Origin of the sequence: Pseudonocardia sp. NPDC049635 (assembly GCF_040659795.1) — a bacterium.
In the GTDB taxonomy this organism is placed as follows: Bacteria; Actinomycetota; Actinomycetes; order Mycobacteriales; family Pseudonocardiaceae; genus Pseudonocardia.
Genome location: NZ_JBFAON010000036.1, coordinates 1 through 43,990 on the forward strand (window position 1 = coordinate 1; position 43,990 = coordinate 43,990).

The 43,990-nt window shown below is 70.2% G+C and carries 49 protein-coding genes, 1 tRNA gene and 1 other RNA gene; 24 read left to right on the forward strand and 27 right to left on the reverse strand.

Features of this window, described 5'->3' with window-relative positions; translation table 11 throughout:
• Positions 1–131: 131 nt before the first annotated feature.
• From AB0J24_RS26730 to AB0J24_RS26740, 3 genes are all read right to left on the reverse strand, one after another.
• The gene (locus tag AB0J24_RS26730) at positions 132–647 is read right to left on the reverse strand and encodes an SRPBCC domain-containing protein (RefSeq protein WP_358686351.1); all 516 of its coding nucleotides are present in this window, start codon (positions 645–647) and stop codon (positions 132–134) included.
• Positions 644–949, reverse strand: a complete 306-nt coding sequence (locus tag AB0J24_RS26735) for a metalloregulator ArsR/SmtB family transcription factor (RefSeq protein ID WP_358686353.1) — start codon at positions 947–949, stop codon at positions 644–646. Before AB0J24_RS26735 ends, AB0J24_RS26730 begins: the two co-directional genes overlap by 4 nt.
• A 431-nt stretch (positions 950–1,380) precedes the next feature.
• A complete protein-coding gene (locus AB0J24_RS26740; RefSeq protein WP_358686356.1) occupies positions 1,381–2,310 on the reverse strand; it encodes a YafY family protein in 930 nt (309 codons plus the stop codon).
• 76 nt (positions 2,311–2,386) lie between these two features.
• Between AB0J24_RS26740 and AB0J24_RS26745 the strand changes: the two genes are divergently transcribed.
• From AB0J24_RS26745 to AB0J24_RS26760, 4 genes are all read left to right on the forward strand, one after another.
• Positions 2,387–4,729, forward strand: coding sequence for an ATP-binding cassette domain-containing protein (locus AB0J24_RS26745; protein WP_358686358.1), 2,343 nt, complete (start codon positions 2,387–2,389; stop codon positions 4,727–4,729).
• The gene (locus AB0J24_RS26750; protein ID WP_358686361.1) at positions 4,726–4,944 is read left to right on the forward strand and encodes a hypothetical protein; all 219 of its coding nucleotides are present in this window, start codon (positions 4,726–4,728) and stop codon (positions 4,942–4,944) included. The genes AB0J24_RS26745 and AB0J24_RS26750 overlap by 4 nt, the downstream gene beginning before the upstream one ends.
• 622 nt (positions 4,945–5,566) lie before the next feature.
• Entirely contained in the window at positions 5,567–7,726 is a 2,160-nt protein-coding gene (locus AB0J24_RS26755) for a DNA methyltransferase (protein WP_358686363.1), read from the forward strand.
• A gap of 4 nt (positions 7,727–7,730) precedes the next feature.
• A complete protein-coding gene (locus tag AB0J24_RS26760; protein WP_358686366.1) occupies positions 7,731–10,316 on the forward strand; it encodes a DEAD/DEAH box helicase family protein in 2,586 nt (861 codons plus the stop codon).
• A 201-nt stretch (positions 10,317–10,517) separates the two neighbouring features.
• Here the strand turns inward: AB0J24_RS26760 and AB0J24_RS26765 are convergent, their stop codons facing one another.
• The 3 genes from AB0J24_RS26765 to AB0J24_RS26775 are packed head-to-tail and all read right to left on the reverse strand — an operon-like array spanning position 10,518 to position 12,582.
• Positions 10,518–10,922: an NUDIX hydrolase gene (locus tag AB0J24_RS26765; protein ID WP_358686368.1), complete on the reverse strand. Its 405-nt coding sequence runs from the start codon at positions 10,920–10,922 to the stop codon at positions 10,518–10,520.
• Between the two features lie 17 nt (positions 10,923–10,939).
• Positions 10,940–11,755: a hypothetical protein gene (locus tag AB0J24_RS26770; protein WP_358686371.1), complete on the reverse strand. Its 816-nt coding sequence runs from the start codon at positions 11,753–11,755 to the stop codon at positions 10,940–10,942.
• On the reverse strand, positions 11,743–12,582 hold the full coding sequence (locus AB0J24_RS26775; protein WP_358686374.1) for a hypothetical protein: 840 nt from the start codon (positions 12,580–12,582) through the stop codon (positions 11,743–11,745). The genes AB0J24_RS26770 and AB0J24_RS26775 overlap by 13 nt, the downstream gene beginning before the upstream one ends.
• A 117-nt stretch (positions 12,583–12,699) precedes the next feature.
• Between AB0J24_RS26775 and AB0J24_RS26780 the strand changes: the two genes are divergently transcribed.
• From AB0J24_RS26780 to AB0J24_RS26830, 11 genes are all read left to right on the forward strand, one after another.
• Positions 12,700–13,104 (forward strand): hypothetical protein, encoded by a 405-nt coding sequence (locus AB0J24_RS26780; RefSeq protein ID WP_358686376.1) that lies wholly within the window; start codon positions 12,700–12,702, stop codon positions 13,102–13,104.
• Between the two features lie 29 nt (positions 13,105–13,133).
• On the forward strand, positions 13,134–13,373 hold the full coding sequence (locus tag AB0J24_RS26785; RefSeq protein ID WP_358686378.1) for a hypothetical protein: 240 nt from the start codon (positions 13,134–13,136) through the stop codon (positions 13,371–13,373).
• Positions 13,374–13,651: 278 nt separating this feature from the next.
• Positions 13,652–13,840 (forward strand): hypothetical protein, encoded by a 189-nt coding sequence (locus AB0J24_RS26790; protein ID WP_358686381.1) that lies wholly within the window; start codon positions 13,652–13,654, stop codon positions 13,838–13,840.
• 5 nt (positions 13,841–13,845) lie between these two features.
• Positions 13,846–14,196, forward strand: coding sequence for a hypothetical protein (locus AB0J24_RS26795; RefSeq protein WP_358686383.1), 351 nt, complete (start codon positions 13,846–13,848; stop codon positions 14,194–14,196).
• Between the two features lies 1 nt (position 14,197).
• Positions 14,198–14,386 (forward strand): hypothetical protein, encoded by a 189-nt coding sequence (locus tag AB0J24_RS26800; RefSeq protein ID WP_358686386.1) that lies wholly within the window; start codon positions 14,198–14,200, stop codon positions 14,384–14,386.
• Positions 14,387–14,995: 609 nt separating this feature from the next.
• Positions 14,996–15,934 carry an FtsK/SpoIIIE domain-containing protein gene (locus tag AB0J24_RS26805; protein ID WP_358686388.1) on the forward strand — a complete coding sequence of 313 codons (939 nt, stop codon included), beginning with the start codon at positions 14,996–14,998 and terminating at the stop codon, positions 15,932–15,934.
• Positions 15,934–16,149 carry a hypothetical protein gene (locus AB0J24_RS26810; RefSeq protein ID WP_358686390.1) on the forward strand — a complete coding sequence of 72 codons (216 nt, stop codon included), beginning with the start codon at positions 15,934–15,936 and terminating at the stop codon, positions 16,147–16,149. The genes AB0J24_RS26805 and AB0J24_RS26810 overlap by 1 nt, the downstream gene beginning before the upstream one ends.
• A complete protein-coding gene (locus AB0J24_RS26815) occupies positions 16,146–16,802 on the forward strand; it encodes a hypothetical protein (RefSeq protein ID WP_358686392.1) in 657 nt (218 codons plus the stop codon). The genes AB0J24_RS26810 and AB0J24_RS26815 overlap by 4 nt, the downstream gene beginning before the upstream one ends.
• A 135-nt stretch (positions 16,803–16,937) precedes the next feature.
• A complete protein-coding gene (locus AB0J24_RS26820) occupies positions 16,938–18,263 on the forward strand; it encodes a replication initiator (protein WP_358686394.1) in 1,326 nt (441 codons plus the stop codon).
• Entirely contained in the window at positions 18,260–18,469 is a 210-nt protein-coding gene (locus tag AB0J24_RS26825) for a DNA-binding protein (protein WP_358686396.1), read from the forward strand. The genes AB0J24_RS26820 and AB0J24_RS26825 overlap by 4 nt, the downstream gene beginning before the upstream one ends.
• Positions 18,466–19,617: a site-specific integrase gene (locus tag AB0J24_RS26830; RefSeq protein WP_358686399.1), complete on the forward strand. Its 1,152-nt coding sequence runs from the start codon at positions 18,466–18,468 to the stop codon at positions 19,615–19,617. Before AB0J24_RS26825 ends, AB0J24_RS26830 begins: the two co-directional genes overlap by 4 nt.
• An 89-nt stretch (positions 19,618–19,706) precedes the next feature.
• Here the strand turns inward: AB0J24_RS26830 and AB0J24_RS26835 are convergent.
• From AB0J24_RS26835 to AB0J24_RS26845, 3 genes are all read right to left on the reverse strand, one after another.
• Positions 19,707–19,779: transfer RNA gene (locus tag AB0J24_RS26835), tRNA-Ala, on the reverse strand.
• A 146-nt stretch (positions 19,780–19,925) separates the two neighbouring features.
• The gene (locus AB0J24_RS26840; protein ID WP_358686402.1) at positions 19,926–20,762 is read right to left on the reverse strand and encodes a helix-turn-helix domain-containing protein; all 837 of its coding nucleotides are present in this window, start codon (positions 20,760–20,762) and stop codon (positions 19,926–19,928) included.
• A gap of 134 nt (positions 20,763–20,896) precedes the next feature.
• Complete coding sequence (locus AB0J24_RS26845) at positions 20,897–21,742, reverse strand: FadR/GntR family transcriptional regulator (RefSeq protein WP_358686404.1); 846 nt, start codon at positions 21,740–21,742, stop codon at positions 20,897–20,899.
• A 138-nt stretch (positions 21,743–21,880) separates the two neighbouring features.
• Here AB0J24_RS26845 and AB0J24_RS26850 point away from each other — a divergent pair, with 138 nt between their 5' ends.
• Complete coding sequence (locus AB0J24_RS26850; protein ID WP_358686407.1) at positions 21,881–22,399, forward strand: gluconokinase; 519 nt, start codon at positions 21,881–21,883, stop codon at positions 22,397–22,399.
• Between the two features lie 3 nt (positions 22,400–22,402).
• Here the strand turns inward: AB0J24_RS26850 and AB0J24_RS26855 are convergent, their stop codons facing one another.
• On the reverse strand, positions 22,403–23,332 hold the full coding sequence (locus tag AB0J24_RS26855; protein WP_358686409.1) for a winged helix-turn-helix domain-containing protein: 930 nt from the start codon (positions 23,330–23,332) through the stop codon (positions 22,403–22,405).
• 109 nt (positions 23,333–23,441) lie between these two features.
• Here AB0J24_RS26855 and AB0J24_RS26860 point away from each other — a divergent pair, with 109 nt between their 5' ends.
• Positions 23,442–24,032, forward strand: coding sequence for a hypothetical protein (locus AB0J24_RS26860; RefSeq protein WP_358686468.1), 591 nt, complete (start codon positions 23,442–23,444; stop codon positions 24,030–24,032).
• Between the two features lie 6 nt (positions 24,033–24,038).
• Here AB0J24_RS26860 and AB0J24_RS26865 read toward each other — a convergent pair whose 3' ends face one another.
• Positions 24,039–24,773 (reverse strand): thioredoxin domain-containing protein, encoded by a 735-nt coding sequence (locus AB0J24_RS26865; protein WP_358686411.1) that lies wholly within the window; start codon positions 24,771–24,773, stop codon positions 24,039–24,041.
• 138 nt (positions 24,774–24,911) lie between these two features.
• Positions 24,912–25,538 (reverse strand): MauE/DoxX family redox-associated membrane protein, encoded by a 627-nt coding sequence (locus tag AB0J24_RS26870; protein ID WP_358686413.1) that lies wholly within the window; start codon positions 25,536–25,538, stop codon positions 24,912–24,914.
• Positions 25,539–25,675: 137 nt separating this feature from the next.
• On the opposite strand from AB0J24_RS26870, the gene AB0J24_RS26875 reads away from it, so the two are divergent.
• Entirely contained in the window at positions 25,676–26,404 is a 729-nt protein-coding gene (locus AB0J24_RS26875) for a VIT1/CCC1 transporter family protein (RefSeq protein WP_358686416.1), read from the forward strand.
• 31 nt (positions 26,405–26,435) lie between these two features.
• On the opposite strand, the gene AB0J24_RS26880 is transcribed toward AB0J24_RS26875, so the two are convergent.
• The 12 genes from AB0J24_RS26880 to AB0J24_RS26935 all read right to left on the reverse strand — a co-directional run bounded on the left by AB0J24_RS26880 (position 26,436) and on the right by AB0J24_RS26935 (position 36,432).
• Positions 26,436–26,627 (reverse strand): ferredoxin, encoded by a 192-nt coding sequence (locus AB0J24_RS26880; protein ID WP_358686419.1) that lies wholly within the window; start codon positions 26,625–26,627, stop codon positions 26,436–26,438.
• Between the two features lie 86 nt (positions 26,628–26,713).
• Positions 26,714–27,098, reverse strand: a transfer-messenger RNA (tmRNA) gene (ssrA, locus tag AB0J24_RS26885).
• A gap of 137 nt (positions 27,099–27,235) precedes the next feature.
• Positions 27,236–28,486 carry a saccharopine dehydrogenase NADP-binding domain-containing protein gene (locus AB0J24_RS26890; RefSeq protein WP_358686421.1) on the reverse strand — a complete coding sequence of 417 codons (1,251 nt, stop codon included), beginning with the start codon at positions 28,484–28,486 and terminating at the stop codon, positions 27,236–27,238.
• Entirely contained in the window at positions 28,480–29,427 is a 948-nt protein-coding gene (locus AB0J24_RS26895) for an amidohydrolase family protein (protein WP_358686424.1), read from the reverse strand. The genes AB0J24_RS26890 and AB0J24_RS26895 overlap by 7 nt, the downstream gene beginning before the upstream one ends.
• A gap of 64 nt (positions 29,428–29,491) precedes the next feature.
• The gene (gene smpB / locus AB0J24_RS26900) at positions 29,492–29,977 is read right to left on the reverse strand and encodes an SsrA-binding protein SmpB (RefSeq protein ID WP_358686426.1); all 486 of its coding nucleotides are present in this window, start codon (positions 29,975–29,977) and stop codon (positions 29,492–29,494) included.
• Between the two features lie 28 nt (positions 29,978–30,005).
• Complete coding sequence (ftsX, locus tag AB0J24_RS26905) at positions 30,006–30,908, reverse strand: permease-like cell division protein FtsX (protein WP_358686429.1); 903 nt, start codon at positions 30,906–30,908, stop codon at positions 30,006–30,008.
• Positions 30,909–31,598 carry a cell division ATP-binding protein FtsE gene (ftsE, locus tag AB0J24_RS26910; protein WP_358686432.1) on the reverse strand — a complete coding sequence of 230 codons (690 nt, stop codon included), beginning with the start codon at positions 31,596–31,598 and terminating at the stop codon, positions 30,909–30,911.
• A gap of 54 nt (positions 31,599–31,652) precedes the next feature.
• Complete coding sequence (locus AB0J24_RS26915; protein WP_358686435.1) at positions 31,653–32,357, reverse strand: hypothetical protein; 705 nt, start codon at positions 32,355–32,357, stop codon at positions 31,653–31,655.
• Positions 32,354–33,460, reverse strand: a complete 1,107-nt coding sequence (prfB, locus tag AB0J24_RS26920; protein ID WP_358686437.1) for a peptide chain release factor 2 — start codon at positions 33,458–33,460, stop codon at positions 32,354–32,356. The genes AB0J24_RS26915 and prfB overlap by 4 nt, the downstream gene beginning before the upstream one ends.
• A gap of 32 nt (positions 33,461–33,492) precedes the next feature.
• Positions 33,493–34,002, reverse strand: a complete 510-nt coding sequence (locus AB0J24_RS26925; protein ID WP_358686439.1) for a helix-turn-helix transcriptional regulator — start codon at positions 34,000–34,002, stop codon at positions 33,493–33,495.
• A 172-nt stretch (positions 34,003–34,174) separates the two neighbouring features.
• Positions 34,175–35,236 (reverse strand): acyl-CoA dehydrogenase family protein, encoded by a 1,062-nt coding sequence (locus AB0J24_RS26930; RefSeq protein ID WP_358686441.1) that lies wholly within the window; start codon positions 35,234–35,236, stop codon positions 34,175–34,177.
• A gap of 8 nt (positions 35,237–35,244) precedes the next feature.
• Positions 35,245–36,432, reverse strand: a complete 1,188-nt coding sequence (locus AB0J24_RS26935; RefSeq protein ID WP_358686443.1) for an acyl-CoA dehydrogenase family protein — start codon at positions 36,430–36,432, stop codon at positions 35,245–35,247.
• Between the two features lie 123 nt (positions 36,433–36,555).
• Between AB0J24_RS26935 and AB0J24_RS26940 the strand changes: the two genes are divergently transcribed.
• The 3 genes from AB0J24_RS26940 to AB0J24_RS26950 all read left to right on the forward strand — a co-directional run bounded on the left by AB0J24_RS26940 (position 36,556) and on the right by AB0J24_RS26950 (position 38,238).
• Complete coding sequence (locus AB0J24_RS26940; RefSeq protein ID WP_358686445.1) at positions 36,556–36,798, forward strand: hypothetical protein; 243 nt, start codon at positions 36,556–36,558, stop codon at positions 36,796–36,798.
• A gap of 8 nt (positions 36,799–36,806) precedes the next feature.
• On the forward strand, positions 36,807–37,199 hold the full coding sequence (locus tag AB0J24_RS26945) for a hypothetical protein (RefSeq protein WP_358686448.1): 393 nt from the start codon (positions 36,807–36,809) through the stop codon (positions 37,197–37,199).
• A gap of 67 nt (positions 37,200–37,266) precedes the next feature.
• Positions 37,267–38,238, forward strand: a complete 972-nt coding sequence (locus AB0J24_RS26950) for a zinc-binding dehydrogenase (RefSeq protein WP_358686450.1) — start codon at positions 37,267–37,269, stop codon at positions 38,236–38,238.
• A 9-nt stretch (positions 38,239–38,247) separates the two neighbouring features.
• Here the strand turns inward: AB0J24_RS26950 and AB0J24_RS26955 are convergent, their stop codons facing one another.
• The gene (locus tag AB0J24_RS26955) at positions 38,248–39,006 is read right to left on the reverse strand and encodes a tyrosine-protein phosphatase (RefSeq protein WP_358686452.1); all 759 of its coding nucleotides are present in this window, start codon (positions 39,004–39,006) and stop codon (positions 38,248–38,250) included.
• A 52-nt stretch (positions 39,007–39,058) separates the two neighbouring features.
• Positions 39,059–39,529: a redox-sensitive transcriptional activator SoxR gene (gene soxR / locus AB0J24_RS26960; RefSeq protein WP_358686455.1), complete on the reverse strand. Its 471-nt coding sequence runs from the start codon at positions 39,527–39,529 to the stop codon at positions 39,059–39,061.
• Positions 39,530–39,974: 445 nt separating this feature from the next.
• Here soxR and AB0J24_RS26965 point away from each other — a divergent pair, with 445 nt between their 5' ends.
• Together AB0J24_RS26965 and AB0J24_RS26970 are read left to right on the forward strand one after the other, a co-directional pair.
• Positions 39,975–40,775, forward strand: coding sequence for a transglycosylase SLT domain-containing protein (locus AB0J24_RS26965; RefSeq protein ID WP_358686457.1), 801 nt, complete (start codon positions 39,975–39,977; stop codon positions 40,773–40,775).
• A 147-nt stretch (positions 40,776–40,922) separates the two neighbouring features.
• Positions 40,923–42,989: an acyltransferase family protein gene (locus tag AB0J24_RS26970; protein ID WP_358686460.1), complete on the forward strand. Its 2,067-nt coding sequence runs from the start codon at positions 40,923–40,925 to the stop codon at positions 42,987–42,989.
• Positions 42,990–42,992: 3 nt separating this feature from the next.
• On the opposite strand, the gene AB0J24_RS26975 is transcribed toward AB0J24_RS26970, so the two are convergent.
• Positions 42,993–43,208 carry an RNA-binding S4 domain-containing protein gene (locus AB0J24_RS26975; RefSeq protein ID WP_358686463.1) on the reverse strand — a complete coding sequence of 72 codons (216 nt, stop codon included), beginning with the start codon at positions 43,206–43,208 and terminating at the stop codon, positions 42,993–42,995.
• A gap of 33 nt (positions 43,209–43,241) precedes the next feature.
• Between AB0J24_RS26975 and AB0J24_RS26980 the strand changes: the two genes are divergently transcribed.
• On the forward strand, positions 43,242–43,847 hold the full coding sequence (locus AB0J24_RS26980) for a methyltransferase (protein WP_358686466.1): 606 nt from the start codon (positions 43,242–43,244) through the stop codon (positions 43,845–43,847).
• Positions 43,848–43,990: the final 143 nt, after the last annotated feature.

The window sequence follows — 43,990 nt, forward strand, 5'->3', positions numbered from 1 at the left end:
CTCGCCAAGCAACGCAGCAACCAGGACTGACAGACCACTCGGGGGGTCAAAATCCCCGGACCCCACGGGGGTCAATTTTCAGGATCCGTTGACACGGACCAACTCGCGGCCTGCAAGAGCCACGGTGACGCCTAGACAGCCTGCCGGTAGTGCTCGGCGAGTAGGTCGTAGTCGTCCCATACATCGTCCCAGGGGTGATCCTCCACGTAGCGGTCGAGGGTGTCGAGGATGACGTGCCAGCCGATCGCGAACTCGACCGCCGGGTCGCGGACGACCTCGCGGTGGATGAGGAGGAGACGAGTGCCTTCCTCGACGGGTTCGAGACGCCAGGCGACGATCGAGTCGGGAAGCCCTTCCCAGCGCCAACTGTGTTCCAGTTCCCCGCTCGGATCGACCTCGCTGGGCGGGCGGATCGCGAGGACCTCGCCGGTCGCCCGGCCCTCTTCCCCGAAGTCATAGACAGTCGTTCCGCCGACGTGAGGGTCGATTCGGCAGCCCGGCATCCATACCGAGAGTTTCGACGGGTCGGTCAGGGCGGCCCAGACCTTCGGCAGCGAGTGGCGGAGCGTCCGGTCGAACCGGATGCGGAAGGTTCCATCCTCCCCGATACCGAGCGTTCCTGCTCCTGTGGGTGGTGTGGTGGTCATATGTCTCCTTGGTCGAGGGCTTCTTCGAGTGCGTCGAGTGCGCGGTTCCAGCGTTCCGCTTGTGCTGAGAGCCAGTCGCCCGCTTCGGATAGCGCCGATGGCGAAAGCCGGTAGATGCGCCGCGTTCCCCGCCTCTGCACACCGAGCACACCACCCTCCACGAGGACTCCGAGGTGCTGGGAGACGGCGGGGCGGCTGATGTCGAAGTGAGACGCGATGGCTCCCGCGTCGAGCTCGCCCCCGGCGAGAACTTCGACGATGCGCCGACGAGTCGGATCGGCGAGCACATCAAGAGCGGACATGCATTGAGTGTAAGTGATTGCTTACGTTTGCCACAAGCGTCGCTGCTCCCGGCGAGCCAGTTCCGTGATCGCCGCGGCGATCGTCGGTCAGCCGGTAGCCGCACGACCCCAAGCCGTGCGCAGGGAGCATGCCCGGGGCTGGGCCACATGGCGAGCGGTACGAGTGCTTTACCTGCTCAGGCCGGCGCAAGAAGAACGGCTGCACCCGCTCCGCCGTCCACGCACCCAGAGTCAAGGGCCGCATCGACCGCGACTACGGCACCAACGGTCTCACCCCCGCCGAGGCCGAGAACGTCACCTCGGTGCCGCACCGGGTGTTCGCCCGGCTCACCCTGTCGGCCTGTCCTGCGGTGGCGATGCCAGATTCGTCATACAGTGCGTGACAGGGTCGGACTCGGCGATGACTGCAGAGAGCTAGGCCCGTTGCTCGCTCATACGGCCCGTATCAGCCGGTGTGCCTGCGCAACGAGGTGCCTACGGAAGGATTCCGGCTCTTCGACAGTGAAGTCAATGTCGCTGAGGACGAGCACGAGGGTGAGCCATTCGTACGAGTCGACATGGGCTGTGTAGCGGCAGCGATCCTCTCCGAGGGTTTCGATCACGCCGTCGATCCGGTGCAGGCGGGCGGCGGCGTCCGCCGCGCTCGTGTGGAGCGCGAGTGTGACCGTGAGAGCGGGGACGCCCTCGAAGTGCTCACGCAGGTACGCGGTGAGGTCATCGGCGGGTGGGGTGCGCGGCAGAGAACGGGAGCCGGTTGCCGGGATGCCGTCGATGCGGTCAAGCCGAAAAGTGCGCCAGTCACCACGTTTGCGATCCCAGCCGAAGAGGTACCAGCGCTGCCGGAGGCGCAGCACGCGGGCCGGCTCGACCTCACGTTCGGTGTTGCCGGTCTTGCCCCGGTAGCCGAAGACGAGTGCGCGGTTCGCGGAGATCGCTGTGGCGACCGTGCGCAGAAGCTCGGGCACGGGCAGCGGGTAGGCGGTAGCGGTGAGTTCGATCGCAGCGAGCAGCTGGTCGGTGCTGCGCCTGAGTGCTGGCGGCAGGATGCGGCGCAGCTTGTCGCCAGCGCGGCGGGCCGCTTCCGCCGTCGGGCCGCCGGCAGTGTCTTCGGATTCCGCGAGCTTTAGTCCCAGCACCGTCGCTGCCGCTTCGTCATCCTCCAGCATCAGCGGCGGCACCGCACGGCCGGCGACGAGCTGGTAGTAGCCACCCGGGCCGCGGACGCTCTGCACCGGGTAGCCGAGTTCGCGTAGGTATTCGATATCGCGGCGCAGAGTGCGGGGTGTACACCCGGTCGCGTCAGCGAGATCGGCCGCTGGCCACTTCCGACCGCTCTGCAGGAGGGAGAGCAGCCGCAGCATCCGCTCGCGTGGTGACCCCATCGACCTTCCTGAGTTGTGGCTCTAATCTGTCCACATCTGATCGTAGCGTGGAGCCATGGCAGGCGAAACGGAAACAGGCAGAACAGGGTGGATCATCGTTGAGGGCGCTCGAACGAACAATCTGAGGGATGTCTCGGTGCGGGTGCCGAAGCACCGGATCACGGTGTTCACCGGGGTTTCCGGGTCTGGGAAGTCGTCGCTGGCGTTCGGCACGATCGCGGCCGAGGCTCAGCGGCTGGTCGCGGAGTCTTATCCGTTGTTCGTGCGCAATCGACTGCCGCAATATGGGCATGCCGAGGTTGACCGAATCGACGGTCTGATGTTCACCACCGTCGTGGATCAGCGCCCGTTCACCGGCAACGCCCGTTCCACGGTCGGTACGGCGAGCGATATCGCGCCGCTGCTGCGGATGCTGTTCGCTCGCATCGGTGTGCCGAGTGCGGGGTACTCGCCGGCATACTCGTTCAACGACCCGAGCGGGATGTGCCCGCGCTGCGAGGGCCTGGGCGCCGTGGACGACATCGATCTGGACGCGCTGCTGGATCGGTCACGCAGCCTGAACGAGGGCGCGATCCGATTCCCAGCATTCGCTCCCGGTACCTACCGGTGGAAGCGGATGGTGCATTCCGGCCTCATCGACCCCGACCGGCCGCTCTCCGACCTGCCCGCGAAAGATCTGGACACGCTGCTGTACGCCGAGGACCTGCCGCTGGCGAATCCCGACGCGGACTATCCGAAGTCCAGCCGTTTCGACGGCGTGATCCCGCGGCTGCGCGACAGCTATCTGCGCAAGACACCGTCCCGGCTCACCGATGACGAGCAGGCCAGCCTGCATCGTGTCGTCACCCGCAAGACCTGCCCGGAGTGCGGCGGCGCGCGGCTGAACGCTGCCGCCCGGGCAAGCCGGATCGACGGACGCTCCATCGTAGACTGGTCGGCCCTGCCCATCGCCGAGCTTCGCGCGGTGGTCGCCGCGGTTGACGATCCTAGGGTATCGCCGGTGCTCGATGCGATCCGTGAGCGCCTGGAGGCGATGTCCGAGGTCGGGCTCGGCTACCTCAGCCTCGACCGTCGCTCCACCACGCTGTCCGGCGGAGAAGCTCAGCGTGTGAAGATCGTTCGCCATCTTGGCAGCGCGCTCAGTGACGTCTGTTACGTGTTCGACGAGCCCAGCGTCGGCCTGCACCCGTACGATGTGCACCGGCTGCTGACGCTGCTCGAACGGCTGTGCGACGCACACAACACCGTACTTGTTGTGGAGCACCATCCTGCCGTGATCGCCGCAGCCGACCACGTCATCGACATCGGCCCGGGAGCGGGAGCCGCCGGCGGGCATGTCCAGTTCACAGGAACACCGGAAGAGTTGGCAGCAACGGATACCGCGACCGGTCGGATGCTGCGCGAGCCCATCCGCATCAACACCGACCCGCGCTCGGCCGCAGGCACGGTGACCATCCAACACGCCACGGCGCACAATCTCCACGACCTCAGCGTGGACATCCCGCTCGGCGTGCTCACGGCGGTATCCGGCGTCGCCGGCTCTGGCAAGAGCACCCTCATCGCGGCGGAACTGCCTCGCCAACATCCGGAGTTCGCCGTCATCGGTCAGGAGCCCCTTCGCGGGGGCATCCGCTCCACTCCGGCGACGGTGCTCGGCATCGCCGAGCAGATCCGGCAGGCGTTCGCCACCGCCAACCGGATGTCGCCATCGTGGTTCAGCGCCAACGCGCGCGGCGCATGCCAAATGTGCAAGGGCAAGGGCGTCAACGTCACCGACCTCGCCTTTCTCGACGACGTCACCACAGTCTGTGAGGCCTGCAGCGGAACCCGCTTCAACCAGACCGCTCTCGCTGCCACTCTCCACGGCCGGACTATCGCCGAAGTACTCGGCATGACCGCCCCGGCCGCCGCCGAACTGCTCGGCGGCACAACCGCGGCACGGATGCGTTGGCTTGATGATGTCGGCCTCGGCTACCTGGCGATCGGACAGAGCACCGACACCCTCTCCGGCGGCGAACGCCAGCGCCTGCTGCTCGCCAAGTACCTTGCCGACACCGGTGATCCGGGACGAGTGCGGATTGTGCTCGACGAGCCGACAGCGGGCCTGCACAGCGCCGATGTCGACCGGTTGCTGACCCTGTTCGACCGCCTCGTCGACGCCGGGGCGACCATCATCGCCATCGAGCACAACCAACGCATCATCGTCCACGCTGACCACGTCATCGACATTGGCCCCGAAGCTGGTGACCAGGGCGGCACCCTCGTCCACCAGGGCCCGCCGACCCAGCTCCTGAACAGCGGCGTCTCTCTCACCGGGAGGTACCTTCGCAGGGCGGTTCGACAGAACCACCCACTCATGAAATCCGCCGGACCCCATGCGCCTATAGAAGGCGAGTGATCAACCGCGCCCTGTTCACCCGCATCGTCATCGACGAAGACGAGCAGGTCAGCTACGTCCCGGCAGAGCCCACCACGAGCGCCCTCGCCCACGTCAACGCCGACATCCCGGACCAGGCGGACGCAGAAACGAACCTGCCCCGCACTCAGGCGGGGCAGGTTTCGATCTTCTCGTCTTACGTGGAGCTGAGGGGATTCGAACCCCTGACCCCTTGACTGCCAGGCACCAGCGAATATGCGCCGGCCAGCATCACTAATTCGCGTCCGTGCAGGTAGACAGTCCATCGGCGTCCGTGGCCGTCCACGGTCACGCGCTTCGGTTGTCACTCAGTTAGACACTCGGCGGCATCTCGACGATCATCCGGCCGCGCCCGGCTCGCAACCCGATCGAGGCCGATCATAGCTGGCGCGTTCGACCCGGCACCCTCGATAACGGCGCCGCCACCTGCTGCCGTCGACTCCCGGGCCCCCGGGGCCCCCGCTCCCCGCGCCTTCCGAGTGCCATCCTGTCGACCTGTCGCCAGACCGACCGCACGGGCACCCGTGGGCGGCCCCTCGACGTAACCGCACCCGACCATGCCACGCTCCGCCCACGGGTGCCCGTGCGGTACGCCCTCGGGGAGGTCGGCGGGATGGCACGGTGTCAGCATCCCGGAGACCTGCCAGCCCGGCGAGGGCACAGTTGACGGCACGGTCCTGCTCCACGAACGTCCGGCGAGCCCAGGAGTGCGATCCGGGAGGTCTCCAGACCGTCGGATCGCGGTCGACCGATAGCCTGCAGTCCCGTGTCGGCGCACCTCACACGCCCGTCACCCAAGAAGATGGAGGAGGCTGCCTGTTGTCGTCACTGAGCAACCTGCTGCGCGCAGTCGAGGCGACGGATCCTCAGCTGGCCGCCGACCTCGCGAAGGAGATCAAGGCGCTCAGCGAGCGGCGAGCGTTCGGCCTCAACTTCGAGCGCCATACACCGGAGACAGTCGAACTACCGGGACGCTCCGTCAGGCGCGGTGACAAGGTACGGTTCCTCGCTCCACGAGGCGCGGATCCAAAGAGCACCGACGAACGCTTGTGGCAGGTCACGAATCTTAGCATGACCAGCGACGGCCAAGTAGCCGCGCTGGCACGACGGGTCAGCCCGGATTCCGACGAGGTCGAGACAGCCACTCGACCGTGCGAGGACCTGGTCGTGGTGGCTGAGTTCCGGGACCCGATCTACGCCGGTCTAGCGTCGACCGGCAAGGTCGAACGAGGTGGCGACAAGCCGTTTCATACGGTCATCAACGCTGAGAACTTCCACGCGCTCCAGACGCTACTATACACGCACGAAGGCAAGGTCGACGCAATCTACATCGACCCCCCGTACAATTCGGGGGCCCGCGACTGGAAGTACAATAACAACTATGTCGATGGTGACGACCTCTACCGTCATTCCAAGTGGCTAGCGTTCATGGAGCGTCGCCTAAAACTAGCCAAGCAGCTTCTCAATCCAGCCCGCTCCGTGTTGATCGTCGCTATCGATGAAAACGAAGTCCATCGCCTCGCCCTACTACTTCAGCAACTATTTACAGGTTCCAAAATTCAAATGGTAACGGCGCTCATCAATCCCGCGGGAGCGTCGATCATTGATCAGTTTTCGCGAGTGGATGAGCACCTACTCTTCGTGCATGTCGGGGCGGCACGTCCAGCGCGTACAATCGTCGATACAACGCCAGGAACGTCGACATTCGTATCTGAAGATGGCGCTGCGAAGCCATTTACTTGGGAAGCTTTCCAACGCTCCGGTGGCAACTCCCGAAGAGAGGATACCAAAGCGAAATTCTTCCCCGTTTACATAGACGAGGAAAGCGAGACAATCGTTGGATGCGGCGAGCATCTTCCACTGGGAGTTCCCCTCTCTGACGCCCCACCACCCCCCGACGGCTGTATAAGCCAATGGCCCATAAAGAGTGACGGATCTGAAGCTTGCTGGCAGCTCTCGGCACCTACATTCCGCGAGTATCTCGCGGCCGGACGCATAAAGATCGGGCGCCTGAACCGACGTACTGGGCGCTATGGACTGTCATTCCTCACATCCGGACATATGCGTGCAATCGCTGCCGGTGAGCTGGTCACCGAAGGCCGCAACGCGAAGGGTGAGCTCGTCGTCAAGAACGCCGAGGGGCGTGCGCGTTCACAAGTGGGAAAGACGATGTGGACGAACGGTGCGTATAGCGCCACCGAGCACGGATCAACCCTCCTGCGGAAATTTCTGCCAAATCGCAAGTTTCCATTCCCAAAGAGCCTGTACGCCGTAGAGGACGCGTTACGCTTCTACATCGGAGACAACCGCAACGCGGTCGTTCTCGATTTCTTCGGCGGAAGCGGGACGACAACGCATGCAGTTATGCGACTCAATCGGCAGGACGACGGTGCGCGAAAGTCGATTGTAGTCACCAACAACGAAGTAAACGATCAGGCCGCTTCGTTGCGAGCTAAGGGACTCAGGCCCGGCGATCCAGACTGGGAACAGTTCGGCATCTGCGAGTATTTTACGAAGCCTCGACTCCAGGCTGCAGTGACGGGCGTTGACTACCGCGGTGAGACAATGAACGGCACGTACCGATTCGTGGATGAGTTTCCGATCGCCGAGGGTTTTGAAGAGAACATTGAGTTCTTCACTATGACCTATGAGAACCCCCGTGCCGTAGCCCACAACCGGTCGTTCCAGGCTATTGCGCCACTGCTCTGGCTCCGGGCAGGAGCCGAAGGCTCCCGTATCGAACACGCCGCCGAAGATTTCGCCGTAGCTGACACCTATGGAGTCCTCTTCGATCTAGACAGCTCGGGGGCGTTCCTCGCTGCTCTGGCTGACGGCAAACGAGTTCGTGCGGCATTCATTGTGACTGATGATGACCGAGCATTTCAGATGATTTGTTCCGAGCTGCCTCCGCACGTCGAAGCGATCAGACTCTACGACTCATACATGGCCAACTTTGTAATCAATACCGGCCGGGAGTGACCTGATGAAGTACACCTTGAAGGATTATCAGGCAGACGCAGTCGGTCAGATGCTCTCCTACTTCGCCGATGCTCGCGACGATTACCATCGCAAGGGCAGGAACGTTTCTTTCTCCCTCGCTGCAACCACAGGTGCGGGCAAGACAGTAATGGCTTCGGCGGTAATCGAAGCCCTATTCTTCGGCGATCCGGACTGGGAATTCGAGCCGGACCCCGGTGCGGTCGTGATCTGGTTTACCGACGATCCGTCCTTGAATGAACAAACGAAGGCACGCATCCTGGATGCATCGGGCGACCGGATCGCCTACTCGCGCCTCCAGGTCATCGAGAACACCTTTAATCAAGAGAAGTTCGATCCAGGTAGAGTATACTTTCTCAACTCCCAGAAGTTGTCAAAGAACTCTCTACTGGTACGAGGCGCAGCCACCGATGACAACGAGGCGCTGTTCGACCGAACTGCCTCGCCTGACCTTCGTCAGCACACGATCTGGGATACGATCCGTAACACGATCGAGGACGACCAGCTCACCCTTTATCTGATCCTCGATGAAGCCCACAAGGGCATGCGGAAGCCAACGAGGAGGGATCGAGCCGAACGCGAGACCATCGTAAAGCGGCTCATCAACGGTAACGGCATGCCGCCGCTTCCCGTAGTGTGGGGTATATCCGCGACGATCGACCGCTTCACCGAAGCAATGCAGGACGTTAAGGATCGCTATCCGTATCCCAACTACGAGGTCGACGCAGCGCTGATCCAAGAATCGGGTCTGCTGAAGGACGACATCCGGCTGGATTTCCCAGCCGAGAAGGGGGTATTTGACACAGTACTGCTGAAGCGCGGCGCGCGTAAGGTGAAGGAGGCCGACCGGCTGTGGGAAGCGTATGCTGCGGCCCAAGATTCGCCGGGCGACACCGTCGTGCCACTCCTCGTTGTGCAGGTGCCGAACACGCCATCGACAGAACTGCTCCAGAACGCCATCGACGCGATACGCGATGAATGGCCCGGCCTGCCCGGTGACGGTATCGCCCACGTGTTCGGCGATCACGCATCAATTCTAATCGGCGACTACGAAATACCACACATCGCTCCCGAGAGGGTCCAAGAAGCCGACCACATCCGCGTCCTGCTCGCTAAAGACGCTATATCCACCGGGTGGGACTGTCCACGTGCTGAGGTACTGGTGTCGTACCGGCCGGCAACTGACAAGACCCACATCACGCAACTACTCGGGCGCATGGTTCGTACTCCGCTCGCCCGCCGGATTACGGGCGATGACCGCCTGAACTCGGTCGACTGCGTGCTGCCATTCTTCAACCGGTCTACGGCAACCGAGGTGGCCGATATTCTACTTGGAAAGAAGCCTGAGAGCGATGACGGCAGTGGCGGTACTGGTGGCGGCCAAGGACGACGAGTCCTTTTCAATCCGGTCGATATGCACGCCAATGAGGCGATTCCGGACTACGTCTGGAAGGCATTCGACGCACTCCCGTCGCAGTCCCTCCCGAAGAAGGCCGCGAAGCCGTCAAAGCGGCTATTCACTCTAGCTCAAGCGCTCTCCCGCGATGGTCTTCGTTCCGATGCCCGGAAGGCCGCGGTAGGCGAGATGATCAGCGTGTTGGATGGACTAATGGCGCGCCACAAGGAAAAGGTCGAAACGGCCACTTACGGAATCCTTGATGTCGAGGGAGAGACGATCGTTGCCTCGGTCAGCGGTAAAGCTATCGGAAGCGCCGACACGTTCCATGAGGTTGCAGACGAACGGTCCGTCGAAGCAGAGTTCAAAAACGCGCAACGAGTACTATCCGCAGACCTTGCTCGCAAGTATGCTGACTACCTTGCTGGCGAGGACGATGACGGGCTGTTCGATGCACACCTGAAGGTGGCCGCACTTGCCCAGATCGAAGGCGTGCGAACTGAACTCAACCGCGAAGCTGACCTGCTCACTAAGAAGTGGTTGACAGAGCATCGCGTCGCAATCAAGGGCCTGCCAGATGAACGGCAATCTGTGTATTCAGATATTGTCGCCATGTCAACCGACCCGCAGCGTCTCGACATCCGCAGGCCACGGGTGCGAGCCGAGGAGACCGAAGACGCCAACGGCAACAAATTGGCTACCAAGGCTCAGCATCTGATGTCCGATGAGAATGGCCTGTTTCCGATCGGCAGCCTGAACAGCTGGGAAATCCGAGTCCTGGAATCCGAGATGGCTCAGCCGGGCTTTCTAGCATGGTATCGAAATCCAGCACGCGGATCTGACGACTCCCTCTCAATCGTCTACAAGGACGGCAAGGGTAACTGGCGGCGCATTCTTCCAGATTTCGTATTCTTTTCCGGCGATGCCTCAGGAGTGAAGGCGTCGATTGTTGACCCGCACAGCTTTCACCTGGCCGACGCCATTCCCAAACTGCAAGGGCTGGCCAACTTCGCCGTCGAATACGGAAGTGAATTCCATCGTATTGAGGCAGTCGCGGAGATGGCCGACAAGACTCTTCGTGTGCTTGACTTAAAATCACCGACTGTTCAGAAAGCCATCGGCGGCGCTAACGACGCCGAGAGGCTATACCTTAGCTCGGTCGCTGCCGACTACTGACGTGGTGCCCCGAAGGACATTGTAATGTGCATCGCGCCAGCGACGTGGTCCAAGAGCCGCGCGCCGCGCGGGGACCGGCCGGCAGGCCGCACGCCCCGCGCGGCGGGAAGCGGCTCGGCGGCGGAGCCGCCGCCTTGATACTGAATGGAGACTATAGACACGGCGCGCTCTGATGCCGCCAGTTTCAGGTGTTTCCGCTGGTCAGCGGGGCATAACGGTGGTGCCGTCATGTGCCCGTGAGCAGGGTTCTGCGGTGAGAGCGTCCAGGACGCGGACGGCGTAGGCGGGCTTCATGCGCTGGCGGACCTCGTCGGCGGTGAGCCACTCGACGCGTTGGGACTCCGGTGTCGGGGTCGCCTCTCCGCAGACGTAGCGGCATCGGTAGTCGATCGCGACGACGCCGATGGTCATGTTCTTGTAGACGCCGCTGAGGACTTCGACGGCGACGGTCACGCCGGTCTCCTCGACGATTTCGCGCTGCACGCCCTGTTCGAAGGTCTCGTCCTGTTCGAGAACTCCGCCGGGGGCTTCCCACCGGCCGTTGTCGCGGCGCTGCACGACCAGGATCCGCCCGTCGGCGCGGACGGTGACTCCGGCGACGGCCACGGAGTGACGTGGTGTGGTCATCGCTGGTCGGGTTGCCAGGTGACGATGGTTTTGTCGTCGTGGCGTTTCGCTCGCGGCAGGGCTACGCCGTGCGGGTCGCTCTCGGCTTCCCACCGGTGCAGGCGGTCGAGTAGGTCGCGCAGCTCGTCGTCGTCGCGGGTGGCTACGTCGGCCCAGGACAGCCCGAGGTGGTCGATGATCCGTTGCGCACCGTCGGTGGCGACCGCCGCCCACCTGACGTGGGTTCGCGGAAGTCGTGTTGTCAGGACGTGGTGTCCGGCGGCCGGGTCTGCTTCGGCGATCCAGTAGCCGTGTGCGGTGTTGCGGGCGTGGACCTCGTTGCGCTGGATCGTGGCCATCAGGGCTCGGTGGCGGTCGTCGTAGCCGTGCCCCTGGCGTAGACGCTCCTGATAGGTCCGGCGAGCAGCCGGAGCGACGGAGGCGAGGCGGTCGTCGTGCAGTCGTGCCACTCCCCCGTCGGCCGTTCCGAGGATCACGGTGCTGTCGCCGAGTACCGCCGCCTCGATGTCGGTCTCGGTCCAGCGCAGGATCGCGACGGTCGATGACGGCGCGGCACCGGGGACGAGCCCGAGTGTGTCCGCGGTCGAGGCGATGGCCTCGGTGATCAGGGACGGCAGGTCGTCGCCGGTGTCGAGCCGCGTGGTGCTCTCGGTGAGCAGGGTGTCGACGTAGTGCTCGGCCGGGGGTACCTCGGGTGCGGTGGCGGTGGCTCCGTCGAGTACGACGATTCCGTGCGGAGTCGCGGCCCAGCGGTCCTGCCCGGGAGGGGTGCGGCCGGGGAGCAGTGCGCCGTGCACGGTCACTGCGGCCATCGCCTCGGGGGGACGAGAACGTCCAGCGTGGTGGGGCTGAGCTCGTGGAACTCTGCACCGACGACCATGCTGAACGAGCCGTCGCCGAACTCGTCCCACAGGTCCGCGACGTTCTCGGTCAGGTAGTGCGCGGCGCCGATGGAACCGAGAGCGTGCACACCGGCGATGTGCACGACCACCGAGCCGGAGGGCATCACGTGGCGGGCGAGGTAGGCGACGTCGGCCCGCCGGGGGGCCTCGTCGTCCATCGGGGACAGGAACCGCTCGCCGGTGTCGCGGTCGACGATCCCCCAGCGCGCACCGTCCCCGATCGACATCGTGAGCAGCGGGTCGCGCTGCATGAGCATGTGCCCGACGTGCGCGGACGCGGGCCCGCAGACCACGACCGCATCCCCGGCCGGCTCCCACTCCTGGTGCGGGTCGATGATCCGGCGCTCGACGGTGAACGCCAGGCGCTCGGTCTCCTCGGTCAGGTGCACGCCGGTGGCGTCGTCCTCGGTGGCGATGACGACGTCCTCGCGGTCGAGCAGCCGCCGGCCGGGTAGCGCGACCTCCAACGGACCGACCCCGAAGAACGCCCGGTGCGCGGGCGGGGCGCTGCTGCGGATCTGAGTGATCCGGCCCTTGGTCAGGCCGAACGCACGAGCCACCTCGGTGTAGCTGCCACCGAGCTGGTCGCGGGCCTCCTCGATCGCGGCGCGGCGGACGCGCGCGAGTTCCACCGATCGCTGCTGGTAGGTCGCCAGCAGGTCGGTTGCACGCCGCCCGCGGCGGACCGGGTCCGGCTCCGCACGCAGCGCGTGGAACTCCTCATCAACATCAACCACATCCTCTAGTTTAGGCCCCTTGACAACAGATCGGCACAGCGCCATGCTGGTTTAGCCCCCTGAACAAGCCGCGAGTGTGGCCGATGTTTAGGGGGGTCAACGACGAGAGGTGGAGCGATGAGGGATCTTCCGGTGGTGCTCGATGGCTTCAAGCTCACGGTGGTGGAGCCGCCCGCACCCAAGACCCGTCAGGACGCGAACGGTGCGGAGGTGCCGGTCACGGATCGGGATGGGGTGATGCAGTTCGTGGTGTCGCTGTTCGCGAAGCTGCAGGTGACGGCGGGTCAGCGGGCGCCGAAGGGTGAGGAGATCAAGGTGACCCTGACCGCGGATCCCGGGGAGGGGTTTCCGGAGGACGTGCGGGTGCAGTTGATCGATCCGAGGATCAATCCGTACTCGATCGAGTCGCCGGATGGGCGGACGGTGTCGGGGATCGCGTTCAAGGCGGCCGGGCTCAAGCACGCCCACCCCGCACCCGCACCGGCGCGGCGGGGCAAGGACCACGACGGTGGCGAGCAGTGACCCGCCCGGAGTGGTTACCGTCGTCGACGGTGACGGTGAACGTGCACGTGTTCGAGACGACGAGCTTCCCGGTACGGGTCCACCCGCGTGAGGACCGGGTCACGGTGGATGTGGAGGGCTCCGGGGGTTCGGTGACGCTCTACCTCGACCGGCCCGACCTGGTGCGACTCCGGGAGGTGCTGGACGTCACCGAGCGGGAGCTGACCGCCCGCCAGAACGAGAACAAGAAGAGCAACGAGGTCCGCGCAGTCAGCGGGCCGGCCGCCTGACCCGGCGGCCCATTGAATTCTGCCGGACCGGGTTCCGGAAAATCCGAGTAGTTCCGAGGCGGGGACAGTTGTGTCTTCGATCGGGGGTGATCACTCATGGTGTGTGGCGAATGCAGTGGTAGCCGCGCCTGTGATGTGTGTGACGGCTACGGCGACTCGATCGACGGGATCGAGTGCCAGGTGTGTGGCGGTTCGGGTGCCTGCCCGGGCTGTTTCGGAGAAGGCGAGACCAGCGACCGGAACGACTCCGGGTCGCTGAACCGAATGGAGATGACGGCATGAACACGACCACGAACACCCGGCAGCGCTCCACCTCGGGTGTGGGCCGGTTGGTGCGGCGGTTGGAGATCGAACGCCGTCGCTGGGCCCGTACCGAGGCGCCGGTGATCGCGACGGAGCAGGCGTGGCGGGCCGGGGTCGCCGAAGGTCTGCGCCTGGCGCAGCTCGCCATCCGCAAGGGGGTCTGACGGTCATGGCGCTGAGTCTCGGGGCTCGGGACCGGGTCAAGACGCTGCCGAAGGTGAACCGGCGTGCGCTGCGCAAGTACGGCGAGTTCTGGCGGGCGTTGCAGCTGGTCGGGGACGCCCTGGCCGAGGCGGAGAAGCTCGCTGCCAAGGCACGCGATGCCGAACGCCGCGGTGAGCGCAAGTCCGTTAAAGGTGGCTCGGCCAAGGCCGGTGTCACCGCTCGGCACGCGTGGTCGAGAGCGAGCGGGGAGGAGATGAGCGCGGCGGCGAAGAAGGCCCACCGCTCCCTGCGCGTCATGTCCGCGTCGGCGAAGAAGTGGGAGGCCGAGCTGGTGTCCCGCGAATGGAGAAAATGACATGTCGAAGGCTGTGGATCGGGCGGTGGAGGACATCGACGCCGCGATGCGCGAACTCAAACGCTCGCTGCATGGGATTCCGTACCGGACGGGTGGGTTCAAGAACACTCACGACAATCTCGCCCGCGATGTCGCGCATCTGACGGTGCAGCTCGACTCGGCGCGCGGTGCGTTGCGCGAACAGAAATGACCCCACGTCGGGTGGTGGGGGCGTCCGCTGCACGGATTCTTGGCGGAAACACACAGCGGACGCCCCGTGCTACCCGACAACTCTGGTGAGGACTGGTAGCAATGACCAAGCATAGTTCAGCAACCCGCATCAACGGACCCGCACGCACCCGTGGCGGGCGTGCCACCCGGCCCCCGGGGCGCGAGTTCCAGGCCCTGGCGTGGCTGGCCCGGCATCCCGGATTCGTCGCCGTCCCGCTCATCGTCGTCGGGCTGGCGTTGATGCTCGGCCCGCTCACCACGATCGTCGTGCTCGGCGCCTTGGTCGTCTCGGTGACGGTGTGGGGGCGTGTGCATCCGGCGAGCTTCGACCGGTTCGCCGCTCCTGCTCTGCGGGCCGTGTGGCGGCGGTGGACGGTCTACCGCGGCCGCCGCTGGGCACAGCTCATGACCGACACCGGACTCACACGCGAACACCGCCACACCGGCGACCAGCTCGTCCCGCGGATCCTGCGGGTCCGGTCGTCGTCGTCCTCGATCGACACCGTCTACGTGCGGATGGTCCGCGGCCAGGACGTCGCCTACTGGCAAGAGCGCTCCTCGATCCTGTGGGAGGCTGATCGCGCACCGCGTGGCGATCACCCGGCACCGCCCGGGCGTGGTCGCGATCGTGATCGAGTGGGAGCTGCCGTTCACTCGCACGATCCCCGCCCCCGACATCCCCGAACAGGCCGAGGACGTGGACCTGGGTGCGGTGGAGATCGGCGACAACGAGCGCGGCGAACCCTTCACCGCCCCCGTCATCGGCGGGCATCGCCTCGTGGCCGGCGCGTCCGGGGCCGGGAAGGGCTCGGTGCTGTGGTCGACGCTGCGTGGGGTCGGGCCGTGCATCCGCGACGGCATCGTGCGGGTCTGGATGGTGGACCTCAAGGGTGGGGTGGAGACCGAGCAGGGCGGCCCGTTGTTCCACCGCTACGCGACCTCGATGGGCCAGGCCCTCGACCTGCTGGCCGAGTTCCGCGATGCGATGCGGGACCGGCAGGACGACATGCGCGAGCAGAACATCCGCGCCTGCACCCCGAGTGTGGGGACGCCGGTGGAGCTGCTGGTGATCGACGAGATGGCCATGCTCACCGCCTACGGCGACCGGTCGAGCGTGCGGGATGCGTTGCGGCTGCTGGCCGAGGTGATGACCCAGGGCCGGGCGTCGCTGTTCGCCGTCCACGGCTACCTGCAGGAGCCGTCCAAGGACGTCGTGGACGTGCGGGAGTTGTTCACTCAGCGGATCTGCCTCGGCGTCACCGCCGCGAGCCACGTCGACATGGTCCTCGGCGAGGGCGCACGGGAGCGGGGAGCCCTGGCCGATGAGATCCCCGGGGACGCCCGGCATGCGGGGATCGGGTTCGTCATCGACAAGGGGTCGCGGCTGCCGGTCCGGTTCCGGGCCGCCTACGTGGCCGACGACGACATCACCGAACTCGTCGGACGCTGCACACCAGCGCCCGCAGCTGAGGTGATCGATCTCCACGACGACGACACCGAGGGCGACACAGATCGGGGGGCCGCCTGATGGGGACGACCACCGGATGGGTGCTGCGCACCTGGGCCAAGTTCACCCTGCTCTTCGCGCTGATCGTCGGCGGCGCGTGGCTCTCCCTCGGCAGCGACTCGGGATGGTTCTGGGTCATCACCGCCGGTGCGCTGGTCGCCGAGTGGTACGTGATCCGCCAGCTCGCCCGCGAATGGTCCTGGGAGGCCCGCTCCACCTGGTGGTGGTCAGCATGACCGGCACCGTGCAGGGCGCCCTGTTCGGCGACCCGGTCACCGTCGAGACAACCGAGCACGGCCCGATGGCGACGCAGGACCCGCGCGAGGTCGCCCGCATCGTCACCCTCGCCCAGGATCCAGGCCTGTTCGTGGTCGAGCGTTCCGGGCTGGTGCTGCGGGCCGATCCCGCTCGCCCGGGATGCGCGGACGCGGTCTCCCGGCATGACGGGGACACCGTGGTCCAGCTCCTCGACACCGGACACCTGCGCCTCGGCGGCAGCCACCACCTCCACCACGCACGCGAAGAAGGACCGGCCCGCTCGGTACTGGTCCCGAAGCAGACCCGCGACATGGTGTCCCGCTGGACCCACCTACGCCCGATCTCGGTCCCCACACCGGCACCGGCACCGAGGAAGGCGGCGCAGCGCTCGACCGGGCTGATCGGCGTCGACGTCGTAGCACCCGGCAAGGCCCTGGTCTGCCTGGGCGACACCGGACAGGGCGGCACCGTGCTGCGCGACGAGGGCCGCTACCGCGTCGAGAACGACCACGGCGCCCTCGTCGGCCACGCCTCCTCCTACCGGGCCGCGGCCCGGCTGCTGGCCCGCTACCACGGCTACACCCCGGGCCCGGTCGAGATCGACCACGAACACCGCCTCCACCGGCGCTGAGAGCCCACGGCCCGGTCCCGCCGTGTGAGACCAGCTCCCAGCGGGACCGGAGCCCCCATCTGCCACAGAGTCCCCGGGAGGGATGCCGTGAACACGGCTGCCACAACCACCCAGCACGACCAGCACGATGCGGACTTGTCACACCTGCTGCGCTCCACCGGCTTCCAGCACTGGCGCCGCGAGGTCACCGCCATCGGCGGCTGCGCCGCACCCATCCACCTCACCGGATCGTCGCGGATCTACGACCGCGCCACCGGCACCGTCCTCACCGAACGCGAAGGCGACATCCTCGCCCCCTGCGGCAACCGCCGAGCCTCGGTGTGCCCCGCCTGCTCGGACCGCTACGCCTCCGACGCCTACCACCTCCTCCGCGCAGGGATGGCCGGCGGGAAGGGCGTCCCCGACACCGCGGCTGCGCATCCACGGCTGTTCATCACGCTGACTGCGCCGTCGTTCGGGCCGGTGCACTCCCGCCGGGTCACCGCCCGCGGCCTGGTCGTGCCCTGCCGGTGCGGGGACAAGCATCACCGCGACGACCCCCGCATCGGCACCACACTCGACCCGACCACCCACGACTATGTGGGCGCCGTGCTCTGGCAGGTCCACGCCGGGAAGCTGTGGAACCGGTTCGCCATCCGGCTGCGCCGCATCCTGGCCGGGATGCTCGGGGTCAAGGTGCGCGAGTTCCGCGACCACGTGCGACTCTCCTACGCCAAGGTGGCGGAGTACCAACGCCGCGGCCTGGTGCACTTCCACGCCGTTGTGAGGCTCGACGGCCCCGACGGGCCCACCACCGCGCCACCGCCCGGGATCACCGTCGACGGGTTGAACACCGCGATCCGCGAGGCGGCCCGGGACGTCTCCCTTGTGGTCGACCGCCCGGACGGGACTCCGCTGCTGGTCGCCTGGGGCACCCAGGTCGACATCCGCCCCATCACCTCCACGACCGCGGCCGCGCTCGAGGACGACGACGGTGAGATCACCGACTCGGCGCTGGCTGCCTACGTGGCGAAGTACGCGACCAAGGGCACCGGGAAGTCCGAGGCGACCGACCGACCGATCCGCGACATCGCCCACCTGCGCCACCTCGACATCACTCCGCACCACCGACGGCTGATCGAGACCGCGTGGGAGCTCGGCGGGCGGGAGGAGTACGAGGATCTGAACTTGCGTCGGTGGGCGCACATGCTCGGGTTCCGCGGGCACTTCCTCACCAAGTCCCGCAACTACTCCACCACGTTCGGCGCGATCCGCGGCGACCGCCGCAGCTACCGGCTCGGCGAGACCCTGGCCGCCCTCGACACCCCGACCGACGCCCGGGCGGTGCTGGTGGTCAACGACTGGGCCGTCGTCCAGATCGGGCACCGCAACGACGCCGAACGAGAGATCGCACTCGGCATCGCCGAACGACGACGCGAACAGCGCCGCGCATGTCACCTCGACGACAGGAGTACGTCATGACCGGCAAGGAGCTGCACCGGGTCACCGACGCGATGGTCATCCTCTCGTTGAGCCGCAGCGTCATCTACGAGCAGTTGCGCTGTGGACGGCTGCGCTCGGTCCACGTCGGACGGACCCGCCTGATCCCGGCCTCGGCCATCACCGACTACGTCGCCCTCCTGGAACGTGAGGCCGCCGATTCCGACGATCACCAGGTCGCGTCATGACCACCCGGCGAAGCCGTGGGGAAGGCGGCCTCCACTGGGATGAGTCGCGCCAGCGCTGGATCGCCACCGCCACGATCGGCTTCGACGGCAGGGGCAAGCGGATCACCCGCAAGGCCAGCGGCACGACGAAGACCGCGGCCAAGGCCAAGCTGCGTGAGATCCTGCGCGACCAGGAGAACGGGACGTCGGTCGCAGCCGCGAGTAGCTACACCGTGGCGGACGTGGTTCACGACTGGCTGGCCTACGGGCTGACCGGCAGATCCCCCGCGACTGTCTCGAACTACACGACGATCGCCAAGAAGCGCATCGTGGCGAAGCTCGGCGGACGGAAGCTCCGGGACCTGACCGCCGACGATGTCGACCGATGGCTCCGCGAGGCCTCCAAAGCTGTGAGCACGCGGACCCTTCGGCTGATGCACTCGTTGCTGAACCGCGCTGTGCGGCATGCGATGGCGCGCGACAAGGTCATGCGCAACGTCGTCGAGCTGTGCTCGGTACCGACCGGACGTGCCGGACGCCGATCCAAGTCCCTGACGTTCACGCAGGCTGAGCATCTGCTGCGTGCCGCCGAGTCCAGCTCGATGCGCGCCTACATCGTGCTGTCGCTACTCACTGGGGCTCGTACGGAGGAACTGCGTGCTATGCGCTGGACGCACGTCGACCTGACCGGCGACCCGGACAAGGACCCGCCCGTACCGCCGTCCGTCTCGGTCCTGCGGTCCGTCCGGATGGACGGCGAGACCAAGACTCGGCGCTCCCGCAGGCGCCTGGCGATACCGATCCGCGCGGTCAGGGCGCTACGGGCACACGCAGAGCGCTCGGATGTGTCGACCGCACCCGAGGACCTCGTGTTCGCGACCCGGAACGGCACCGAACTGGACGCGCACAACGTCCGCCGGTCCTTCCGCAGGGTCGTTGCTGACGCCGGGCTGAACGCCGCTGAGTGGACGCCACGCGAGCTGCGGCACAGCTTCGTATCGCTGCTCTCGGACTCGGGAGTCCCCTTGGAGCACATCTCCCGCCTGGTCGGGCACAGCGGCACCGCTGTCACCGAGGCCGTGTACCGGCAGCAGCTCCGCCCGGTGCTGGAGCACGGCGCCATCGCGATGGACGAGATCTTCCCCGCCGACGACGGCGACTCGGGCTGACGCCCGTAGTCACTCAGATAGTCACTCACCAGGGCGTGCACCCGGGCGAGAAAAAAGCCAGAACCGGAGTTCTGGCTGATGAAGAAGGGTGGAGCTGAGGGGATTCGAACCCCTGACCCCTTGACTGCCAGTCAAGTGCGCTACCAGCTGCGCCACAGCCCCTTACGACATGGAGAACAGTACACGCCGCCGTCCCGGGCCCCGAGAGGGGGGTGCCCCTCCGACCGAGCCACTCACACCTCCGGTTCGGCCATGCCGCGACCGCGTCCCCGTCCCGGCCGATCGAGCCGCGCGCGGGAGGTGCGAAATCAGCCGGCCCGCTCCCGGCCCGGGCCGCCCACGTCGCGCAGCCGCCGCAGCGCCGGGTCGTCGGCCCAGAACTCGTCGAACCCGTGGTCGGCGTAGCGGTCGGCCACGACGTGCATGGCGATGTCGTGGCGCACGTAGTCGACCGCGAGCAGGACGGTCGCCGGGTCGTCGGTGTACATGCCCCAGGCGCGGTCGGCGGTCAGCCCGCCGATCACCGCCTGACCGCGGTCCGCCACGACGACCAGCAATCGCTGCCCCAGGTTCTGCTCCACCGTCTCCGGAGCGGAGAACCGGTGCTCCGTGCTCCAGCCGAGAGGCTCCCCGACCGGCCCGAACACCACGCGACGCACGCTGACGCCCCGTTCCTCAGCGCGGCGGGCCCCCGGCGTCAACCCCTCGAGGTCTTCCGGCCAGCCCGAGATGTACAGCTCACCCTCGGCCGCGGTGACGACGTCCTCGGCCCGCTCCAGCAGCGTGCAGCGCTCAGCCAGCGAGTGCACCAACCGCACCGGTGACGGCGAGACGAGGCGGGGCAGCTCGTCCTCCAGGATGTGGATCGTGCGGTCGAAGTCGCGGCGCATGCGCTCCAGCAACGATCGGGGAGGGAGCGGGACGTAGCCGATCGCGTCGTCGTGGGTGCGCACCTCGTACGCGGCACCACGTCCGACCAGCTTGCCGAGGGTCTCGTACACGGCGCTGCGTGGAACCCCGGAGCGCTTCGCGACCTCGTAACCGTTGATCGGTTCCGCAGCGAGGACCAGCGCCACGTAGGCCTTGGCCTCGTAGCCTGACATGCCGAGGCGCTGCAGTTCCCCGGTCACGTTGTGCACGGACATTGCGAGATAATCTCACCCGTTCGACGCCGGCGTGCGTCCGGTAACGCCACCACGGCGCGTCCCCCGGTGCAACGCTCTGCGCGTCGTCGATCGTGGAGGATCGAACGCCGCGGGCCACCGGCCGCTCGACGCGATCATCGGTCCGGCGTGGTCGTGGGTGTCCACACTCGTCCGTCCGAACCGGCCTCACCGTCCGCTGTGCCGGCGGCCGTGCCGTCGGCGCCCGGCCCCGGCGCGGCCTCGGTGCCCATGCTCATCGCTGACGCGGCCTCGGTGCCCATGCTCATCGCTGACGCGGCCTCGGTGAGAATCGCGCGCATCGCCGTCTCCGCCGCGACCCCGTCCCCGCACCGGACCGCGTCGGCGACGTCACCGTGCAGTCTGATCGCCGCCGGCTCCGGTCGCGCCGGCATCAGGTGGTGCCGGGTCCGCCCGGCGAGTACCTCCGCCACCATCCCACCCAGTGCGGCCAGCATCTCGTTGCCGGACGCGGCGAGCAACGTCCGGTGGAACCGCACGTCGGCGTCGAGATACGCCGCGAGGTCACCACTGCGTCCGTGCACCGCCATGTCCATGACCGCGCCGACCAGCTCACCACACTGCACCGGTGTCGCCCGGGTCGCCGCCAGCAGGGCGGCCACGGGCTCGACCCCCTGCCTCAGCTCCGACAGCGACCGGAGCTGCACCGCCCGCTCCGCCCCGTCGAGGCGCCAGCGGATCACCCGGGGATCGTGCACGTTCCACCGGTCACGGGGCGCCACCGTCGTCCCGACCCGGCGCCTGCTCTGCACCAATCCCATCGACTCGAGAACCCGGACGGCCTCGCGCACGACGGTCCGTGACACCCCGTAGCGCTCACCGAGCTCGTCGGCCCGCAGGACGGTCCCCGGAGCGACGCCGCCGCCCGCGACGAGCGCACCGATCCGGTCCACGACATCGGCATGCAGACCCGCTCCGCTGCCCCCGGTCCCGACACTCATCAGGCGAATGCTCGCACACTCACCATATCTGAATCGATACGCACTTGAATAAGTACTACTTATGACGCAGGCTGGGCAGCGCGCGCCGGATCCCTCCGGCACGCGTGCCGAAGCCGCCGCACCGAGGAGCCCGTCGCCGTGACGCACCAGCCGCAGTATGTCCGGCGAGCACCGCTGATCGTGGTGATGGGGGTGTCGGGATCCGGCAAGTCGACCGTCGGCGCAGCGCTGGCCCAGCGGCTCGGCGTCGCCTTCACCGACGCCGACGGCCTGCATCCCGCGGCGAACGTCGCCAAGATGAGCGCCGGCGTCCCCCTCACCGACGACGATCGGTGGCCCTGGTTGGACGCGGTGGGTGCCGAACTCGCCGCCCACGAGCACGACGGCCTGGTCATCGCCTGCTCGGCGCTGCGCCAGGCCTACCGGGACCGGATCCGGGTACACGCACCGCGCACCACGTTCCTGCACCTGACCGGTCGGCGCGAGGTCCTGGCGGCCCGGATGGCCGGGCGCGCCGGGCACTTCATGCCGCCTGCTCTGCTCACCTCCCAGCTCGACACCCTGGAGCCGCTCGCCGGCGGTGAGGCCGGAGCCACCCTGGACATCGAGGCACCGGTCGACGACCTCGTCGAGGCCGGCGCCGCCGCTCTCGCCTGAGGACTACACGACGAGCCCGGCCGGTTCACCGGCGCGACCGGTGTCGACGGGCCCCCGACGACCTCGTCCAGCGCCCGGCGCAGTCGTCCGACCGCCTCGGCGAGCACCGGCTCGGGATGGGTGAAGGGCAGCCGCAACCGGTCCTCGAAGGCGTGCCCGGCACCGAACCCCGGCCCCGGCGCGAGCGTGAGCCCGAACCGGGGCGCCACCGCCGTCAGCGCCGTCGACAGGTCGGCACCGAGGTCGCACCAGAGCACCAATCCACCGCTCGGGACGGCCACCCGCCACTCGGGCAGTACCGCGGCGCGCTCGCCGACCAGCCGGTCCCGGCGTCGTCGCAGCTCGGCGGTCCGCTGAGCGCGGATCGCGTCGAGCGCATCGAGCACCTCGACCGCGATCAGCTGTTCCAGCACGGGCTGCGCGATCTGGGCACGGGCCAACCGCCGCCGCATCCGCGCGGCCGGTTCGGCTGCCGCCCTGATCCACCCCAGCCGCAGCCCGCCCCAGGCGATCTTGCTGGCCCCGCCGACGGTGACGACGTCGTACCGCCTTCCGGACCAGCTCGGGCATCTGCGGGGGCGCGGCCGGGGCGGCGTGCGCCAGGTCGATCATCCCGCCCCGGGCCGGCCCGGGCACCCAGGCCCCGTCGACGTGGGAGAGGCCGTCGGGCAGCCGTACCCAGGTGCCGGAACCCCGCAGCGCATCCGCCCACCCGTCGTCCCGCAGCTCCCGGTACGCGTGCGTGACGGTGATCCGGCTGACCCGGAGCCGCTCCGCGAGCGCCCGCTCCGCCGGGAGCCGGGTGCCGGCCGGGAGCCGGCCGTCACCGACGAGCACCCGGATCGCGTCGGCGAGCGCACGGTACGCCGGGCCGCGGGCACGCCGGAGGTCCCCGCACAGCCCGGCCAGCGCCGCCGCTCCGATCCCGTCCATGGATCAGTCCACTTCCCTTCGATTGGATCGCAGACACGTGGCCGGTCCGGGGGCAGGATGCCCTCACGTGACGATCGACCAGAAGGGCGGCTCGCGTTGGTCGCTGCGGATGCCGCGGAGACGCCGTCGACTGATCCAGCTCCTGGTGGGGCTGGTGGCGTACGCGTTCTCCATGGCGTTGATGATGCGGGCCGGCCTCGGCTCGATGCCGTGGGACGTCCTGCACCAGGGTGTCGCGCTGCGCAGCGGTCTCCCGATCGGCGCGGTCACCGCCCTGATCGGGGTGGTGGTGCTGCTGGCGTGGATCCCGTTGCGGGAGCGGCCCGGCATCGGGACCGTCGCGAACGTCGTCGTGATCGCGCTGGTGATCGACGGTGCGCTGGCCGTCGTGCCGGTGGTGGACGGGCTCTGGGCGCGGGCCGCGCTCGCGGCCGCCGGGATCGTCCTCAACGCGGCGGCGACCGCCGCCTACGTCGGCGTCGGGCTCGGTCCGGGACCGCGGGACGGCCTGATGACCGGTCTCGCGGCCCGGACCGGTCGCTCGGTGCGCGCGGTCCGGACCGCGATCGAGGTGACGGTGGTGCTCACCGGGTGGCTGCTCGGCGGCACGTTCGGCGTCGTGACCGTGGCCTACGCGCTCGGTGTCGGACCGCTGATCCAGTGGTTCCTGCCCAGGCTCACCGTCCGGACGTCCCGGTGAGCGCCCTCAGGTGACGTCCGACAGCCAGTCCGCGTTGGTGAGGTCGGCCATCCGGCCGTCCACCAGCACCGTCGGGGTGGCGAAACGCCCCTGCGGAGCGGCGGCCGGGTTCGCCACCGCCGCATCGGTCGCGTCGACGATCGAACCCGTCCCGCCCTGCGCGGCGACACATCCGCCGAAGTCGCCCGTCGCGCCCAGTTCGGTACCGAGCGCGGTCAGCTGCTCGATCGTCAGACCGGCGGTGCCCTGGCGCGGCTGGTCGACGTAGAGCCGCGAGTGGTAGGCCGGGTAGATCCCGGCGTCCACCGCGCAGAGCGCGGCGTTGCCGGCCCGGGTGGAGTACCCCGGGGGTGCGGAACGGTCGTCCAGGATCGCGATCGTGTGGTAGTTGACCTTGATCTTGCCCTCGTTCATGCCCCGCGTGAGCTGGTCGCGGTAGATGCGCTCGAACTGCTGGCAGGTCGGACAGAGATAGTCCTCGTAGACGTCGATGGTGACCGGCGCGGCCTGGTCGCCCGCCCGGACGACGGCGCCGTCGCGGGCGACCGGGTACGCGGGTTCGGCGCCTGCGGTGTAGTTCTGCCACGCCAGGTAGAGCCCGGCGGCGAGTGCGACGACCAGGACCACGGCGCCGATCACCACGCCGCGGGCCCCGAGACCGGACTTCTTGGGCGGGGTGATCCCGGCCGCCTGCAACCGCGCCTGTGCGGCCGCCCGTCGCTCCCGCTCCGACTGTGTCATCGCTGTTCCTCTCCGCGCGGCCGGCTCCCGCCGGACGTGTCACCGGCCCCGGGAGCCGGTCGCGATCGCCCGCCACCGGCCCGCCCGGGCCCGCTCCCTGCTCTGCTCACCACCGCGGGGCCGCATCGGCCCGGCCCCTCATCCGCCCCGTTCGTTCCCCGCCCGGGCCGATCCCGGGCCACGGGCCACCGGGTCCGCGCCCGGCCGGTCGTCGACGGCCGGGCCGTCCACCTCGGGCCCGGCGCCGCGGGACGCGCCCCGGCCGGCGACGCTCTCGTCGGGCACCCGGTCGGCGTTCGTCCGGCCGTGCCCGATCCGGTCCACCGCCAGCAGTGTGCGCGGGCGCACCGACAACCAGACAGCCAGCCCCAGGAAACCGAGGTCGCGCAGCAGCGACGACAGGTACCGCTCCTCCCCCGGCTCCACCGGTCCGCCCCCGCCGAAACAGCCGCAGTCGATGGACAGACCCCGCGCCCAGGCCTGTACGAGCCCGATCACGAACCCGACCAGCAGCAGCGCGCTCACCACCGCCGCCAGCCGGGTACCGACGCCGAGGAGCAGCAGCGCGCCGAGCGCCAGCTCCAGCAGCGGGAGGACCGTCGCGACGAACGGGACGGCCGGGGCGGGCAGGACCTCGTAGGCGTCGACCGCGACGGCCGCCTGCAACGGATCGGCGAGCTTGCCGATGCCGGAGACCAGCCACACGGCCGCCAGCCCGAGCCGCACCACGGTGCCCGCGACGTCGAGCGGTCGAGCGGATCTCACGGCGGGAGCCTAGCGAGCGGCCGGCGCCGCGCGGTTCACACGTCCGGGCGGACGACACCGCTGTGGCATCTCCCCGCCGGCGCGGTGGTCCCGTTCAGGACCTTGTCCGTGCAGGTCAGCGGCCTATCATCCGGTTCATGAAGGATCCGGAGCTGGCCGCGGAGCTGGCCGAGCACCAGCAGGACCACCACCATCGGGACGTGTCCGGTGGCTGGCTGCGGGCGGCGACGTTCGGGGCGATGGACGGGCTCGTCACCACGATCGCACTCATCGCCGGAGTGGGTGGTGGCGGCGCGGACCGCGACCTGATCGTGTTGACCGGGATGGCCGGTGTCGGCGCCGGCGCGTTCTCGATGGCGCTCGGCGAGTTCGCCTCGGTCGGCACCCAGAACGACGCCGTCGACGCCGAGGTGTCCGTCGAGCGACGCGAGCTCGCCCGGCATCCGCGGGCCGAGCAGTACGAGCTCGCCCGCGCCTACCGCGAGATGGGCCTGTCCGAGCAGACCGCCGCCGCCGTGGCCCGCGAGGTGCACGCCGATCCGGAGCTGGCCCTGCGGGTGCACCTCACCCAGGAGCTGGGCGTCAGCCTGGACGACCGGCCGTCCCCGTGGGTCGCGGCGACCTCGTCGTTCGCGGCGTTCGTGGTGGGCGGGATCATCCCGCTGGTGACGTTCCTGCTCGGGTACTCGTCGCTGGTGCTCGGCCTCGCGGTCGGCGGCCTCGGCCTGCTGGTCGCCGGGGCGCTCACCTCCCGGTTCACCTCGCGGACCTGGTGGGGGGCGGCGCTGCGCCAGCTCGCCTTCGGAGCCCTCGCGGCCTGCGCGACCTACCTGGTGGGCACGCTGATCGGCGTCGCGATCGTGTGAGGCCCCCGGACCGTCCGGTCGCCGGCCCTGTTCAGTCCTCGACCACGATCACCCTCGCCGGGCAGACCTGCTCGGCCTCCTCGACCGCGGCCCGGTCCGTCTCGGCGGGGTGATCGGTGAGCAGCTCGACGATGCCGTCGTCGTCCTGGTCGAACACGTCCGGTGCGGCGACGACGCACTGCCCGGCGCCGATGCACAGATCCTTGTCCACGGAGACACGCATACCGCCACCCTCTCACCGCACCACCGCCCTCCGCAGAACGACGGCGGCCCCGCCCCGGATAGTCCGGGACGGGGCCGCCGCAGTGGTGGTGGAGGTGCCGGGAATCGAACCCGGGTCCTCCGTCGGTTCACGAGGGCTTCTCCGTGCGCAGTTCGCTCCGTCTCTACTCGGATCCACCGGTCACGCGAACAAGCCGGTGTGACGATCCCAGCCGCTGTGAGATGTCCCCTGTGGCTCCGCGGCCGAGCCACAGGGTGAGTCCCCTGAATGATGCCGGGAACCGGAGCGGGGACGCCTCCGGCCCGACAGCCCCTACCTGGTTATCAGGCAGCGAGCGCGTAAGCGCTCTGCGGGGCAGTGCGACTGTTGTCGGCACTTATTTTTTTGCGACGCATGGTTAACGAGATCATCGTCGCCTTCCTCGGCACGCTTCACCTCGATCAACGATCGGAGTCGAAACCGTTCACCCCCTGGTCAGGTAGGTGTCCACCTGGTGTCCGCCCGAGCGTACCCGCGCGGACGCCCAGCATAACGCCCCGCGGCCCGCGGATCATTCCGGTTCCCGCCGGCTGCTCGGCGACGAACGAGGCCGGGCCACCCCGGGCAGATCAGGCCCGCGACACCCGGTAGGTGTGCCCGGCCGCCCGCAGCCGGTCGACGAGCACGTCCCCCATCGCGGTGGCCGGGGTCAGCGACCCGGCCCGGTCCGGCAGCGCCGAGCCGCCGAGGGCGAGCGCGAGCCCGCTCTCCCCCAGCATCACCGCGGTCGCGGCGTACCCGGGATCACCCGGGCCGGCGACCGTCACCCGGTAGCGGCGGCCCGACTCGGTCCGGGCCCGCACGTCCATCCGGAACCACCCGCGTTCCCGGGTCCGTTCCGACGGGCCGGTACCCGGCGCGGGCAGCACCCGGTCGAGCAGCGGCCGGAGCACCGGGACCATGAAGGCACCCACCAGCAGGCCGAGCCCGCCGGTGACACCGGCCGCGGCGACCGCGCCGACCGGTCCGGTGCCGCAGCCCTGCAGCTCCCCGTAGCGCAGGCCGGGCCCGTACGCGTGGCCGAGCAGCGCGTTCGAGCGGCGCACGATGCGGGTGTTGTACGACGCCATCACGAACGGTGCCGTCCAGGTGCCGTCGTCGAGCCGGGCGGGCGGCCCGGCGTCGGCGGGCTGCGACGGTGTGGGCTCGGCGGCGCGGTCCGGGCTCAGCGTGTGCGGGTCGGCGGCCAGCCGCCGCCGCACCGGGTCGGTGCGGACGGCGTCGATGTGGCCGCGCAGCGAGTCGATCGTGCCGCCGCTGACCCCGCCGCGCATCGTGGCCACCGTCCGCACCTCCGTCAGCCCACCGGCGCCGTCCGCCGCCGCCGCGGTGTGGGCGAGCCAGACGCCCAGGTCGGACGGGATCGAGTCGTAACCGCAGGAGTGCACGATCCGGGCCCCGCTGGCTTCGGCGACGCCGTGGAGGCGGTCGATGACGTCCCGGACGAACAGCACCTCACCGGTCAGGTCGGCGTAGTGCGTCCCGGCCCGGGCGCAGGACTCGACGAGCCCGCGTCCGTACTTCGCGTACGGACCGACCGTGGTCAGCACGACGCGGGCGGCCGCGGCGAGCCGGTCGGTCGCCGCCCGGTCCGCGGAGTCGGCGACGATCAGCGGCCACTCCCGGGCCGCGAGGGGCAGGTTCGCCCTGGTCGCGGCGAGCTTCGCCGCGGACCGCCCGGCGAGCGCGATCCGCACCCCGGGCGGGGCGTTCTCGGCGAGATGGCGGGCGGTCAGCTCCCCCACGAAACCGGTGGCCCCGTAGACGGCGATGTCCACCGGCTCGGCACCGCCGGCCGGGTCGTGCTGCGGGTTCACCACGGGGACTCCTCGGAGATCGGGGACGCCGGCCGGTCCGCGACGCCCAGCAGCTCGGCCGGCGCGTCGTGGAGGACCGAGCGCAGGAAGGCGGCGCCGAGGGCCGGCTCGGCGGCGGCCCACTCGTGGATCGCGGCCAGCTGCTCGGCGTACGGGTAGGGGATGTTCGGGAAGTCGGATCCGAGCACCACGCGCCCCGGGAACCGCGCGAGACGGGCCGGCCAGTCCGCGGGCAGCGGCGCGAGCCGCTCGGAGAACGCGGTGCCGACCATCGTCGTGTCCAGCACCAGGTTCGGGAACCGTTCCAGCAGCTCCAGCGCACCGCGGAAGTCCGGCATGCCCGCGTGCGCCAGCACGATCCGCAGCGCCGGGTGCGCCTCGAGCACCTCGGCGAAGATCCCGAGCCCGGTGTGCCGGCCCGGGATCGGACCGTCCCCGCAGTGCACGACGGCCGGGACCCCGGCGTCGGCCAGCAGTCCCCAGGCGTCGCGCAGCAGCGGATCACGCGGGTCGAACGCACCGACCTGGACGTGCACCTTGACCATCCGCGCGCCTGCCTCGACGGCACGGCCCAGGTAGTCGACGACCGACGGTTCCGGGTACAGCGTCGCGGTCCGGACGGCCCGCGGGTGGGCGTCGGCGAACTCGCGGGCCCAGCCGGTCAGCCACTCGCCCATACCCGGCTTGTGCGGGTAGGTCAGCGGCGCGAACGCGAGCACGCCGAGCCGTTCCAGCACCTCGTAGCGCTCCTGCTCGGACAGCCGGTACTGCACCGGCCACGGGGTGCCGTAGTGCGTCCGGGCCTGGTCGAAGTACGCCCAGACCTTCTGCAGCATGCGCTCGGGCAGGAAGTGCACGTGCACGTCGACCAGGCCGGGCAGGCCGAGCTCGGCGGTCCAGCGCGGCACGTCGGCGTCGTCGCGGGGTGGCACGGGGAGATCCACGGCCCCCACCCTAGGCCGCGGTGCGGGGGCCGGCCGGGCCTGCGGCGGCCCGGAGGTGCCGGGCTCAGCCCAGGCTGCGCGCGCGGCCCTTCGCGGCGCGACCGACGGCGCGGGCGATCTCCCGCTGGGCGTCCTTCTTGGCCAGGTCGCGGCGCTTGTCGTAGTCCTTCTTGCCGCGGGCGAGCGCGATCTCGCACTTGACCTTGCCGTCGTTGAAGTACAACGACAGCGGCACGAGCGTGAGCCCGCCCTCCCGGGTCTTGCCCATCAACCGGTCGATCTCACCGCGGTGCAGCAGCAGCTTGCGGGTGCGGCGCGGCTCGTGGTTGGTCCAGCTCCCGCGGACGTACTCCGGGATGTGCAGACCGCGCAGGAAGATCTCCCCGTCGTCGATGGTGGCGAACGCGTCGGCCATCGACGCCCGCCCCAGACGGAGGCTCTTCACCTCGGTCCCCTTCAGCGCGACCCCGGCCTCGAACTCCTCCAGGATCGTGTAGTCGTGCCGGGCCCGACGGTTCTGCGCGATCACCTTCCGGCCCTTTTCCTTCATGTGTCCAGCGTACCCGCGAGCACCTGCGTCAGACCTTCACATAAGCGCGCAGCGTCACGTACCCGGTGATGCCGGCGACGACGGCGCCGACCGGCACCAGCAGCGCCGACACCAGGAGCACGTCGGTGAGCCGCAGCGGCGGGACCACCCCGGCCTGCCCGATCGCCGCGACGAGGTCGTCGACGACCGCGTACTTGGCCGCCACCAGACCGGCCCCGGCGAGCGCCCCACCGATCGCCCCGGCGATCGCCGCCTCGACCAGGAACGGCAGCTGCGTCGTCCACCGGGTGGCCCCGACCAGGCGCATCACCCCCACCTCGGTGCGCCGGGTGAACGCCGACACCTGCACGGTGTTCGAGATCAGCAGCACCGCGGCGAACGCCTGCACGACGGCCAGCGCGAACGCCACGTTCCGCACCCCGTTCAGGAAGTCGAACAGCGTCCCGACGACGTCGCGCTGGTCGATCACCCCGCGCACACCGGGCCGTTCGGCGACCGCCGCACGGACCGCGGCCGGCCCGGCCTCCTGGTCGGTGAGCGTCACCCGCAGCGTCGCGGGCAGCGACTGCGGACGCGCGACGTCGGCCACCGACTGCCCGGCGAACAGCTCACGGAACCGGGTGTAGGCCTCCTGCTGGGACTCGAAGGTCACCGCGGCGACGCCCGGCGCGGTCTCGACGGCCGACCGCAGCGACGCGCACGTCGGGCCGGAACAGTCCGGATCGGAACCGGAGACGTCGGCGGTGAGCGCGACCTGGATCTCCAGCCGGTCCGTGTACAGGGCGGAGATGTCGTCGATCGTGCGCAGCACCAGCAACCCGGCGCCGACCGACATGAGGGTGACCGCGGTGGTCAGCACCATCGCGACGGTCATCGTGACGTTGCGGCGCAGGCCCGAGGAGACCTCGCGGGCGAGCAGGGCGGGGCGCATCTACCGGCCCGCCCCGTACACCGCGTGCGACTCGTCGCGCAGCACGGCCCCGTCGGCCAGCTCGATCACCCGGCGGCGCATCGCGTCGACGATCGAGTCGTCGTGGGTGGCCATCAGCACCGTCGTCCCGCCGCGGTTGATCCGCTCCAGCACCTGCATGATCTCCCGGCTCGTGTCCGGATCGAGGTTCCCGGTCGGCTCGTCGGCCAGCAGCAGCGGCGGCCGGTTCACCGACGCCCTGGCGATCGCGACCCGCTGCTGCTCACCACCGGACAGCTCGTGCGGCATGCGTTCGGCCTTGCCCTGCAGCCCGACCATCTCCAGCAGCTCGGGGACCGCGGTCCGGATCTCGGCGGGCTTGCGCCCCAGCACCTCCAGCGCGAACGCGACGTTGCCCGCCACGCTGCGCTTGGGCAGCAGCCGGAAGTCCTGGAAGACGCACCCGATCCGCTGGCGCAGGCCGGGCACCTTGCGCCGCGGAAGCCGTGCGACGTCGCGGCCGTCGACCCGGATGGTCCCCGAGGTCGGCACGTCCTCCCGGAGCAGCAGCCGCAGCAACGTCGACTTGCCCGAACCGGAGGGCCCGATCAGGAAGGCGAACTCACCGGCGGCGACGGTCAGCGAGATCCGGTCCAGCGCCGGACGTCCGGACGCCGGATAGCGTTTGGTGACGTCCTGCAGCTCGATCACGGAGCGGGACGGTACCGCCGCCCGATCTGCACGAGCGGTGACGACACGCGGGGATCAGGGGGCCGTCACGTCGACCGGCAGACCGGGTTCGGTGAACGTCAGGCTGATCGCACCGGCGGCGGTCCCGGCCGGTGCCAGCCGCACCTGCAGCAACCGGCCCTCGTCCGCGGTGCCGGGGGCGCCGAGCCACGCGTCGAACCCCGGGTTCGGCGAGACCAGCCCGGCGAGCTCGTCGAGCCGGGTCGCCTCGGCCGGGCCGGGCGCGGCGTCCCGGGCCGCGGCCAGGTCCACGGTGCCGGTGTAGCGCAGCGCCGGGACCCCGTCCACGTCCTCCGGGCCCTGCTCGGTGACCTCACGCAGCCCGGACGTCGTGTGCAGGGCCCCGGTCAGCGCGCCGATCGGCAGCAGGCCGGTGGAGAGCGGTTGCCACTGCTCGGCACCGCCGAACCGGAGCCAGGCGTCGTCGTCGAGCACCCGCAGCTGCGCACCGCGGGTGCCGAGCGCGACGGTGAGATCCGCCGCGAGCGGGTCGAAGCGGACCGGGCCGCCGCCCTGCAACGGGCCGGTCGGCCCGTCCAGGGTGACGCTCACCCGGGCGGACCCGGCGTCGGTGAGCGCCGTCCCCGCCGAGGTCACGATCTCCTGCGGGGTGGGCGGCGGGTCCTGCTCGGCTCCGGGGCCGACGCCGGTGCACCCGGCGAGCACCAGGGCCAGCACGGCCCCGAGGACGACGGCCGCTGCCCGGGGGCCCCGGCTCACGACGCGTCGGCCTGCTGACGACGCCAGCGGATGCCGGCCTCGATGAACTGGTCGATCTCACCGTCGAACACCTGGGAGGGGTTGCCCTCCTCGTGCTCGGTGCGCAGGTCCTTCACCAGCTGGTAGGGGTGCAGCACGTAGTTGCGCATCTGGTTGCCCCAGGACGAGCCGGCCTCCTTGAACGAGTCGCGCAGCTCGCGTTCCTCCTGCCGGCGCCGCTCCAGCAGCTTCGCCTGCAGCACCGTCATCGCCGAGGCCTTGTTCTGCAGCTGCGAGCGCTCGTTCTGGCAGGCCACCACGATCCCGGTCGGGATGTGCGTGAGCCGCACCGCGGAGTCGGTCGTGTTGACACCCTGACCGCCCGGTCCGGACGCGCGGAACACGTCGACCCGCAGGTCCTTCTCGTCGATCTCGACGTGGTCGGTGACCTCAACCACCGGCGCCACCTCGACCCCGGCGAACGAGGTCTGCCTGCGGCCCTGGTTGTCGAACGGCGAGATCCGGACCAGCCGATGGGTGCCGGCCTCGACCGAGAGCGTGCCGAAGGCGTAGGGCGCGTGCACCGCGAAGGTGGCCGACTTGATGCCGGCCTCCTCGGCGTAGGAGGTGTCGTAGACGTCGGTGCCGTAGCCGTGCCGTTCGGCCCAGCGCAGGTACATGCGGAGCAGCATCTCCGCGAAGTCGGCGGCGTCCACGCCACCGGCCTCGGCCCGGATCGTCACCAGCGCCTCGCGCTGGTCGTACTCGCCGGAGAGCAGCGTCCGGACCTCCAGCGAGGCGATCTCGTTGCGCAGCTTCACCCGCTCGGCGTCGGCGTCGGCCACCGCCGAGTCGTCGCCCTCGTCCTCGGCGAGCTCGTAGAGCACCGGGAGGTCGTCGAGCCTGCGCCGGAGGTCGTCGAGCCTGCGCAGCTCGCCCTGGGCGTGCGCGAGCCTGCTGGTGATCTTCTGGGCGGCGTCGACGTCGTCCCAGAGGTCCGGCCGGCCCGCCTGCTCGGACAGCTCCTCGATCTCCTGCCGCAGCGCGGGCACGTCGGCGACGGCCTCGATGCTGGACAGCGTGGTGTCGAGGTCCTTCAGGTCGGCCTGGACGTCGGGGTTCACGCCGACCGAGGGTACGCGGGGCGCGGCGCCGCTCAGTCCTCGGGCACCGCGTCGATCAGCTTGATCATCGCCCGGGTGTGGGCGACGGCGAAGTCGGCGACCGGCCTGGCGTAGGGGTCGGTGGTGGCTTTCGCGGCGGCCCGCGCCGCGGCGAGCCGCTCGGTGTAGGCCTCGCGCGCCGCGCGCAGCAGCTCGGTGCGCTGCTTCACGGTGAGCGAGCCGGCGTGCAGCAGGCGCAGCACGAGCGGGCTGCGCACCGCATCGGCGTCACCACCGGCCGCCAGCCACGCCTTGAAGGCCCGCTTGCCCGCGGCGGTCACGACGTACTGCTGGCTCGCCCGCGGGCCCTGCTTGCCCAGCCGGAGCAGGCCCTCCTCGGTGAGCGCGGGCAGCTCCCGGTAGACCTGGCTGCGGGTCACCGAGAAGAACAGCCCGAACCGCTCACCGGCGGCGGCGACCAGCTGCCCGCCGGTCATCGGGCCGCCGTGGAGCAGACCGAGCAGAGCGGCGGCGGTCGCGTTGACCGGTGTGACAGGGGCCATGACATCGACGGTCCCACGGACGGGGCCGCTCCGCGAGTCCACGTTGCACCCGGGTTGTCACCCGATCCGTGGACGGCGCGCCCGCGGAGCACCCGGTGCCGCCGTTCGCCACGGTCGCTTTCGGACAGGCGGGCCCGCCGGCGGAGCCGGTCCACTGTCGACCCGCCCGCGGTTACATCGTGAGCGCCGCGATCCGCTCCCGCGCCGTCCTGAGGTCACCCCACTGCCCGGCCAGCCGACGAGCGCGCTTGTAGAAGAAGTGCGCCTCGTGCTCCCAGGTGTACCCGATCCCGCCGTGGTACTGGATCATCGCCGCGGTCGACTGCAGCGCGACGTCGTTGGCCTTGGCCTTCGCGACGGCGACGGCGAGCTCGGCGCCCGCCAGCCCTTCCTGCACGGCGTACGACGCGTACAGCGCCGCGTGCTCGGCCATCGTCACCCCGACGTGCAGGTCGGCCAGCGCGTGCTTGATCGCCTGGAAGGACCCGACCGGCACGCCGAACTGCTCGCGCTCCCGGTCGTAGGCCACCGTGCGGGACAGCGCCTCGCGGGCGACGCCGACCAGATCGGCCGCCACGAGCACGGTCGCCCGGTCGGCCAGCCCGCGGGCGACCTCGACCGTCGCCCCCGGCAACGGCTCGGCGCTGCCGCCGGTCAGCCCGGCAAGCCGGGTGGTGCCGTCGTAGGAGCCGACCGGTGTCGCCGACGCGCCGGTGAGGAGCACCAGACCGGGCACGCCGTCCTCGGCGGGGGCCACCACCACGTCGGCGATCGCGCCGTACTCCACGGCGGGAAGGCCGCCGGCCGCCGAACCGCGGGACGCGAACGCCCCGACGGCCTCCCCGGCGGCCAGCCGCGGCAGCCAGGTCGCGCGCTGGGCGTCGGAGCCGGCGAGCCGGACCGCCTCGGCCGCGAGCACGGTCCCCCGCCACGGGCCGGGCGCGACCCCGGCGCCCAGTGCCCTGGCGATCACCTGCGCCTCGACCAGGCCGAGCCCGAGCCCGTCGTGCTCCTCGGGCACGGTCACGGCCAGCCAGCCCTGTTCACCGGCGGCGGCCCACAGCGACGCCGGGTTCCCGGCGGCCCCGTCGTTCCCGGCAGCACCGTCGTTCCCGGCAGCACCGTCGGCGCTCTCGACCACCTCGCGGACCGCCGCCAGGTCGAACCGCTGCGCCAGGTAGTCGCGCACGGCCCGGTCGAACTCGCGCTGGGTGTCGGTGAGTGCGAAGTACACGGTGTCCCCTATCGCGGCAGGCCGAGCACGCGCTCGGCGGTGATGGTGCGCTGGACCTGCGAGGAGCCGCCCCAGATCGTGACCGAGCGGGACCACATGGCCTGCGCGTGCATCGGCCGCAGGTCGGTCACCGGGTGACCGTCCGGCCCGACCAGGGTGTCGAGCGTGGCGTCGTCGCCCAGGACCTGGTCGTAGACCTCCCAGAGGTCCTGGAACGTCTCCGACCACTGCAACTTCGTCATCGACGCCTCGAAACCGAGGTCACGGCCCTGCTCGACCTGGGTAAGGACGTGCATCGAGTGCAGCCGCAGGCACTCCAGCTCGGTGAGCACCCTGGCGAGCTCGTTGCGGATCACCGGGTCGGTGTCCCGCCCGAGGGCCCTGGCGACCGCCACGATCTCGTCGTACTGCCTGCGGAACTCGGTGTACTGGGAGATCCCCGACGCACCGCGCTCGAAGGACAGCAGCAGCATCGCCGTCCGCCAGCCGTCACCGATCTCACCGAGACAGTCGGTGACCGGGACCCGCGCGTCGTCGAAGAAGACCTCGCCGAACTCGCTGGCACCGCTCATCTGCTTGAGCGGGCGGGCGGTGACACCGGGCTGGTCCATGTCGATCAGCAGCATGCTGATGCCGCGGTGCTTGGACGATCCCGGCTCGGTGCGGACCAGGGTGAAGATCTTGTCGCCGTGCACGGCGTTGGTGGTCCACACCTTCTGCCCGTTGACGACGAACTCGTCACCGTCACGCGTGCCCCTGGTGGACAGGGCCGCGAGATCGGACCCGGCGCCGGGCTCGGAGAAGCCCTGGCACCAGATCACCTCGTTGCGCAGCAGCGGGCCGATGATCTCCCTCTTCTGCGCCTCGGTGCCGATCGCCATCACGGTCGGGGCGAGGAAGGCCAGCCCGAGCGGGTTGACGGTGCGCGGTGCGTGCGCGCGGACGGTCTCCTCGTCGTAGATCGCCTTCATGCCGGGGGTGCCGCCGCGGCCGCCGTACTCGGTCGGCCACTGGATCCCGGCGAAGCCGGCGTCGGCCTTGTCGCGCTCCCAGTCGCGGCGCAGCCGGAAGCTCTCGTCGTCGTCGAGGGACTCCCAGAAGCCGGGCCGGGTCCACTCCTGCGGGATGTGCGCCGCGAGCCAGGAGCGCAGCTCGCTGCGGAACTCCTCCTCGGCGGGGGTGAAGGTCAGGTCCATGTGTCGCACCCGTTCTGCGTTGAGTCGCCGCTGTCCCTGGCCGCAATCTTGCATACCCGCCGGTAACCGGCCACCCCGGCGTGCCGGATGGCCGCCCGGGTATGCAGCGAGTACGATTCCGGTATGCGCAGCGAGCGGGTGACGGTCACGCTGCCGGCCGAGCTGGTAGCGGAAGCGCGGGACGCGGTGTCCCGCGGATCAGCGGCGAGCCTGTCCGCCTACGTGGCGGAGGCGGTCCGGGCCCGGCAGGACCGGGACCGGTCGCTGGCCACGCTGGCGGTCCTCTACGGCGGTCCGCCGCCGGCCGATGAGCTGGATGCGGCGCGGCGTTCGCTGCGCCCGGTCCCGCCCGTGGCCGTCGGCTGAGCCGCGCGATGATCGGCGGACGAGTTCTCGATGCCTCGGCTCTGGCGGCCTTCGCGACCGGCCGCCCCGTCTACATGCGGGCCCTCGTCTGGGCCGCCGTGGAGGAGGGCATCGTGCTCGCGGTGCCCAGCACCGCGCTCGGCCGGGCCTGGTCGATGGTCGAGGCCGAGCACCACGCGGCCCTGCAGGTCCTGCTCGGCCTGCCGAACACGGTGATCCACGATCTCTCCCCGGAGAGCGCACAGGAGGCCGGGCTGCTGCTCGCCTCCCAGGGGCTCGACGACATCGCCACCGGCCAGGTCGTCTCGGCGGCCCGGCGGCGCGGCTGGCCCGCCGTCACCGGCGACCCCGGGACCCTGCGCAAGCTGGACCCGCTGGTCCCGATCGAGGAACTGCCCTGATCCCTTGACCTGACGTCGGCTTCAGGTCAGATGCTCCTCCGGTCACCCGAGACGACCGGAGGTCCCGATGCTCGCCATCGTCCAGCACGACCACGGAGGACCCGAGGTCCTCGTCCCGCAGGAGGTACCCGATCCGGATCCCGGCCCCGGCCGGGTCCGCGTCCGGGTCGAGGCCGCGGGGGTGCACCTGGTGGACACCACCCTGCGCGCCGGCGGCACCCGCGGCCCGTTCGCGGCACCCTCCCTGCCCACCGTCCCCGGCCGGGAGGTCGCGGGCGTGGTCGACGCGGTCGGCCCGGGCACCGATCCCGGCCTGCTCGGTGCCCGGGTCAGCTCGCATCTCGGCCCGGACGGATCGGGCGGGTACGCGGAGGTCGCGATCGCCCGTGCCGACGGCCTGCACCGGCTCCCGGACGGGGTCGGCGCCGCGGCCGCGGTGGCGGTGCTCGGCACCGGGCGCATGGCCGAGGGCCTGCTGGAACTGGCCCGCCCGCGCGCCGGGGAGATCGCCCTGGTGACCTCGGCGGCCGGTGGCATCGGGACGTTGCTGGTCCAGGCGCTGGCCGCGGAGGGTCTGACGGTGCTCGCCGCGGCCGGGCCCCGCCGACCGTCCGGGCCGCTGCCCCGCGGAGCGGTCCCGCTGACCTACGACCGGCCCGGATGGGTCGACGCCGCCCGCGAGCGCACCGGGGGACGCGGCGCCGACCTGGTCCTCGACGGTGTCGGTGGTGACACCGGGCGCGGCGCGTTCGACCTGCTGGCGCCCGGCGGCCGGGTGCTGCTGCACGGCTGGTCGGCGGGCACCCCGACCTCCTTCGGCGCCGACGAGCTGTGGGAGCGGGCGCTCACCGTGACCGTGGCCCTCGGACCGCCGATCCTCACGCTCGGCCTGCGCCGGCTCGAGGAACGGGCGCTCAACCGGCTCACCGACGGGCGGTGGACACCGGTGATGACCAGCTACCCGCTGGCCGAGGCGGCCCGCGCGCACGCCGACCTGGAGGCACGCCGCACCCGGGGGAAGGTGGTGCTCATCCCCTGACCCGCCGGGTCAGCGAGCATTCTCGTCACGAAGGCGCGAACGCAATGTGGCCAGCTCGTCGTCGGTCAGGCCGTGCTCCTGCAGCCAGCCGACGGGGCCGTCGTGGCGCTCGTCGAGCAGCCGCAGGAAGGTGTCCATCACCTCGGCCCGCGGCCGGTGCCGGTCGAGTTCCTCGGCGGGCGGCATCGGGCGCCCGGCCGCGGTCGTCCACCGTCGGAACAGGGCGTCGATCCTGGTCGCCGACAGCGCGTAGTCCGCGACCACCTCGTCCCGCGGGACGCCGACGGCCGAGCAGACCAGTGCCACGAGCACGCCGGTGCGGTCCTTCCCGGCCGCACAGTGCACGACGGTCGCGCCGGTCTCGCGTTCGGCGATCCGGCGGACGCCGGCCACCACGTTCGCGCTCCGGTCACCCAGGTAGGCCAGGTAGTGGCCGACCATCGGGTCGGTGTCGTCGCCCAGCTCCGGCAGGCCGCGCCCGCTGTCCGGGATGAAGCTGAGCCGGTGCACGGTGATCCCGGCGCCGGCCAGCGCCCCGGCCCCGCTGATCAGCAGCTCCTCGTCCTTGCGCAGGTCCAGCACCTGGACGACGCCGAGCTCACCGGTCAGCCGGGCGACATCGGCCGGGCTCAGCCCCTCCAGGGACTCGGTGCGCAGCAGGACGCCCGACCGGACCCGGCCACCGCCCTCCAGCGGGAGGCCGCCGACGTCACGGGCGTTGGCGAGGCCGTCGAAGGTCAGCCAGCGGTCCGGCACCAGATCCGTCACGTACCTGAGACTAGGCAGCCGGGCGCGGACGTGGGGGGTTCCGCGACGGGGCTCACCGCCCGTGCACCGGTGGGCGGCGCAGAGCGGACGGCAGCCGCCGGGCACCGTCGCCCTGGACGGCGGCGGCGTCGTCGGGATTGACCAGACGACAGCTCGTCATGGACAGACAGCCGCAGCCGATGCAGCCGTCCAGGCCGTCGCGCAGCGCGGTCAGTGCCTCGATCTGCTCGTCCAGCCTGCCGCGCCAGGCCTTCGACAGCCGCGACCAGTCCGACCGGGTCGGTGTGCGCTCGGCGGGCAGCGAGTCCAGCGCGGCCCGGACCTCGTCCAGACCGATCCCGAGCGACCGGGCCGCCCGGACGAACGCCAGCCGGCGCAGCACGCTGCGGCGGTACCGGCGCTGGCCACCCGAGGTGCGGCTCGCCGAGATCAGCCCCTCGCGCTCGTAGTAGCGCAGCGCGGAATGCGGAAAACCGCTCCGCTCGACGATCTCGCCGATCGTCAGGAGATCACCCGACTCCATCTCCTCCACCCTCTCCGGCCCCGTCCGGCCCAGGACCGATGCTGAAGCTCGATTCACTATCATGCCGTTCGGCGCGATCGGGTCACCTGTGGTGACGTCCGCCCGTCGGTGCGGATCGGCCGCCCGCCGGGTCGCGTCCCCGGTACCCCAAGATCGATTTCTCGGTGAGCGGTGTCTGCCGCGCGGCGACCGACGCCCACGGGGCTGGACCTGCCGGGCGGACCCCTCTACGGTGATCGGCAAGTCATCACGGTCCGATCACGAGCGGACCACGAGCCGGAATCCCCGACCGGCTCGCCCGGGACCCCCGACCCGGCCGCTCGGTGGTCGACGCCGTCCGTTGATCGTGAAAGGGCACCCCTTGCCAGGACACCGCTCCCCCGGTGGCCGCCGCGTGTTCCCCCGACCCGTGGCGTCCGTTCACCCGACAGCTCCCCCCGCAGCGATGAGCGCTGCCCGTACCGTCCGCTCCCCCGGGCCCGCGCACGCGGCCCGCCGCGCCGGCACCGCGACCGCGGCGACCGGCGCGGCCTTCGGCGTCCTCGCCTCCGGTGCGTTCGCCACGATCGTCCCGACCACGCTCGACGGGACGGCCACCGAGGCCGACGCCGAGGAGTCGACCACCGCGACGACCCTGGCCGCCTACACGGCGACGATCCCGTCCTCGTCCGCCGGCTCGGACGGGAGCCCCTCGGGCTACTTCAGCCCGGTCTCCTTCGAGCACTCCGGTGCGGCGTCCGGTGCGCTGCAGGCGGCCGCGCCGGCCGACGACATCGACATCGCCTCGGTCGGCAAGGCCCGCGAGATCGCGGACCGGATCGCCGAGGAGCACCGCAGGGCGGCCGAGGCACAGGCCCAGCGCGAGGCGGAGCAGGCCCGGCTCCAGGAGCTGATCGCCAAGGGCGGCGTCGACGCCTGGATCGCCGAGGCGCTCGACCACATGGGCATGTCGCAGTCGTACGCGACCGGGCTCAAGCGGATCATCATGAAGGAGTCCAACGGCGACCCCAACGCCATCAACAACTGGGACTCCAACGCCCTGCGCGGCACCCCCTCGGAGGGCCTGATGCAGGTCATCCCGTCGACGTTCAAGGCCTACGTGCACCCGGACTTCGCCCACGAGGACATCACCCACCCGATCGCGAACATCACCGCCGGTGTGCGGTACATGGTCGACCGGTACGGGCTCGAGACCCTCGCGGCGGGTGGCCGGACCGGCGCGAACGGCGGTTACATCGGCTACTGACCCGGCGCTGGGCACACCGTCGTGCGGTGTGCCCACCCGGACTGTGACTGTGACGGCGGTCGGCAGGGAGAACCTGCCGACCGCCGTTCTCGTTGCCGAAAGTAAAGTCATCTTTAATCGTTCGTGGCCGAGAGGAGCTCCCCGCTCGTGACGCCCACCGGTGGAGCGCACCCGGCCCGCACCGGCGCCGCCCCCGGCGGTAGCGGTTCGGCGACCCGGTTCCGGCCCGAGCTCCAGGGACTGCGCGCGCTCGCGGTGCTCCTCGTCGTCACCTACCACATCTGGTTCGACCGGGTGTCCGGCGGAGTCGACGTCTTCTTCCTGATCACCGGGTTCCTCATCGTCGGCGGCCTGTACCGGGCCGGTTCACGCGGCGGGATCGATCTGCTCGCCACCTGGCGGCGGCAGCTGTCCCGCCTGCTGCCCGCGATCACGGTGGTGCTGGGGGCCGGGATCGTCGCCGGCGTGTTCCTGCTGCCGGAGAGTCGATGGTTGCCGACGGTCCGGGAGACCGCCGCCTCCCTGTTCTTCCTGCAGAACTGGGAGCTGGCGGGCAACGCCGTCGACTACGCCGCGATGAACAACGCGGCGAGCACGGTGCAGCACTTCTGGTCGCTGTCCATCCAGGGCCAGTTCTACCTGTTCGCCCCCCTGCTGGTGGCCGGCGTGGCCGCCGCGGCCCGGCGCGACGGCGCGGACCTGCACGCCCGGTTGAGCGGCACGCTGCTGGTCGTCGGCGGGGCGTCGCTGGCGTACTCGGTGTACCTGACGCTGACCGACCAGCCGCTCGCCTACTTCCACACGTTCACCCGGATCTGGGAGTTCGCGCTGGGCGGCCTGCTCGCGCTGTGGATCTCCCGGATCGAGGACCGCCCGGAGCTGACACCTCCCGCCCGGGCGGTGCTCGGCTGGTTCGGGGTACTGGCGCTGGTGTCCTGCGGCGTGCTGCTCCAGGTGGACCGGGCGTTCCCCGGCTGGGCGGCGCTGTGGCCGACCCTCGCGGCGGCGATGGTGCTGGTCGCCGGGCGATCCGGGCACCCGTTCGGCGTGGACCGGTTGCTGTCCGGCCCGGTGCTGCGCCGGATCGGCGACCTCTCCTTCCCGCTGTACCTGTGGCACTGGCCGATCCTGGTGCTGACGCTGGTGTACACCGACGAGGACCGGCTCGGCCCGGGTGGCGGTGCCGCCGTCGTCGTGGCGTCGTTCGTGCTGGCCTGGCTCACCCACCGGTTCGTCGAGCAGCCGATCGCGGCACTCGACGTCCGTCGGGCGCTGCGGACCGGTGGGGCGCTGGCCCTGGTCGTGCTGCTCGGGTCCGCCGCCTGGTGGGGAGCCGCGGCCGTGCGGTCCTCGCCCGGTGCCGAGGCCGGCTCACCGACCCATCCCGGAGCTGCTGTGCTGACCGGCGGGGTGGAGCCCGCCGCGCCGGCGGACGACCCGGACACCGAGGTGGCACTCGTCCCCTCACTCGTACAGGCCGGTGAGGACTGGAGCTACCGGCGCGGCACCTGGCTGTGCGACCCGACCGACCGGCCCGAGGTCGATCTCTGCACGATCCCCGCCCCGGGCCCCGACCCGGCGCAGCGCCGTGTGGCGGTGGTCGGCGACTCGCACGCCCAGCAGTACGTCGCGTCCCTCATGCCGGTCGCCGCGGAACGCAACTGGGAGATCATCGGCTTCTTCCGCGGTGCCTGCCCCTTCTCCACCGTCGCCGAGTCCGAGTGGGCCGAGAGCGGCTGCGCCGAATGGAACGGCGAGGTCGCGCAGGAGCTGGCCGAGCAACGGCCCGACGCCGTCGTCACCCTCGCCACCCGTGAGGTTCGTCCCGGGCTCACCGAGATCACCCCGCAGGGCTTCGTCGACGTCTGGAAGACGATGGACGAGGCCGGGGTGCCGGTGGTGGCGGTACGGGACAACCCCCGGCCGCCGTTCTCCGTGCCCGAGTGCGTCGGCCGGGAGGGCAGGCACGCCGAGGCCTGCAGCATGCCCCGGGACGAGGTGTACAGCCCGCTCCCGCCGTACGCGCTGCTCCCGGACGTCCCGCCGAACGTCACCTTCGTCGACACCGCGCCGGCGATCTGCGAGCCGGACCTCTGCCCGAGCGAGATCGGCAACGTGCTCGTCTACATGGACGACAACCACCTGACCGCGACCTACGCCGAGAGCATGGCCCCGCTGTTCGCCGACCACTTCACCCACCAGCTCGGCTGGTGACGCTCACACCGGCCGGACGCTCCGCCCGTCGACGGCGACCACGTCGCCGCGGCGCAGCTGCGCCCCGCGCCGGTACTCCGGTTCCCCGTTCACCGTGACCAGACCGGACTCGAGCAGCTCGCGGGCGTGACCGCCGTCCTCGGCCAGGTTCGCCAGCTTCAGGAACTGCCCGACCCGGATCGGTTCGTCGCGGATCGGCACGTCGCTCGGGGTGGTCATGGCCCCATTCTGCGGGCCGTAGCATCGGGCGCTGTGGCAGACCACTACTTCAGCGCCACCCCGGCGGTCGCGAGCCGGCCGGGCGAGGTCCGGTTGCACGCCGACGGCGTCGACCTGACGCTCGCGACGGACTCCGGGGTGTTCTCCGGCGGCCGGATCGACCGCGGGACACGGGTACTGCTCGACACCGCTCCGATGCCACCGGTCCGTGGACCGCTGCTGGACGTCGGCTGCGGTTACGGTCCGATCGCGCTCACCCTCGCGGCACGCCGGCGACGGCTCCCGGTGTGGGCGGTGGACGTCAACGAGCGGGCGCTGGGCCTCACCCGGGACAACGCCGCAGCCGCCGGGCTGGGCAACGTGACCGCCTGCGCTCCCGACGAGGTACCCGGTGACCTGTCGTTCGCCGGGATCTACTCCAACCCGCCGATCCGCTCCGGGAAGCCCGCGCTGCACGCGCTGCTGCTGCGCTGGCTCCCCCGGCTGATGCCGGAGGGGCGGGCCTGGCTGGTGGTGGCCAAGAACCTGGGCTCGGACTCCCTGCACCGCTGGCTGGAGGACGAACAGGGCTTCCCGACCGCCCGGCTCGCCTCGGAGAAGGGCTACCGGGTGCTGGAGGTGGCACCGCGCGAGGCGTGAGCTCCGGGTCCGGGCAGGGATCCGGACCCCGGCCCGGACACGGCCCGGACACGGCGGAGGCCCCCCGGGACATCCCGGGGGGCCCCCGCCACGTGGTAGCGGGGGCAGGATTCGAACCTGCGACCTCTGGGTTATGAGCCCAG

Coding starts and splice junctions, on each gene's coding strand:
- AB0J24_RS26730 (WP_358686351.1), bottom strand. CDS start 647: ATGACCACCACACCACCCACAGGAGCAGGAACGCTCGGTATCGGGGAG.
- AB0J24_RS26735 (WP_358686353.1), bottom strand. CDS start 949: ATGTCCGCTCTTGATGTGCTCGCCGATCCGACTCGTCGGCGCATCGTC.
- AB0J24_RS26740 (WP_358686356.1), bottom strand. CDS start 2,310: ATGCTGCGGCTGCTCTCCCTCCTGCAGAGCGGTCGGAAGTGGCCAGCG.
- AB0J24_RS26745 (WP_358686358.1), top strand. CDS start 2,387: ATGGCAGGCGAAACGGAAACAGGCAGAACAGGGTGGATCATCGTTGAG.
- AB0J24_RS26760 (WP_358686366.1), top strand. CDS start 7,731: ATGAAGTACACCTTGAAGGATTATCAGGCAGACGCAGTCGGTCAGATG.
- AB0J24_RS26770 (WP_358686371.1), bottom strand. CDS start 11,755: ATGGCCGCAGTGACCGTGCACGGCGCACTGCTCCCCGGCCGCACCCCT.
- AB0J24_RS26780 (WP_358686376.1), top strand. CDS start 12,700: ATGAGGGATCTTCCGGTGGTGCTCGATGGCTTCAAGCTCACGGTGGTG.
- AB0J24_RS26790 (WP_358686381.1), top strand. CDS start 13,652: ATGAACACGACCACGAACACCCGGCAGCGCTCCACCTCGGGTGTGGGC.
- AB0J24_RS26795 (WP_358686383.1), top strand. CDS start 13,846: ATGGCGCTGAGTCTCGGGGCTCGGGACCGGGTCAAGACGCTGCCGAAG.
- AB0J24_RS26800 (WP_358686386.1), top strand. CDS start 14,198: ATGTCGAAGGCTGTGGATCGGGCGGTGGAGGACATCGACGCCGCGATG.
- AB0J24_RS26810 (WP_358686390.1), top strand. CDS start 15,934: ATGGGGACGACCACCGGATGGGTGCTGCGCACCTGGGCCAAGTTCACC.
- AB0J24_RS26815 (WP_358686392.1), top strand. CDS start 16,146: ATGACCGGCACCGTGCAGGGCGCCCTGTTCGGCGACCCGGTCACCGTC.
- AB0J24_RS26825 (WP_358686396.1), top strand. CDS start 18,260: ATGACCGGCAAGGAGCTGCACCGGGTCACCGACGCGATGGTCATCCTC.
- AB0J24_RS26830 (WP_358686399.1), top strand. CDS start 18,466: ATGACCACCCGGCGAAGCCGTGGGGAAGGCGGCCTCCACTGGGATGAG.
- AB0J24_RS26840 (WP_358686402.1), bottom strand. CDS start 20,762: ATGTCCGTGCACAACGTGACCGGGGAACTGCAGCGCCTCGGCATGTCA.
- AB0J24_RS26845 (WP_358686404.1), bottom strand. CDS start 21,742: ATGAGTGTCGGGACCGGGGGCAGCGGAGCGGGTCTGCATGCCGATGTC.
- AB0J24_RS26855 (WP_358686409.1), bottom strand. CDS start 23,332: ATGGACGGGATCGGAGCGGCGGCGCTGGCCGGGCTGTGCGGGGACCTC.
- AB0J24_RS26860 (WP_358686468.1), top strand. CDS start 23,442: ATGCCGCGGAGACGCCGTCGACTGATCCAGCTCCTGGTGGGGCTGGTG.
- AB0J24_RS26865 (WP_358686411.1), bottom strand. CDS start 24,773: ATGACACAGTCGGAGCGGGAGCGACGGGCGGCCGCACAGGCGCGGTTG.
- AB0J24_RS26875 (WP_358686416.1), top strand. CDS start 25,676: ATGAAGGATCCGGAGCTGGCCGCGGAGCTGGCCGAGCACCAGCAGGAC.
- AB0J24_RS26880 (WP_358686419.1), bottom strand. CDS start 26,627: ATGCGTGTCTCCGTGGACAAGGATCTGTGCATCGGCGCCGGGCAGTGC.
- smpB (WP_358686426.1), bottom strand. CDS start 29,977: ATGAAGGAAAAGGGCCGGAAGGTGATCGCGCAGAACCGTCGGGCCCGG.
- ftsX (WP_358686429.1), bottom strand. CDS start 30,908: ATGCGCCCCGCCCTGCTCGCCCGCGAGGTCTCCTCGGGCCTGCGCCGC.
- AB0J24_RS26925 (WP_358686439.1), bottom strand. CDS start 34,002: ATGGCCCCTGTCACACCGGTCAACGCGACCGCCGCCGCTCTGCTCGGT.
- AB0J24_RS26935 (WP_358686443.1), bottom strand. CDS start 36,432: ATGGACCTGACCTTCACCCCCGCCGAGGAGGAGTTCCGCAGCGAGCTG.
- AB0J24_RS26940 (WP_358686445.1), top strand. CDS start 36,556: ATGCGCAGCGAGCGGGTGACGGTCACGCTGCCGGCCGAGCTGGTAGCG.
- AB0J24_RS26945 (WP_358686448.1), top strand. CDS start 36,807: ATGATCGGCGGACGAGTTCTCGATGCCTCGGCTCTGGCGGCCTTCGCG.
- AB0J24_RS26950 (WP_358686450.1), top strand. CDS start 37,267: ATGCTCGCCATCGTCCAGCACGACCACGGAGGACCCGAGGTCCTCGTC.
- soxR (WP_358686455.1), bottom strand. CDS start 39,529: ATGGAGTCGGGTGATCTCCTGACGATCGGCGAGATCGTCGAGCGGAGC.
- AB0J24_RS26965 (WP_358686457.1), top strand. CDS start 39,975: ATGAGCGCTGCCCGTACCGTCCGCTCCCCCGGGCCCGCGCACGCGGCC.
- AB0J24_RS26975 (WP_358686463.1), bottom strand. CDS start 43,208: ATGACCACCCCGAGCGACGTGCCGATCCGCGACGAACCGATCCGGGTC.